Origin of the sequence: Blastococcus sp. URHD0036 (genome assembly GCF_000701365.1) — a bacterium.
In the GTDB taxonomy this organism is placed as follows: Bacteria; Actinomycetota; Actinomycetes; order Mycobacteriales; family Geodermatophilaceae; genus Trujillonella.
Genome location: NZ_JNIK01000004.1, coordinates 1 through 56,406 on the forward strand (window position 1 = coordinate 1; position 56,406 = coordinate 56,406).

The window sequence follows — 56,406 nt, forward strand, 5'->3', positions numbered from 1 at the left end:
CCACCGGCAACAATGGTGGGGCGGGTTGACAAGTTCATAGAGTTACGGCGGTCATGGCGAGAGGGAAACGCCCGGTCCCTTTCCGAACCCGGAAGCTAAGCCTCTCAGCGCCGATGGTACTGCCCTGGAGACGGGGTGGGAGAGTAGGACACCGCCGGACAACCATTCACAGGAAGGGCCCCAGCCACCAGGCTGGGGCCCTTTCTGCTGTCCCGGGATCCTTCGTGCAATACCGCCATTCGGCACGGTGCAGAACCGCCATAGTGCACGGTGCGATACCGCCTTTCCGCACCGTGCAGAAGCGCCATAGTGCGCGGTGCGGGTGCGCCGTCGTGCACGGGGTCACCGCCAGGGTTCCTGTTTCCTTCGGTGCCGTACGGATCGCCGGCCGCCGAGATGCCACCGCCCCCGTTCCGTGGGTGACGGAACGGGGGCGGTGAGGGGTCGAGTGGATCCAGTCAGGGCACAGCTCGGCGTAGTCCCGTGTAGGAGAGCCCGGCCGAGAGCAGAGCCACCCCGCCGGCCAGTCCGAGCGCCAGCGCCACCGCGGACCGGTCGAGCAGCCAGTCGCCGAGGTCGGTCCAGCCGTGCACCGCCGTGATGAGGACCGCGGCGCCGCCGAAGACCACGATCGCGCCGATGGCCAGGGTCCACAGGCCTGTCGCTCCCCAGCGCTTGGCAGCGACCCCGATCGCGATGCCCAGGAACGAACTCGCCAGCATCAGCGAGGCGTAGATGAGGAACTGCTGCACCACGCTCTGCCGGTCCAGGCCATAGGGCGCCCAGAAGTTCAGGCCCATCCCCCACCCGTCCGTGCCGCGCTCCACGGCGGCGAGGACACAGAGCACGGCGCTGTAGGCGAGGGCCTGAACGGCTGCGACGGCCGCGGTGCCACCGTAGAAGGCGCGCCGGCTCAGCCCCAGGGTCATCGCGAACGGGAACGTCTGGGTGACCGTCTGGACGAACACGATCAGCAGGGCGCAGTACAGCGCGGCGAGCCCGCCCGTGCCTGCACTCGGTTCGTTCCCGAGGTCCCCCACGGCCCAGATGGCGAGGTTGATCCCGAAGGAGGCGAGCACGACGAGCCACGGGATGGCCAAGCCGCCCTGGGGGCGGATCGTGTGCAGGCGGACGGCGCCCAGGACGCGGTTCATCGGACCATCTCCTCGAGCTCGGATGCGGTGGGGGTGGCGGCGCCCGCGTCGCGGCTCATCGCCACCACCAGCTGCTGCAGCGGGACCGGTTCGACGGTCACCCCGCCGTCCATGAGGACGTCGACGCCCGGCACGGTCCGGACCAGGGCCCTGCTGTGCCCGGCGAGCGTCTGCCGGTGCAGCACCTCGTAGTTGCGGGTGGCCGCGTCGACCTGGTCGCTGGGGCCGGACACGGTCACGGCGCTGCTGCGCAACGTCTCGGCGTCGGCGTCCACCACCACCCGTCCACGGTCGACGAGGACGACGTGCTCGAGCAGGTCGCTGATCTCCTCGATGAGGTGCGTGGAGAGCACGATGGTCCGGGGGTGCTCGGCGTAGTCGGCCAGCAGCCGGTCGTAGAACAGCTGCCGGGCGACGGCGTCCAGGCCGAGGTAGGGCTCGTCGAACAGCGTCAGCGGCGCGCGGGCCGCGAGGCCGATGACGATGCCGACGGCCGAGGTCATCCCGCGCGAGAGCTTCTTGATCGGCCGCTTCCGCGGCAGGTCGAAGTCGGTCAGCAGGTCGGCGGCGAGGTCGGCGTCCCAGTCGGGGAACAGCCGGGCGGCCGCCGTCACGGCGTCCTGGACCCGGAAGTGGTCGGGATAGCGCTGGCTCTCCCGGACGAAGACGGTGCGGGCGAGTACCGCGTCGTTCTCGAACGGGGCCTCGCCGAACACGCGGACCGAGCCGCTCGTGGGCACCCGGTGCCCGGTGACCAGCTGCATGAGCGTGGTCTTGCCGGCGCCGTTGCGGCCGAGCAGCCCGGTGATCGTGCCGGCGCGGAAGGAGGTCGTGACGTCGGTGAGCGCGGTGTGCCCGCGAAACTGCATGGTGACGCCCTCGAGGGCGACGGTCGGCGCGGTCACTGCCGCTCCCCTTCCTCGGTCAGCATGGCGTTGAGCTCCCGCACGGAGATGCCGAGCTTCCCGGCCTCGGCCAGCAGCGGGCGCACGTACTGGTCGGCGAACTCGCTGCGGCGACGCTTGAGCAGCTGCTCCCGGGCGCCCGTGGCGACGAACATCCCCACTCCTCGTCTCTTGTAGAGGACCCCGTCGGCCACCAGCTGGTTCAGGCCCTTGGCGGCGGTGGCGGGGTTGATGCGGTGGAAGGCGGCCAGCTCGTTGGTCGAGGGCGCCTGGCTCTCCTCGGGGAGGGAACCGTCGACGACCGCCGTCTCGATGAGGTCGGCGACCTGGCGGAAGATCGGCCCGGCGTCCTCGTTCATCGACCGCGGCCGGTCGTCCCCGGGGCCCTGAGGTCCCTGGGTTCATTACTCATGTAATGAACCATAGAGCCGTACCGAGCCGCATGGCAAGCACACGACGCGTCGCGCGGATGAACGGCGCAACACAGATGTCACGGGGCCGGGTTAGCGTCCGGGCTCCGTCCACGTCCGGAGGTCCCTCGCGTGCACTTGTCGCCGCACGAGCAGGAACGGCTGCTGCTCTCCTACGCCGCCGAACTGGCCCGGCGCCGACGCGCCCGTGGGCTGCGGCTCAACCTGCCGGAGGCGACGGCGATCATCAGCGACCACGTCCTCGAGGGCGCACGGGACGGCGTCCTGGTGGCCGAGCTCATGCAGTCCGGCCGCACGGTGCTCACGCGGGACGACGTCATGGACGGCGTCCCCGAGTTGCTGGAGGAGGTGCAGGTGGAGGCGACCTTCCCGGACGGGACGAAGCTCGTGACCGTCCACTCCCCCATCCCGTGAGCGGCTACGTGGTCCCCGGCGAGGTGATCCCCGCCGAGGGCACGATCGAGACCCTCCCCGGCGCCCCGCGCACCGAGGTGGAGGTCACCAACACCGGCGACCGTCCGGTGCAGGTGGGCTCGCACTTCCACTTCGCGCAGACCAACGCCGCCCTGGAGTTCGACCGCACGGCGGCGCACGGGCAGCGGCTGGACATCGCGGCCGGCACCGCCGTCCGCTTCGAGCCCGGCATCACCCGCACGGTGACCCTCGTGCCCCTGGCCGGCGCGCGCGTCGTCCCGGGCCTGACCGCAGAAGGGGGCCTCGGCTGATGGTGCAGCTGTCCCGGGAGCGCTACGCCCAGCTCTACGGCCCGACCACCGGCGACCGCGTGCGCCTGGCGGACACGAACCTGCTCATCGAGGTCGAGGACGACCTGTGCGGCGGTCCGGGCCGGGCCGGCGAGGAGGCGGTGTTCGGCGGCGGCAAGGTGATCCGCGAGTCGATGGGCCAGGGCCGGGCCACCCGCGCCGAGGGCGCTCCCGACCTGGTCATCACCGGGGCCGTCATCCTCGACCACTGGGGCATCGTCAAGGCCGACGTCGGCATCCGGGACGGCCGGATCGTGGCGCTCGGCAAGGCCGGCAACCCCGACACGATGGACGGCGTCCACCCCGACCTCGTCATCGGGCCGGGCACGGAGGTGCTCGCCGGCAACGGGCGGATCCTCACCGCCGGCGGGATCGACTGCCACGTGCACTTCATCTGCCCCCAGATCGTGCCGACGGCGCTCGGCTCCGGCGTCACCACGCTGATCGGCGGCGGCACCGGCCCGGCCGAGGGCTCCAAGGCCACCACGATCACCCCGGGCGACTGGTACCTGGCCCGGATGCTCGAGGCGATGGACCCGCTGCCGGTCAACGTCGCCCTGCTGGGCAAGGGCAACACCGTCTCGCGGGCGTCGCTGGTCGAGCAGCTGCGGGCCGGCGCGAGCGGCTTCAAGCTCCACGAGGACTGGGGCTCGACCCCGGCGGCGATCGACGCGGCGCTGACCGTGGCCGGCGAGCACGGCGTCCCGGTGGCCCTGCACTCGGACACCCTCAACGAGGCCGGTTTCGTCGAGGACACCCTCGCCGCGATCGCCGGCCGGAGCATCCACGCGTACCACACCGAGGGGGCCGGAGGCGGGCACGCGCCGGACATCATCACCGTCGCCGGGCACCCCAACGTGCTTCCGAGCAGCACCAACCCGACCCGGCCGCACACCGTCAACACCCTCGACGAGCACCTCGACATGCTCATGGTCTGCCACCACCTGGACAGCTCCGTGCCCGAGGACCTCGCCTTCGCCGAGAGCCGCATCCGGCCGACGACGATCGCCGCCGAGGACCTGCTGCACGACCTCGGCGCCATCTCGATGATCGGCTCGGACGCGCAGGCGATGGGCCGGGTCGGCGAGGTGGTGATGCGCACCTGGCAGACCGCGCACGTCATGAAGGCCAAGCGCGGGTCGCTGGCCGGTGACGGCGGCGCGGACAACCTCCGCGCCCGCCGGTACGTCGCCAAGTACACGATCTGCCCCGCCGTGGCGCACGGCATCGACGGCGAGGTCGGCTCGGTCGCGCCCGGGAAGCTCGCCGACCTGGTGCTGTGGGACCCGGGGCTGTTCGGCGTCCGCCCGCACGCCGTCCTCAAGGGCGGGATGATCGCCTGGGCGCAGATGGGCGACGCGAACGCCTCCATCCCCACCCCGCAGCCGGTGCTGCCGCGGCCGATGTTCGGCGCCTACGGGAAGGTGCCGGCCCAGACGTCGGTGCACTTCGTGGCGCCGGCCGCGCTCGAGGCGGGACTGGCCGACCGGCTCGCCGTCGACCGGCGGCTGCTCGCGGTCACCGACACCAGCCGGCTGACCAAGGCCGACATGCCGGAGAACACCGCGCTGCCGGAGATCCGGGTCGACCCGGACACCTTCACCGTCTCCGTGGACGGCGAGGTGTGGGAGCCCGAGCCGGTGCGCGAGCTGCCCATGGCGCAGCGGTACTTCCTGTTCTGATGACGGCAGCTCTCCTCACGCTCGCCGACTCGCGGCTGCCGGCCGGTGGGCACACCCACTCCGGCGGCATCGAGCAGGCGATCGCGGCCGGACGCGTGCACGACCCGTCCTCACTGGCGGCGTTCCTGCTGCGCCGGCTGCAGACGGCCGGGGCGGTCGCCTCGGGGATCGCCGCCGCGGCGTGCGGCGGCGCCGACCTCGCGGTCCTCGATGCCGAGTGCGACGCCCGGACCCCCTCACCGGCGCTGCGCGCGGCCTCCCGGCAGCAGGGCCGTGGGCTGGTCCGGGTCGGCCGGCGCGCCTGGCCCTCGCCGGTCTGGGACGCGCTGCCGGCCGCGCCGCACCACCCGGTGGCCCTCGGCGTCGCCGCTGCGGCCGGCGGGCTCGCCCCGCGGGACGCCGCCGCGGCCGCCGCCTATCTGTCGATCAGCGGCCCGGCCACCGCCGCCCAGCGACTCCTGGCCATGGACCCGCTGACGGTCGCCGCCGTCACGGCGCGGCTCTCTCCCGAGGTGGACGTCGTGGCCGAGCAGAGCACGTCGCGCGCGACAGGCTCTCCGGCCGACCTGCCGGCCGACACCGACCCCCTGCTCGACCTCCTCGCCGAGGTGCACACCGCTCGAAGGGATCGATACTTTGCCTCCTGACCACAACCTCACCGACTACGTCGACCCGTACGAGAACCACCGCCACGGGGGCCCGCTGCGGGTCGGACTGGGCGGCCCGGTCGGCTCCGGCAAGACCGCACTCGCCGCGGCTCTGTGCCGCACCCTCGGCGCCGAGTACGACCTCGCCGTCGTCACCAACGACATCTACACGACCGAGGACGCCGACTTCCTGCGCCGCAACGCCGTCCTCCCGGACGACCGGATCGAGGCGGTGCAGACCGGCTGCTGCCCGCACACCGCGATCCGCGACGACATCACCGCCAACCTCGACGCCGTCGAGCTGCTGGAGGCCCGCCACCCCGGCCTGGAGCTGGTGCTCGTCGAGTCCGGCGGCGACAACCTGACCGCGAGCTTCAGCTACGGCCTGGTCGACGTGCAGATCTTCGTCATCGACGTCGCCGGCGGGGACAAGGTGCCGCGCAAGGGCGGCCCAGGGGTCACCGCCAGCGACCTGCTCGTGGTGAACAAGACCGACCTCGCGCCGATGGTCGGCGCGGACCTCGACGTCATGCGCCGGGACTCGGCGACGGTGCGCGGGGACAAGCCGACGCTGCTGATCTCGCTCCGCGAGGACCCGGCCGCCACCGAGGTGGCCGAGTGGGTGCGCGAGCAGGTGCGGGCGCGGGCGCTGCAGACCACGTGATCACGCGCGTGGAGGTGGTCGCCCGGTGCGGTCCGGGCGGCCGCACCGTGCTGCCGGTGGTCCGGGCCAGCGGGCAGCTCGCCGTCCGCCGGACCGGGCCGACGTCGGTCCACCTGGTGGCCACGGCGTTCGGGCCGCTCGGTGGGGACGACGCGGAGATCTCGCTGGTCGTCGAGGAGGGCGCCCGGCTGACGGTGCACTCCGTCGCGGCCGCCGTGGCCCTGCCCGCCCGGGACGGCGAGGCGGCCTCGGTCCAGCGGGTGCACGCGACCGTCGCCGGACACCTGACCCTCGCGCCGGAGCCCACCGTGGTCACCGCCCGCGCGCACCACCGCGCCGAGCTGACCGCCGAGCTCGCCGACGGCGCGACCCTCGACGCCACCGAGCAGGTGCTGCTCGGCCGCGCCGGCGAGGAGCCCGGCCGGTGGACCGGTACCACGCGGGTCGAGCGGGCGGGGTGCCCGCTGCTGCACACCACGATCTCGCTCGGCCCGGGTGCCCCGGCGTGGCTGCCCCCGGTCGCGCCGCGCGCCTACGCGGCCACCGCCTCGATCGGCGCCACGCTGCCGGTCGCCACGGGGCAGGATGCGGTGCGGCTGCCGCTGGACGGCGGCTGGTCGGCCACCGCCTGGGGCGCCGAGCTGCACCGCGTGGTGCGGGCGCTGGCGGCCCTGGGCGGAGCGGACGAGGAGGTCGCATGAGCGCGCTGGTGGTGCGGGCGCGGCGCGTCGTCCTCCCGGACGGTGAGCGCGCCGCGGCGGTGCACACCGAGGACGGCGTGGTCACGGCGGTGACCTCCTACGACGACGCTCCGGCCGGTGCTGTCACCCTCGCCGACGACGAGGTGCTGATCCCGGGTCTGGTCGACAGCCACGTGCACGTGAACGAGCCCGGCCGCACCGAGTGGGAGGGCTTCGCCACCGCGACGAGGGCCGCGGCCGCCGGCGGGGTCACCACGATCGTCGACATGCCCCTCAACTCGATCCCCGCCACGACGACCCTCGAGGCGTTGCACGTGAAACGGGGAGTGGCGGAGGGCCAGGTGGCGGTCGACGTCGCCTTCTGGGGCGGCGCGGTGCCCGGCAACGTCGACCAGCTGCGGCCGCTGCACGAGGCGGGCGTCGTCGGCTTCAAGTGCTTCCTGCTCGACTCCGGCGTCCCGGAGTTCCCGCCGCTGGACGACGCCGGGCTGCGCGCCGCGCTCACCGAGCTGGCTGGGTTGGACGCGCTGCTCATCGCGCACGCCGAGGACGCCGACGTCATCGCCGCCGCCCCCGATCCCGTTGGGGCCAGCTACGCCGCCTTCCTCGCCTCCCGGCCGGGTGCCGCCGAGGAGACCGCCATCGGTCGGCTGGTCGCCGCGACCCGGGACACCGGAGCCCGCAGCCACGTCGTCCACCTGGCCGATGCCGACGCGCTGCCGCTGCTGCGCGCCGCCCGCGCGGAGGGCGTGCGGATCACGGTCGAGACCTGCCCGCACTACCTGACCTTCGCCGCCGAGGACGTGCCCGACGGCGACACTGCCTACAAGTGCTGCCCGCCGATCCGCGAGGTGGAACACCGGGAGGCGCTGTGGGTGGCCCTGGCCGACGGCGACATCGACCTGGTGGTCAGCGACCACTCGCCGTGCACGCCGGAGCTCAAGCGGCTCGACGTGGGCGACTTCGGCCTCGCGTGGGGCGGGATCGCCTCGCTGCAGGTGGCGCTGCCCGCGGTGTGGAGCGGCGCGCGGGCCCGCGGGGTGCCGCTGACCGACGTCGTCCGCTGGATGTCGGCGGCCCCGGCACGCCAGGCCGGGCTGCCCGGCAAGGGGGCCATCGCGGTCGGGAAGGACGCCGACCTGGTCGCCTTCGCACCGGACGAGCGCTGGACCGTCGACCGGCTGCTGCACCGCAACCCGGTGACGCCCTACGCGGGGCGGGAACTGACCGGTGTCGTGCGCCGGACGTGGCTGCGCGGGCAGGAGGCCGACGGGGCCCCACTCGGCCGACTGCTCAGCCGAGCGGGCTCGTGAGTCACGCGCGCTGCTGCTCCTCCTCCCGGGCCACCTGTGGGCGGGCCTTCGGCTCCTCGACCAGGCCGCCGACGGGGTCGGCGTCGGCGAGCCCGTGGCCGTGGGGATGCTCAACGGGCTCGTGGGACTGCTCGCGCGGGTCGTCGGTGGGTGGGGACACGGTTCCTCCTCGAGCTCGGCGGACCCCGCCGTCGTACCCTCCCCGCCGCACCGGAACCCGAGACAGAGGAGCGTCATGAGCGACCCGTCCGGCCTGCCCGACCTGGCCCGTCGAGACCTGGGCGGGGCGGTGGTCGCGGCCAACGACGAGTTCTTCGCCGCGAAGGAGAACCTGATCGTCCCCGGGCCCGCGCAGGCGCGCGTGGAGTTCGGCCACCGCGGCAAGGAGTACGACGGCTGGGAGACCCGCCGCCGCCGCGAGCCGGGCAGCGACTGGGCGATCGTGCGGCTCGGGATGCCCGGCGTGGTCTCGGCCGTGGTGATCGACACCGCGTACTTCCTCGGCAACTTCCCGCCGCAGGCCTCGGTGGAGGGCGCTGCGATCGAGGGGTACCCGCCGGCCTCCGAGCTGGCCGGCGCCGACTGGTTCCCGCTGCTGCCGCTGGCGGAGCTGACCGGCGGGACCGCCAACACCTTCGCCGTGGAGTCCGGCCGCCGGGTCACGCACGTGCGGCTGTCCATCCACCCCGACGGCGGCGTGGCCCGGTTCCGGGTGCACGGCACGGTCGTCCCCGACCCGCGGCTGCTGGACGCCGGACCGGTCGACCTCGCCGCGCTGGAGAACGGCGGGCTGGTGACGGCGGTGAGCAACGCCTTCTACGGCACGCCACACCAGCTGCTGGGCCGCGGCGTCGCCCGCTCGATGGGCGAGGGCTGGGAGACCGCACGGCGGCGCGACGACGGCAACGACTGGGTCGACGTCGCCCTGGCCTGCGAGGGCAGCGTGACCCTCGCCGAGCTGGACACCTCCTACTTCCTCGGCAACGCGCCGGGGGCAGCCGCGCTCACCGGCACGACGGCGGACGGCCGCCGGGTGGAGCTGCTGCCGCGCACGCCGCTGCAGCCCGACACCCGCCACCGCTTCGTGCTGCCGGGGGACACCGCGGTGAGCAGCGTGCGGCTGGACGTCTTCCCCGACGGCGGCATGGCGCGACTGCGGCTGTGGGGCCGACCCTCGGACTCCGGCCGTGCCGCGCTGCACCGCCGCTGGGCGGAGACCGCGGGCTAGTCTCCGGCCGTCCTCATCGACGACGGGGCGAGCGGGGGACGGGTGCAGCTGGCAGCGGGCTCACGCGTCGGCGGCCACGAGCTCGTCCGCCCGCTGGGGCAGGGCGGCATGGGCTCGGTGTGGCTCGCCCACCACCCCAACCTCCCGCGGGACGTCGCGTTGAAGGTCATGCACCCCGAGCTGGCGCGGACCGCCGACCAGCGGGCCCGGTTCTCCCGCGAGGCCGAGATGGTGTGCCGGCTCAGCCACCCCAACGTCGTCGACGTCATCGACCGGGGGCAGGACGGCGACCGGCTCTGGATGAGCATGCAGTACGTGCCGGGGGAGGACCTGTCCGCCCGGCTGGAGCGGGCCGGCGCGTGGCCACCCGCGGAGGCGCTGCGGATCGTCTCCGCCGTCGCCGCGGCACTGGACCACGCGCACTCCCGCGGGCTGCTGCACCGCGACGTCAAACCGGCCAACGTGCTGCTCAGCCCCCAGCCCGACGGAACCGAGCGGGTCCTGCTGGCCGACTTCGGCATCGCCCGCGGCATGGAGGGCTCCGGGCAGCTGACGGGCACCGGACAGGTGGTGGCCTCCTTCGCCTACGCCTCCCCCGAGCAGGTGTCCGGGAAGCCGCTGGACCCGCGTACCGACGTCTACTCGCTGGCCGCGTTGCTGGTCGAGCTGCTGACCGGGCGGCGGTTGTACGCCACCGAGGACCCGATGGCCCTGATGTGGCAGGTGGTCAACGCACCGGCGCCGGACCTCCGCGCGCTGCGGCCGGACCTCCCGCCGCGGCTGGCCGAGGTGGTGGCCCGCGGCCTGGCCAAGGACCCGGAGCAGCGATACCGGTCCTGCGGGCTGTTCGCCGCCGCGGTCGCCGACGCGCTCGCGCCGGCGCCCGTGCGGCCCCCGCAGCCGGTCCCGCTGCTCCCCGCCCCGCCGGCGCCGCGGCCGACGACCCGGGCGCCGGTCCGCCCCCGGCGGCGGCGGACCTGGGTGTGGGCCGTGGGCTCGGCCGCGGTGGTCCTGCTGCTGGCCGCGGCTGCCGTCCTCGTCGTGGTCCTGGCCGGCCGGGACGACGACCCGGCGGACGCCTCCGACCCGCCGGCCGATGGCGTGGCCACCGTGCCCGCCGCCGAGGTGGCCAGCACCGTCGAGCGGCAGATCGAGGACCAAGAGGGGGTGGGCGTCGCCGTCAGCTGCGACGACGACCTACCCGTCCCGGACGGCCAGGCGATCCGCTGCGAGCTCGCGGAGGACGACAGCGGCGCGACCTACGGCCTCACCGTCACCTCGGCCGGTCCGGACGTCGACGGGTACGAGTGGCAGGTCGACGAGGAGCCCCTCGACTAGGTGCCGGTGAGGTGCTCCGGGCGGACCGGGACGCGGGTGAGCGGGAGGCCGGTCGCCTGCCGGATCGCGGCCAGCACCGCGGGGCCGGACGAGATGTTCGGCGCCTCGCCCACCCCGCGCAGCCCGTACGGGGCGTGCGGGTCGGCGTACTCCAGGATCTCGATCCGCATCGGCGGCATGTCGAGGATCGTCGGGATCAGGTAGTCGGTGAACGAGGGGTTCTGCACCCGCCCGTCCTTGATGAGGATCTCCTCCATCACCGCCAGGCCCAGCCCCTGCGCCGTCCCGCCCTGGATCTGGCCGACCACCGCCTGCGGGTTGATGGCCTTGCCGACGTCCTGGGTGCAGGCCATCTCGACGACCTTGACCAGCCCGAGCTCGGTGTCGACGTCGACCACGGCCCGGTGCGCGGAGAAGGCGTACTGCACGTGCGCGAACCCCTGCCCGGTCTCCGGGTCGATCGCCTCGGTGGGGCGGTGCCGCCACTCCAGCGTCTCCTCGACCGCGTCGTCACCGAGCAGCTCGGCCAGCGGCAGCTCCAGGCCGTCGGCGACCACGGCGCCGTCGAACAGCCGCAGCTCGCCGACCGGCCGCCCGGTCGTGGCCGCCGCCCGCTCCAGGACCCGGCCGCGCACCGCCTCGCACGCGGCCTTGACCGCGCCGCCGGTGACGTACGTCTGCCGCGACGCCGACGTGGAGCCCGCCGAGCCGACCTGGGTGTCCTTCGGAGCGACGACGACCCGGTCGACGCCGAGCTCGGTGCGGGCGATCTGCTGCTCGACGGTCACCAGCCCCTGGCCCACCTCGGCCGCGGCGGTGTGCACCGTGACCGTCGGCTCGCCGCCCACCACCTCGAGGCGGACGCGGGCGGTGGAGTAGTCGTCGAACCCCTCGGAGAAGGCGACGTTCTTGTACGACACCGCGTAGCCGATCCCGCGGCGCACGCCCTCGCCGTGGGTGGTGTTGGAGACCCCGCCGGGCATGTGCCGGAGGTCGTCGGGGGCGGCGCCGGGCAGCGGCATGGCCTCCAGCCGGCGGAGCAGCTCCACCACCGGCGCCGGGCTGTCGATGACCTGGCCGGTGATGGCCTTCGAGCCCTGCTCCATCGCGTTGCGGCAGCGCAGCTCGACCGGGTCCATGCCCAGCTCGGCGGCCAGCGCGTCCATCTGCGACTCGTAGGCGAAGGCGGTCTGCACCGAGCCGAAGCCGCGCATGGCGCCGCACGGCGGGTTGTTCGTGTACGCGCCGTAGCAGTCGACGTGCACGTTCGGGACGACGTAGGGGCCGATGCCCATCGTGCCGCCGTTGCCGACCACCGCCGGGGTGGACGAGGCGTAGGCGCCGCCGTCGAAGTAGATCTCGGCCTTCACGTAGACCAGGTCGCCGTCGCGGGTGGCGCCGTGCTCGTAGCGCATCGTCGCCGGGTGGCGGTGCACGTGCCCGAAGAACGACTCCTCGCGGTTGTAGGACATCTTCACGGGCTTGCCGGTGCGCAGGGCCAGCAGGCAGGCGTGCACGTGCATCGACAGGTCCTCGCGGCCGCCGAACGCCCCGCCGACGCCGGCCAGGGTCAGCCGCACCTGCTCCGGCGGCAGGCTCAGCGCCGAGCAGATCTGCCGCTGGTCGACGTGCAGCCACTGGGTCGCGACGTACAGCTCGACGCCGCCGTCCTCCGCGGGCACGGCGAGGCCGGACTCCGGGCCGAGGAACGCCTGGTCCTGCATGCCGACCTCGTAGGTGTTCACCACGACGACGTCGGCGGTCGGCGCCGGGTCGCCGGTGCGCACCTTCAGGTGGCGGACCAGGTTCCCCTCGGGGTGCAGGTGCGCGGACTCCCGGCTGAGCTCGGTGACCCGCGCGGTGCCGTCGTGCACCTGGTTCCAGTGCGGATGGCCCAGGGCGGTGATCGCGTCGGTGACCGGCTCCCAGACCTCGTAGTCGACGACGATGCGGGCGGCGGCCGCCCGGGCGGTCTCCGGGTGGTCGGCGGCGACCAGCGCCACCGGCTCGCCCTGGTAGCGGACGACGTCGACGGCCAGCACCGGCTGGTCGGCCAGCTCGAGCCCGTAGACCTTCTCGCCCGGGACGTCGTCGCTGGTGAGCACCGCCTTGACGCCCGGGACGGCCAGCGCCGGGCCGACGTCGATCGAGCGGATGCGGGCGTAGGGGTGCGGGCTGCGCAGCGTGACCCCCCAGAGCATGTCCTCCATCCAGAGGTCGCTGCCGTAGGCGAACTCGCCGCGCACCTTGAGGGTGCCGTCGGGGCGCGCGGCGTCGTCCCCGACCCCACCGGAGCCCGGGCCGGTGAGGGAGCCGGGCGCGCCGGCCGGGGTGCGGGCCGGGGCGCTCATCGGGCCGACTCCGACATGCGCGTGGCGGCCAGCTTCACCGCGTCGAGGATCTTCTCGTAGCCGGTGCAGCGGCAGAGGTTGCCGGCCAGGGCCTCGCGGATCTCGGCGTCCTCGGGCGGCGCTCCCGCGGCCAGCGAGCGGGTGACCAGGTCGTCGGTGGCCACGAGCAGTCCGGGCGTGCAGAACCCGCACTGCACGGCGCCGGCGTCGAGGAACGCCTGCTGGACCGGGTGCAGCGCCTCGTCCGTGGCCATCCCCTCGACGGTGCCGACCTCGCGGCCCTCGGCCTGGCCGGCGGCGACCAGGCAGGAGCAGACCGGCGTGCCGTCGAGGTAGACGGTGCAGGAGCCGCACTCGCCCTGCTCGCAGGCGTTCTTCGAGCCGGGCAGGCCCATCCGCTCGCGGAGGACGTAGAGCAGGCTCTCGCCCTCCCAGACGTCGTCCACCTGCTGCTCGGTGCCGTTGACGGTGCAGGTCAGTCGCATGGGTCAGGACTCCTTCGCGGTGCGGTACTCGGCCCAGGCCCAGGTCAGCGCCCGGCGGGCCATCACCGAGAGCGCGTGGACGCGGTAGGCGGCGGTGCCGCGGACGTCGTCGATGGGGGCGGCGGCGGTGGCGACCAGCTCGCCGAAGCGGACGGCGGTGGCGGCCGGGAGCTCGCCCCGGGACTCCCAGAGGCCGGACAGCTCCTCCGCCGCGAACTCCTCGGCAGCGGTCGCGCGGCGCGGGGTGGGGGCGGCCGAGCCGATGCCGGTGCCGACCACGCCGCGGTCGGGGTGCAGGGCCAGGCCGAAGGCAGCCACCGCGATGACCATCGCGTTGCGGGTGCCGATCTTGCTGTACTGCTGCGGGCCGGCCGGAGGCCGGATGCGGACGGCGGCGATCAGCTCGTCGGGAGCCAGCGCCGAGCGCTTCACGCCGGTGTAGAAGTCCGTCACCGGGATGCGCCGGGTGCCGCGGACCGACGCCACCTCGACCTCGGCGTCGGCGGCCAGCAGCGCGGGGTGCGCGTCGCCGGCGGGGGAGGCGGTGGCCAGGTTCCCGCCGACGGTGCCGCGGTTGCGGATCTGCGGCGAGCCGATCGTGCGCGATGCCATCGCCAGCCCGGGCAGCCGGTCGCCGAGCTCGGTGATGACCCGCGCGTAGGGGACGCCGGCGCCCAGCCGCACGTCCCCGCCGTCGACGGACCACTCCTGCAGCTCGCCGACCCGGGTGAGGTCCAGCAGCAGCGGGGGGCGGAGCCGGCCGAAGTTGATGCCCACCATCACGTCGGTGCCGCCGGCGATGGCGACCGCGTCGGGATGGGTGGCTCTCGCCTCCAGGGCCTCGGCCCACGTCGTGGGCTGCAGGAACCGCATGCGTCCCCTCTCACTGGTCCGGCTCGCGCGCCGGAACGGGACCGTCCGGCACGTGGGGCGGCCACGGTAGCCCCGGAGTGTTCCGTGCACGTGTCGGATCGCGCCCCGGGACTCGCCCGCGTCACACAGCGTGGGCAGGATGCGCTCCGTGGACAAGCCTGCCGATCTGCTCATCCGGGACGCCGAGCTGGTGGCCACCGTCGACGACGCCCGCCGCGAGCTCGCCGGCGGCTGGGTGGCGGTCACCGACGGTGTGGTGAGCGGTCTCGGCGACCCCGGCGACCCGCCGCCGGCCGCCGTCCGCACGGTCGACGCGCGCGGCTGCCTGGTCACGCCGGGGCTGGTGAACACCCACCACCACCTGTACCAGAACCTGACCCGCGCCTACGCCCCCGCGCTGACCGGCGGGCTCTTCGAGTGGCTGGTCACGCTCTACCCGCTCTGGGCACGGCTGGACGAGGAGGCCGCGTACGTCTCGGCCTACGTCGGGCTGACCGAGCTGGCGCTGGCCGGTTGCACCACCTCCACCGACCACCTCTACGTGCACCCGCGCGGCGGTGGCGACCTGATCTCGGCCGAGGTCGCGGCCGCCCGGGACCTCGGCATGCGGTCGCACTTCACCCGCGGCTCGATGTCGCTGTCGGTGAAGGACGGCGGGCTGCCCCCGGACTCGGTGGTCCAGGACGACGACGAGATCCTGGCCGACTCGGAGCGCCTGGTGGCCGCCCACCACGACCGGTCGCCGACCGCGCTGACCCGGATCGCGCTGGCGCCGTGCTCGCCGTTCAGCGTCTCGACCTCGCTCATGACGCGGACGGCGGAGCTGGCCGAGCGGCTCGACGTCCGGCTGCACACCCACCTGTGCGAGACGCAGGACGAGGACGCCTTCTGCCTGGAGACCTTCGGCCGCCGCCCGGTCGACTACCTCACCGACGTCGGCTGGCTGAGCGACCGGACGTGGCTGGCGCACGTCGTCTGGCCCTCGGCGGACGAGGTGGGCCGGCTGGGCGCGGCGCGGGTCGGGGCGGCGCACTGCCCGTCGTCCAACATGATCCTGGGGTCGGGGCTGGCGCCGGTCGCGGAGCTGCGGGCCGCGGGGGCGCCGGTCGGGCTCGGGGTGGACGGGTCGTCGTCGGCGGACTCGGCCTCGCTGTGGCTGGAGGCCCGGACGGCGATGCTGCAGGGCAAGCTCCGGCACGGCGCGGGCTCGTTCTCCGCCCGCGACGCCCTCGAGGCCGCCACCCGCGGCGGAGCGGCGTGCCTGGGCCGCACCGGGGAGATCGGCGAGCTCTCGGTCGGCGCGTGCGGGGACCTGGTCGTCTGGCCGCTCACCGGGGTGGCGTTCGCCGGCGCGCTGTCGGACCCGGTCGAGGCGTGGCTGCGCTGCGGCCCGGTGGCGGCGCGGCACACCGTCGTCGGGGGGCGGTTCGTCGTCGAGGACGGCGTCCCGGTGCACCCCGGCCTGGACGAGCAGCTCGCCGTCCACCGCCGGGTGTCCGAACGCCTCCAGGCCCCGCTCTGACACGGCATAGGAAGCTCTCCCCATGTCCTGAGCGCCAAGACGTGGGGAAAGCCTCCTATGCCTCGCGAGGGCCCGGGATCAGGGCTGGAAGTTGAGGCGCAGGCCCGGCCACGGCCAGTCGACGGCGTAGAGGACCCCGCGCCCGCCGGAGGCGACGTAGGCGGTGTCGCCGTCGAAGGCCACGTTGGTGACGTAGGAGTCGTAGAGGGGCGTGACGAACGCGTCGAGGACCCGGCCCTCCGGACTGATCACCGAGATGCCGGACCGCTTGAGGTTGGCCACGCAGACGTTGCCGGCGCCGTCGACGGCCAGCCCGTCCCAGCCGTGCCCGCCGTCGCTGACGTACAGCTCGTGCGGGCCGTCCAGCACGCCGGGCGCGGTCACGTCGTAGGCCAGCAGCCGGCCGGAGTAGGTCTCCGACACGTACAGCCGGCTGCCGTCGGGGGAGAGGCCGGCGCCGTTGGGCAGCTCCAGGCCGCCGGCGGCCACCCGGGCGCGGCCGGCAAGGGGGTCGGCGTACAGGAGGCAGCCGCGCGTGGTGTCGACCAGGTAGGCCGAGCCGGTCGTGTCGAAGACGATGTCGTTCAGCCCGCCGATCCGCTCGCCGTCGGTCTCGGTGAGGACGACGTCGACGGCGCCCGTGGCGAGGTCCACGCGCTGGACGGACCCGCCCTCGTTGCCCTCGGCGCCGGCGAAGGGGAAGCGGATGCCGTCCTCGGTCATGAAGGCGAACCCGCCGCTGTTGCACACGTAGAGCGCGCCGTCCGGGCCGAACGCCAGACCGTTGGGCCCGCCGCCGCAGTCGGCGACGACCTCGCGGCGGCCGTCGGGCCACACCCGGCTGACGGTGCCGCCCTCGATCTCGGGGACGACGACGGAGCCGTCCCCGACCGCGGCGGGGCCCTCGGGGAACCGCAGTCCCGCGGTCACCTCGCGGGCGGTCATGGTGTCGAACGCCGTCATCGGGTGCGCTCCTCGTCGTCGCTGACCGGCAGCTGCCGACGAGGACCCTAGGGTGACCGGGACCACATGGGGAACCCCGTTCTACAGCGCGGACGCAAGTGCTTCCAGGTCCTCCAGGGTGGCGTCGAGGTGCGGGGAGACGCGCAGCACCGGCCCGGTCATCTCCCCGGGCGCCCGCTGGACGCCGATCGCGGTGGTGACGATGCCGTGCTCGGTCAGCAGCCGGGCCCGCGTCGCGACCACGTCCACGCCGTCCGGCGGCACCAGCGTGGTCGCCGCGGTCGGCTCGTCGCCGGGCTCCACGACCCGCCACCCGGCCGCGCCGTCCAGCACCTGGCGGGTGGCCGACCCCAGGGCGGCCAGGCGCTGCCGCACGCGGTCGGGACCGGCGGCCAGGTGCTCGCCGACCGCCAGCACCAGCCCGACCCGGCCGGCGACGTGCGCCTCGCCCGACTCGAAGGCCCGCATCGGCGGGAGGTCGCCGGGGCCGGGCAGCACCGGGGTCAGCTGCGCGGCCAGGGCCGGCCGGACGCACAGGAAGCCGACCCCGCGCGGGCCGGCCAGCCACTTGCGGGAGGTGCCGTAGACGGCGTCCGCGCCCAGGTCGACGTCCGCCTGACCGAGGGACTGCGCCGCGTCCAGCACGAGGGGCACCCCGGCCGCGCGGCACAGCGCCGCGATCTCCCGTGCCGGCTGCACCACGCCCCGGTGGCTGGGGATGTGGGTGAGGTGCACCGCCGCGGGCGGGTCGGCGGCCAGGAGGCGCTCGAGCTGGTCGGGGAGCACCCGGCCGACGCCGTCCACGGGCAGCGGCACCGTCGTCAGCCCGGCCGTGCGCAGCAACGCCACGTTCGGCGCGTACTCCCCGGGGAGGACGGCCACTCGACTGCCGGCGGGCAGCCGCCACCCGGCCAGCAGCGTGGCGAGGGCGGCCTGCGCGGACTCGACGAACGCGAGGTCGGCCGCGGCCATCCCGGCCAGCCCGGCGAGCACCGAGCGGCCCTGCTGGAGCAGGTGCTCCGCAGCCGCCTCGGCGACGTAGCCGCCCAGCTCGGCCTCGTGCCGGGCGTGGTGCGCGACCGCGTCCAGCACCCGGGAGCTCTGCCGGCTGCACGCCGCGGTGTCCAGGTGGCGGCCGGCCGCCCGGGGGCGGGCGGCGCGCCAGGCGGCGCCGAGGTCCTCGTGCGGGAGCGGGTGCGTCACGGCATCACGCTATGCGGCGGACCTGCCTGCCCTCAGGCCAGCTGACCGCGGGCGATCGAGACGCCGCTGTGGGTGGGGTCGCCGTCCAGCGGCTCGACGGAGACGTCGACGATCGGGAACTGGCCGACGTCGATGTCCGGCGGCAGCACGAGCTCCTCGGTGCCGGCGCTGACGACGCCGACCGGGACCATGCCGACGACGTCGCTGTCGATGAGCCACACCTCGAGGTAGCCCTCGTCGGGGGCGTCGGCGTCCAGCTCGAGCCGCAGCACGCGGCTGCCGTCGGGGCGCTCGACCACCTCGGCCTGGCCGGAGGCGTCGTTCCCCCCCAGCGGGTCCAGCTCAGCGGAGGCGAGGGCGACGGTGCTGCCGTCGTCGTCCCGGTCGCCCAGGGCGACGGCGGCCGCGCCGATGCCGATCCCGACGACCCCCGCGGCGGCGGCCGCGAGGAGCAGCCGGGAGCGCCGCGGCCGGAGCTGCCGGACCTCGGCGAGCGGAGCCGCCGGCTCGGGGGCCGCGGCCGGGGCGGCAGAGGGGGCCTCGGAGGCGGCCTCGATGCCGGTGGCCGCGGCGATCGCCGCCCAGACGTGCGCCGGCGGGGCGACCGGCGCGCCCGGCGCCGCGAACTCGGGGATCGCGAGGGCCTCGACGCTGCGGCGCAGGCCGGCGACCTCCGCGGTGCACGCGGTGCACCCGCTCAGGTGGGCGGCGTCGTCGGGGGACAGCGGCTCGCCGAGCGCCGCGAGCGACAGGTCCTCAGGCGTGCAGTGCTGCGGCACCGTCCACCTCCAAGCGGCTGCGCAGGCGCTCCAGTGTGCGCCTGATGTGGCTCTTCACGGTGCCGAGCGGCAGGCCGGTGCGGACCGCGATCTGTGCGTGGGTGAGGTCCTCGAAGAAGGCGAGCTCGATGATGCCGCGCTGCGGCTGGTCGATGCGGTCGAGCTCGTCGAGCAGGAGGACCCGGTCGGCGACCGCGGTGTCGAGGGGTCGCGCGGAGGGTGCGGGCCGGGAGCCGGCCTCGGCTGCGGCCGCCTCGGTGAGCCGGCGCTGGCGGTCGCGCTTGGCCCACGTGTCGGCGATCTTGTGCCGGCAGACCCCGACGAGCCAGGCCGGCAGCGGGCCCGCCTCGGGCCGGTAGCCGGCGCGCCCGGTCCACGCGGAGAGGAAGACCTGCTGGGTGACGTCCTCGGCGTCCGGGCCCGGCCCGAAGGCGCGCACCGCCATGCCGTGCACCTGCCCGGACCACCGCTGGTAGGCCAGCGCGAGCGCGGCCTCGTCGCCCGCGACGAACCGCCGGCCTACCTCCGCGTCGTCGGGCTCGGAGGTCGCACCCCGGAGCGGGACGACGTCGTTGGCCACGAACTCGACCCTAGTTGCCCGGGTCCGGGGCGAGGGCCGAGGCGGTGCCGTCGGACGATCGAGCACGCCGGTCACGTTCCCTCCTCCGCGGTCCCGTCGGGATGTCACCGCAGCTTCGCGGTGCGCGCCCCGGATGGATGCAGCCGTTACGCCAGGGGTTCGGCGACGACCACCACGTTGTCGCGGTAGCTGCCGTACTCCGGCAGGAACGGCCCACCGCAGGTCACGAGGACCAGCCGGGGCGCCCCGTCGCGGGCGAACATCTGCGTGAGCGGCAGCTGCTGCTTGCTGATCAGCTCCCGCGCCACCACCTGCCACCGGCTGACCACGCCGGCCGTGTCGGTGACCAGCACCTCGTCCCCGGGTGCGGCCTCCCGCAGCGGGAAGAGCGCGCCCGCCCCCTGCTCGGCGTCGTCGACGTGGCCGGCGAGGACGGCCGACCCCGCACCGCCCGGAGCCGGGCCGAAGCGGTACCAGCCCGTCCGGGACACGTCGCCGGGCAGCTCCATCTGGCCGTCGGCGGTGACGCCGACCGCGTCGACGGGTGCGTCCACGCCGAGCGCCGGGACGGCGAGGCGGACGGGCGCGGGGGCCGACGAGGGAACAGGAGGTGCGGCGTCCCGGGCCACGACGGGGGGCGGCCCGGGGGCCGCCGGCGCCGACGGCGGGGGTTCCGCCGGCGCCGACGGGGTGGACGCGGAGAGGACCTGCGCGACCGGCGCGCCCGCCGAGGCCGGCTCTTGGGTCAACTGCCAGGTGACCGGCACGCCGATCGCCACGGCGAGTCCCAGGGCCGCCCCGGCGGCAGCGCGTCGCATCAGGTCTCCTCCGGTCCGGGTCCGGTCAGCCGCGGGCGGAGACCAGGCGGCGGGCGGAGACCCCGGCGAGGGCCAGACCGGCCAGCGACAGGGCGGCCAGCGGCGCGGGGAAGCCGCCGTCGTCGGCCTGACCGCCGGTGCCGCCGGGGACGCCGGAGGGAGCGGAGTGCCCACCGGCGATCGTCTGGACGGCGAGCTTGTACCCGGCGTCGGCCGAGCCCCAGGCGTAGACGATCGTGGTGGCGCCCTCCTGCAGCGCCAGGTCGGCCGGGCCGATCGCCACGGTGTCGGTGCCGGCGAGGACGACGTCGGCCGAGACCGTCCCGGCGGGGACCTCCAGGCTGGCCTCGTTCGGGTTCGTCAGCCCGGGGACGACGACCGCGCCGCCGGCGCGCACGTCGACCGCGGGAGCGGCGGCGGTGTGCCGGACGGTCACCCGCGCCTGGCCGGCGGGGACGGCCGAGGTGTCGTTGACGAACGGCGTCAGCTTCGGGCTGCCGGCCTCGTCGAGGTGCGCGACGACGGTGGCGTTCGCGCCCGCCGGGACGTTCACGCCGTTCGCCGAGAGCAGCGGGGTGCCCGAGCCGTCGGGCGCGTCGGCGGGGAAGAGCGCGAGGTCGTAGCTGCCGGCGGGCAGCTGCAGCGGGTCGGTGAGCGTGCCCGGCTGGAAGTCGTCGATCAGCCGCTCGCCGTTGGCGTAGACGTCGACCGGGGTGTTCGGCACGGCGTGCAGGACCGACACGGTGGCGGTGTCGGCCGCGGCGGCGGGGGAGGCGCCGAGCACGAGTGCGGCGGCCACGGTGCCGGTGGCGGCGGTGGCGAGGCCCAGGGAGCGGGTCCGGGTCATGGGACGGTCCTTCCGGGTTGGGGTGCTGTCACGCCTCCTTCCGGACACCTGTCCGCCCCGGATGCGGCCCGGTCAGCCCGGTCAGCCCCGGTCAGGCCGGGACGGAGAGGGACACCCCGAAGTCACCGGCGGGGTCGGTCCACCAGTGCGTCAGCCGGAGACCGGCGGCGGCCAGCTCCGCCTCGACCCCCTCCGGCCGGAACTTCGCCGACACCTCGGTCCGCATCTCCTCCCCGGCGGCGAACGCCACCTGCAGGTCGAGGGCGGGCACGGCGACGACCTGCTCGACGGTCGAGCGCAGCCGCATCTCGATCCACTCCGCCCCGGCGTCCCAGAGCGCCACGTGCTCGAACGTCGCCGGGTCGAAGCCCGCGCCGAGCTCCCGGTTCAGCACCGCCAGCACGTTGCGGTTGAACTCCGCGGTCACGCCGGCCGCGTCGTCGTACGCCGGCACCAGCCGGGCCGGGTCCTTCACCAGGTCGGTGCCGAGGAGGAAGGAGTCGCCGGGGGCGAGGGTGGCGGCCAGCTCGGCCAGGAAGGCCGTACGCGGCGCCGGCTCGAGGTTGCCGATCGTGGAGCCCAGGAAGGCGACCAGCCGGCGCCCCTCGCGGGGCAGCCGGTCGAGGTGCTCGGTGAAGTCGCCGACCACCGCGTCGACGGCGACGCCCGGGTACTCCGCGGTGATCGCCGCGCCCGCGGCCTCGAGCACCGTCGGGTCGACGTCGAAGGGCACGAAGCGGCGCAGCGTCCCGGCGTCGCGCAGGGCCGACAGGAGCAGGCGGGTCTTCTCCGACGTCCCGCTGCCGAGCTCCACCAGCACGTCGGCACGCGACGCCGCGGCGATCTCGCCGGCCCGCGCCTCCAGGACCGCCCGCTCCGCCCGGGTCGGGTAGTACTCGGGCAGCCGGGTGATCTCGTCGAACAGCTCGCTGCCGCGCTCGTCGTAGAACCACCGCGGCGGCAGCGACTTGGGCGTCGCGGTCAGGCCGGCGAGCGCGTCGGCGCGCAGGGCCCGGCGGGCGGCGTCGGGCGCGAGGTGGCTGGTCAGCGAGACGGTCATGCGCGGAGTGCTCCGATCGGGGTGAGGGTGAGGCCGTCCGGGGTGACCTCGACGAGGTGGCGGTCGGGGACGTCGCGCCAGGCCGGGTCGTCGTCCCAGGGTTCGCTGGCCAGCGCGGTGCCCTCGTCGGTGACCAGGACCGACAGGGTGTCGCCCCACGTGGTGGCGAGCAGCCGGGCGCCGTCGGCGGCGAGCAGGTTGAGCCGGGCGGCGGGATCGGCCGCGCCGACCTCGGCGACCGTGGCGGCGAGCGCGTCGAGACCGCGGTCGAGGACCAGCGCGGCGAGCAGGGCGCTGTCGACGGTGGACTCCGCGTCGCGCACCGGGGGCAGCACCGCCCGGTCCACCCGCCCGTTGTGCGAGAGCAGCACCCGGCCGTCGGTGAACGGGGCTGCCGCGCTCTCCTCCAGCGGCATGCCGACCGTCGCCGAGCGCACGGCGGCGACCACGCAGCCGCTGGACAGCACCGGCGCCACCGAGGCGAACGACGGGTCGCCCCACAGCGGCCGCGCCGAGCGCCACCGCGCCGGCTCCGGGCGGCCGGGTGCGTAGAAGCCCACGCCCCAGCCGTCGGCGTTGACGGTGCCGTACCGCTGCCGGCGCGGCGCGTACGACTGCACCAGCAGGGAGGACGGCGGTTCGAGCACCAGCGACGCCAGGGTGCGCGGCCGGCCCAGCCAGGCGAGGTGGCGGCACATCGTCAGGCGTCCCAGGCCAGGCGCAGGCCGCTGAAGACCTGGCGGCGGATCGGGTGGTCCCAGTTGCGGAAGCTCGGCCGCAGGATCGAGGACCCCACCGCCCACGAGCCGCCGCGCAGCACCTTGTAGTCGCCGCCGAAGAAGGGCGCGGAGTAGTCGGCGTAGAGCATCGGCCGGAACCCCGGCCAGGCGGTGAACCCCGACGACGTCCACTCCCAGACGTCGCCCAGGAGCTGCTCGACGCCATATGCCGACGCCCCGGCCGGGTACGCGCCGACCGGTGCCGGTCGCAGGGCGGCGCCGTCGAGGTTGGCCAGCGCGGCGGTCGGCTCGGTGTCCCCCCACGGCCGGCGGCGGCGACGGCGCAGCGCCGGGTCCCACACCGCGGCCTTCTCCCACTCGACCTCGGTGGGCAGCCGCGCTCCCGCCCAGGCGGCGTGGGCCTCGGCCTCGAACCAGGTGACGTGCTGGACCGGTTCGTCCGGCGGCAGCTGCTCGACGACGCCGAATCGGGTGCGGGTGCCGTCGGGCCCCCAGTACAGCGGCGCGGTGAGGCCGGCCTCGTCGCGGTGCGCGCGGCCGCGGTCGGACCACCAGCGGTCGTCGCGGTAGCCGCCGTCGGCGACGAACGCGGCGTACTCGGCGTTGGTCACCGGCACCCGCCCGATGCGGAACGCCGGGACGTCGACGACGTGCGCCGGCCGCTCGTTGTCCAGGCTGAACGGCTCGTCGGCGGCGTCGACGCCGAGCACGAACTCGCCGCCCGGCACCAGCACCGACGTGCCCGCGACCCCGGGCCGGCCGGGCGGCAGGGGAGCGCCCGGGCCGAGCAGCGGCGGGCCGGCGCGCAGGGCGAGGGCCTGCAGCATCGTCTCGTCGTGCTGCTGCTCGTGGCTGACCACCATCGCGACGGCGAAGGCGTCGTCGACAGCGTCTCCGTGGACACCGAGCCGCTCCACCCGGTCCAGCACCCGGCCGCGCACGTCCCGGCAGTACGCGCGGGCCTCGACCGGCGGGAGCAGCGGCAGCCGGGCGCGGACGGCGCGCGGCTGGCTGAACGCGTCGTAGAGCACCTCCACCTCGGCCGGCAGCACGCCGGGGCGGGTGGCGTCGCCGCCGCGCAGCAGCCAGAGGTCCTCCTGCTGGCCGATGTGGGCGAGGTCCCAGACCAGCGGCGACAGCAGCGGGGTGTGCTGGGCCAGCAGCTCCGGCTCGTCGTGGTCGGTGAGCAGCAGCGTGCGCTCCCGGGCGGCGGTGAGGTCGCGGGCCAGGGTCTCGCGCAGGTCGGTCACGGTGCCTCCGTCCGGTCGGTGGCGGCGAGGAGGGCGGAGGCGGGACCGCCGGTGCGCAGGGCGTTGAGCAGCGCGCCGCCGGGATCGGCTCCCCGCTCGACGAGCTCGGCGAGCGCCTCGACCTCCGGGCGCAGGGCCGGCGGGACGGCGTCGACCGCGGCGGCCAGGCAGCCCCGGGCGGCGGCGTGCAGGGCGGGGTCGGCCAGCCCGAGACGGGCCGCCCGGTCCCATGCGTCGGCGGTGGGTGCGCTCGCGGCGGCGGCGCGGTCGGCGGCGACCGGGTCGTCGAGCAGGACGGTGGTGACCGCGGCCAGCGCCGGCCACCACGGCTCGGGTGCGGCGTCGAGGTAGCGGATCTCCAGCCAGCCGCGCGGGCGCACCGGCGGGAACAGCGTGGTCAGGTGGTACTCGAGGTCCGACGCCGTGGGCCTGCGGTCGCCCAGCGGGACCTCGCCGCTCACCCAGTCGGAGAACGCCACCCGGCCCCGTACGGGCTCCGCGTCGTCCCCGTCGCGGACCAGCATCACCGGCGCGGCCAGCGCATAGGCGGCCCACTCACCGGCCGGGTCGTCGCCCCGGAGCAGCGGGCCGCAGCGGGCCTGGTCGAGGTCGCCCCACACCTGCTGGCGCGTCGACCGCCACCCGGTGGGCCGCCCGCCGGACAGCGGCGAGCACGCCGACACGGCGACCAGCACCGGACCCAGCTGGTGGGCCAGCGCCACCCGGGTGCTCCAACCCGCGGCGGGCCCGGCCTCGAGGTTGACCTGCAGTGACGCCGTCGACGTCATCATCGCCGAGCCGGCCGGCGCGCACCCCACGGCGGCGAAGTGCTGCTCCATGGCCGCGTACCGCCCGGCGGGGTTCACCCGCTGCGGCGGCCGCAGCGGATCGGTGCCCACCGGCGCGAGGGCCAGCCGGTCGGCGGCCAGCGCGGCGGCCAGCACGACCCGGTCGGCCCGCAGCGCGGCGACGGCCGCCGCGACGTCGGGCAGCGGCGGGCCCGACAGCTCCACCTGGCCGCCGGGCTCGCTGGTGAGCCGGCTCCCGCCGGGCAGCGGCGGGACGCTCGCCAGGGCGCCGCACACCCGGCCCCACGGCACCCGGGCCGCCGGCCGGTCGAGGTCGACGAGATGGGCCTCGAGTTCCAGGCCCACCGTGCCGGTGGGCCCGTCGGAGAGCGCGGCGGCCGCGACGGCGGCGAACGCGGTGTCGAGGTCGAGCACGGGGCTGCGTTGATCGGTCTCGGGGGCCACGTCGGCCCACCCCCTCCAGGTCCGGACCGGTCGCCGGGGCGACCGCGGGTCGGTGCGGGGGCGGCCCGTCGAGCGGCCGTCCTCGATGTCCATGGTGCACGTTGGTGCCGACAGGACAAGTCCGCCGTCCGCCCGCGCTCCCGGTGTTCGCGAGACGATGGCCGGGTGGATGCCTCCCCGGGGAAAGAGTCCGCGCCGCGGCCCCGCGACGCGCTCGGCCGCCCGCTGCCCCGGGGGGCCGTGGGCGTGGAGCGGATGCAGGAGGGGGTCGAGCGCACCCCGGACGAGGCGGTGACCGAGGCGCAGCGGCTGCTGGACGACGGGTTGCCCTTCCACGCCCACGAGGTGTTCGAGGACGCGTGGAAGGCCACCGCCGGTCCGGAGCGGGAGCTGTGGCGGGGCCTGGCGCAGCTCGCCGTCGGCGTCACCCACGCGGCGCGGGGCAACCCGCGGGGTGCGGCGACCCTGCTGGACCGGGCGGCGCGCAACCTCGAGCCCTTCGCCGGGGACCCGCCGCACGGGATCGACGTGGCCGGGCTCGTCGCCTGGGCGCGGACCGCCGACCCGTCCGGCCCGCTCGCCCCGCCGCGGCTGCGGGGCACCCAGTAGCAGGCGTCGACCGGCGGACCGAGGTGACCGCTGTCACGGTGGGACGATCGGAGGCGCCATGAGCACCGACACCAGCGCCGCCCCTGACCGGACCGACGCGGGGGAGCCCACCCCGCCGGCGGCCCGCGGGCCGGTCACCTCCGCGTCCTACTCCGTCACCGTCCGGCTCACCGCCGACGTCGACCCGGCGAGCATCGGCCGGATCGCGACCGCGGTCGGCACCGCCGGCGGGGCGGTCACCGCGATCGACGTGGTGGAGTCGCGCACCGACCACCTGACCGTCGACGTCACCTGCTCGGCCGCCGACGCCGAGCACTCGCAGGAGATGGTCGAGGCCATGGGCGCCGTCCCCGGCGTGCAGGTGAAGAAGGTCAGCGATCGGACCTTCCTGCTGCACCTCGGCGGCAAGCTCGAGGTCGCCTCCAAGGTGCCGCTGAAGACCCGCGACGACCTGTCGATGGCCTACACCCCCGGTGTCGCCCGCGTCTGCCTCGCGCTGGCCGACCACCCCGAGGACGTCCGCCGGCTGACGATCAAGGGCAACACCGTCGCCGTCGTCACCGACGGGTCCGCCGTCCTCGGGCTGGGCGACATCGGCCCCGGTGCGGCGCTCCCGGTCATGGAGGGCAAGGCGGTGCTGTTCAAGCGGTTCGCCGACATCGACGCCTGGCCGATCTGCCTGGACACCCAGGACGTCGACGAGATCGTGCGCACCGTCGAGCTCCTCGCCCCCGGCTTCGGCGGCATCAACCTCGAGGACATCTCCGCCCCGCGCTGCTTCGAGATCGAGAAGCGGCTGCGCGAGCGCCTCGACATCCCGGTCTTCCACGACGACCAGCACGGGACGGCGATCTGCGCCCTGGCCGCGCTGACCAACGCGCTGCGCGTGGTGGACAAGCAGCTCGACGCGGTGCGGATCGTCGTGGCCGGCGGCGGCGCGGCCGGGACGGCGATCGTGAACCTGCTGCTCGCCGCGGGAGCGCGGAACGTCCTGGTGTGGGACCGCGAGGGCATCCTCCGCCCCGACGACGAGCGGCTCAGCCCGGCCAAGCGCGACCTGGCCGCCCGCACCAACCCCGGCTGCGTGCGCGGGGAGCTGCCGGACGCGCTGACCGGCGCCGACGTCTTCATCGGCGTGAGCGCGGGCAACGTCCTCGCCGTCGAGGACCTCGGGCGGATGGCCGAGCGCGCCGTCGTCTTCCCGATGGCCAACCCGACGCCGGAGGTCGACCCGGTGCGGGCCCGGCAGTACGCCGCCGTCGTGGCCTCGGGCCGGTCGGACCTGCCGAACCAGATCAACAACGTGCTGGCGTTCCCGGGGGTGTTCCGCGGGCTGCTCGACGCCCGGGCCACGGAGATCGACACCCCGATGCTGCTGGCGGCCGCCGAGGCGCTGGCCGCGATCGTCACCGACGAGGAGCTCAACGCCAACTACATCATCCCGAGCGTCTTCGACCCGGCGGTGACCACGGCGGTGGCGCAGTCCGTGGCCGACGCCGCGCGGGCGACGGGTGCGGTCGTCGAGCTCCCCGGCCGCCCCGGCCTCTCCGACTGATGAAGGACCCCGTCCTCCTCACCCCTCGCGAGCTCGGGGCGAGCCTCTGGACGGGGCCACGGGTTCAGTCTTTCGCGGGGAACATCCGGTAACAGGGTCGCGAGGGGCGTCCGGCGTGGATCATGGCCGGATGCCCGAGTTGCCCGAGGTGGAGGCGCTGGCGGCGTTCCTGCGGGAGAACGCCGTCGGCAGGGTCCTGACGCGTGCCGACCTGGCCTCCGTCCAGGCCATCAAGACGTTCGACCCGCCGCTGTCGGCGCTCGGCGGGCTGGAGGTCACCGGTGCCTCGCGGCACGGGAAGTTCCTCGACCTCGACGTCTCGGGCCTGCACCTCGTCGTCCACCTGGCGCGGGCCGGCTGGCTGCACTGGCGGGAGAACCTGCCGGCCGCGCCGCCCAAGCCCGGCAAGGGCCCGCTGGCCCTGCGCGTGCACCTGGATGACGGCAACGGCTTCGACCTCACCGAGCAGGGCACCCGCAAGGGCCTGGCGGTGTACGTCGTCCGGTCGCCGGCCGAGGTGCCGGGCATCGACCGGCTCGGGCCCGACGCGATGGCCGTGGACCGGGAGCAGTTCGCCGCGCTGCTCGCCGGGCGCAGCGGGCAGCTCAAGGGCGCGCTCACCGACCAGACGCGGATCGCCGGCATCGGCAACGCCTACTCCGACGAGATCCTGCACGCCGCCCGGCTGTCGCCGTTCAAGATGGCCGACAAGCTCACCGACGACGAGGTGATCCGGCTCTACGACGCGATGCGCGCCGAGCTGACCGACGCCCTCGACCGCCAGCTCGGGCAGAAGGCGGCGACCATGAAGGGCGAGAAGCGCTCGGGGCTGCAGGTGCACGCGCGCACCGGCCTGCCGTGCCCGGTGTGTGGCGACACCGTCCGCGAGGTCAGCTTCGCCGACACCTCGCTGCAGTACTGCCCGACCTGCCAGACCGGCGGCAAGCCGCTCGCCGACCGCCGGATGTCCAAGCTCCTGCGGTAGTGGAGTGCGACAGCGCAGGTTTTCTGCGCTGTCGCACTCCGCATCAGGCGAGCAGCTCCCGGGTGACGGCGGACTGCTCGGTCAGCACGCCGCCGATCACCTGCTGGGTCTCGTTGATGCTGTCCACGAGCGTGCTGATCGCCGCCAGCGCGGTGACCACCCGGTCGACCTGCTGCTGGATCGCGGTCACCTTCCCGTCGACGTCGGTGGTGGCGCGCGCGGTCTCGGTGGCGAGCTCCTTGACCTCGTTGGCGACGACGGCGAAGCCGCGGCCCGCGTCCCCGGCGCGGGCGGCCTCGATGGTGGCGTTGAGGGCGAGCAGGTTGGTCTGGTCGGCGATCCCGCGGATGACCTTGACGACCTTCCCGATGTCCTGGCTCGAGACGCCGAGGCCGGCCACCTCCTCGTTGGCCTGCGCGGTCAGCCGGTGCCCGTCCGCGGCCACCGCCGTCGCCGACAGCACGTTGCGCTCGACCTCGGAGATCGAGTCCAGCAGCTGACGGCCGGCCTCTGCCAGGCGCTCGGTCGCGGCGAACCGCTCGAGGGCCTGACCCAGGAGGAAGGCGGCGCTGCGGAGCGCGGCCGCCCGGCCGGGGGCGAGCACCAGGGTGCGGGTGGCGAAGAAGTCCATCGTGCCCACAATCTCGCCGCCGACCAGGATCGGCAGGCACACGCCGCTCTTCACGCCCGCGCGCCCGGCCGCCGGTGCGCGCACGCAGTCGGTTATCTCGGCGAGGTCCTCGACGAAGAACAGGTCGCGGGTCTTCCACGCGCGGCCGGAGAGCCCCACGCCCTCGCGGAAGGACGCCGACAGGGTGACCTCGCGGAACTCCCGCCCCGCGCTGCCGGACTCCTGCACGAAGTGCAGCGCGCGGTCGGTGGGGTCGATCGCCCAGTACGAGCCGTAGTCCCAGCCGAACCCGTCGCGGATGGTCGACAGCGCCCGCTGCATGGCCTGCTCGCGGGTCGCCGCCGCGGTCACCTCGCGGAGCAGGTCGGTGACCGCGCGGGTGTCCTCGCCGGCCTCGGTCTGCCGGACGGCGGACGAGACGCGCTCCACCGCCTGCGACACGAGCACGCCGACCGCGCGGAGCGTGGCCAGCCGCGCCGTGGAGAGCTCCAGCGTCTCGGTGGCGAAGAAGTCCATGGTGCCGGTGACGACACCGTCCTCCAGCACGGGGAAGCAGACCCCGCTGCGCACCCCGACGCGCTGCGCGACGGGCGCGCGGACGCAGTCGGGCAGCTGGCCGAGGTCGGCGACGGCCACCAGGTCGCGCTGCCGCCAGGCCCGGCCGGCCAGCCCGACGCCCTCGCGGAAGGAGGCCGAGCGGGTCACCTCGCGGAACTCGGGACCGGCGTCGCCGGACTCCTGCACGAAGCGCAGCGCCCCCTCGGCGGGATCGACCCGCCAGTAGGACCCGTAGGCCCAGCCGAAGCGCCGGCGGACCAGGTCCAGGGCGGTGCCGACGGCCTCGGCCACGGTGGTGGTGTCGCGGAGGGCGCCGACGATCTCGGTGACGGCTTCGACGTTGGCCCGCGCCTCGACGACGTACGGGCTCTCGGGGACGGCGGGACGACGGGCGAACGGCATGGGGGATTGCTCCTGGGGCTGCCGGGGGTGCCGGGTGCACTGTTGACCCGACGCCGGGACCTTCGACCCTGGTGAGCGTGTAGTTGAGTCCGAAATGAATCTCTTTCGCACGAGATGGTTGGATGCAATGGATCGGGTACCGACTCGTTTCGCCTGGTCAGCGGGTCGCGCGGCGTCCGGCCAGCCAGGTGCCGGCCCGGGCGACGGCACTCGTCGCGACGCCGGCGCCGTCGCCGTCCGCACCGTCGTCGTCGGCCTGCGAGCCGACCGCCGTCCACCAGTCGGCGGTCGCCGCCGGGGCCAGGACGTCGACCCGCTCCCCGGGCCGGGGGACCGCAACCCGCACGTCGGACTCCGCGGCCGCCGCGCACAACCGCTGCACCGGCTCGGCCCAGCCGTGGAAGCCCAGGTTGAACGTCGCCCAGTGCACCGGGACCAGCACGCCGCCACCGAGGTCGCCGTGCGCCCGCACCGCCTCCTCCGGCGTCATGTGGATGTACTTCCACGCGTCGTTGTAGGCGCCCACCGGGAGCAGGGTGAGGTCGAACGGGCCCAGTCGGGCACCGATCGCGGCGAACGCGGGCGTGTAGCCGGTGTCGCCACCGAAGAACACCCGGTGCCGCGGTCCGGCGACGACCCACGACGACCAGAGCGTGGTGTCCCGGGTGAGGAAGCGACCGGAGAAGTGCCGTGCCTCCGTGCAGGTCAGGGTCAGGCCGGCGACCTGCACCTCGCCGTCCCAGTCGAGTTCGACGACCCGGTCGTCGGGCACGCCCCAGCGGCGCAGGTGGGCGCCGATCCCGAGCGGGACGACGAACGGGGCGCTCTGCCGGTGCAGCAGTTCGCGCACGGTGGGCAGGTCGAGGTGGTCGTAGTGGTCGTGGCTGATGAGGATCGCGTCGACGGGCGGCAGGACGTCGAGCGGGGTCGGCGCGGGGTGCAAGCGCACCGGCCCGACGAGGGGGGACGGCGACACCCGCTGTCCCCAGACCGGATCGACCAGCACCCGGCGTCCGTCGACCTCCAGCAGCGCGCTCGAGTGCCCGAACCAGGTGACGGCGAGCTCGGCGGCCTCGGCCGGGGGCGGCGTCCGGACCAACGGCACGGGCCGGGCCGGCACGCCCTTGCTGCGGTCCTCCCGCATCTGGCGCAGCAGGCTCCGGCGGTCCTCGCTGCCGGGCAGCGACGGCGTCGACAGCGTGTTGCGGAAGCGCCCCTCGGAGAAGTGCGGAGAGCCGGCGACGTGTGGGCGTAGCGCCCGGCGGCTCGCACCGAGGGCGACCGGCAGCCCCCAGGCGGCGCGGGTTACCCAGGCGACGGGTGCGGCGAGGAGTGCGGCGGCGACGAGTCCGCGGCGGGAGCGCATCGCCCGAGCATCCCAGCGGTCGCCGGAGCGCGCCGTCGGCGCCCCCGGTGGGCATGCTGGACCGGTGGACGACGACGTCGAGCCGGCCGGGGACCCGGCCTGCTGGCTGGACCGGGTGTGCCCGCGCTGCGGGCGGCTGGTCGAGGGCGAGCCGCGTCCGGAGCGGTGCCCCGGGTGCGGAGAGGCCCTCCCGGACGCCTGAGGAACCGCATCGGTGACAGATCGGTCTCGTCCAAGTGGCGGGTGCGGTCCGCCTCCATAGAGTGATGTGGATCACTCTGTCGACCAGGCCGGAGGCGCGCAGTGACCCCACCCACCGAACGTCGGATGCTCACCCCGGAGGAGTACCGCCAGGCGCAGGACTCCCCGGAGTTCACCGAACTGCGCCGCCGCTTCCGCCGCTTCGCCTTCCCGATGACGGTCGCGTTCTTCTCCTGGTACCTGCTCTACGTCCTGCTCTCGACCTACGCCGACGACTTCATGGCGACCGACGTGTTCGGCGACGTGAACGTCGGGATCCTGCTGGGCCTGGGGCAGTTCGTCACGACGTTCCTGATCACGCAGCTCTACGTGCGGCACGCCGATCGCAACACCGACCCGATCGCCGACGAGATGCGCGACCGGCTCGAGCACCACGAGTACGCCCGGGAGACGCCGGCCGTGGACGGCGGCACGCAGGGGGCCACCCGTGCCTGACACCGTCCCTGCCGTCGACGTCATGGCGGCCGACTCCACCGTCGGCGAGCCCGCGATCAACATCGCGATCTTCGGCTTCTTCGTGCTGATCACGCTGGTGATCACGTTCCGGGCCAGCCGCAACAACAAGACCGCCGCCGACTACTACGCCGCCGGGCGCAACATCAGCGGCACCCAGAACGGCCTGGCGATCGCCGGGGACTACCTCTCGGCCGCGTCGTTCCTCGGGATCGCCGGGGCCATCGCGCTGTTCGGCTACGACGGCTTCCTCTACTCGATCGGCTTCCTGGTGGCCTGGCTCGTGGCCCTGCTGCTGGTCGCGGAGCTGCTGCGCAACACCGCCCGCTTCACGATGGCCGACGTCCTGGCCTTCCGGATGCGGCAGCGGCCGGTGCGCATGGCGGCGGCCATCTCCACGCTGGCGGTCTGCCTCTTCTACCTGGTGGCGCAGATGAGCGGCGCCGGCGGGCTGGTCACGCTGCTGCTGGGGATCGAGGGCGAGGCCGCGCAGGCGCTCGTCGTCGTCCTGGTCGGCGCGCTGATGATCATCTACGTGCTGGTCGGCGGCATGCGCGGCACCACCTACGTGCAGATCATCAAGGCCTCGCTGCTCATCGCCGGCGCGCTGGTGATGACGCTGTGGGTGCTCGGCAAGTACGGGTTCAGCCTGTCCGCGCTGCTCGGCGGCGCGGCCGAGACGGCGTCGGAGCAGACGGCACCGGTCGACGTCCTCGCACCAGGCGCCCAGTACGGGGCCACCGGGACCTCGCAGCTGGACTTCGTCTCGCTCGGGCTCGCACTGGTCCTCGGGACGGCGGGCCTGCCGCACGTGCTCATGCGCTTCTACACCGTCCCGACGGCGAAGGACGCCCGGAAGTCGGTGGTCTGGGCCATCTGGCTGATCGGCATCTTCTACCTGTTCAGCCTGGTCATCGGGTACGGCGCGGGCGCGCTCGTGGGTGCCGACGAGATCGTCGGCGCACCCGGGGGGCAGAACTCCGCCGCGCCGCTGCTGGCGTTCGAGCTGGGTGGGAGCGTCCTGCTCGGCATCATCGCCGGCGTCGCGTTCGCCACGATCCTCGCCGTGGTGGCCGGGCTGACGATCACCGCGTCGGCGTCGTTCGCCCACGACATCTACGCCTCGGTGATCAAGAAGGGCGAGGTGTCGCCCAACGGCGAGGTGCGGGTCGCCCGCATCACCGCCGTCGTGATCGGCGCGGTGGCCATCGGGCTGGGGATCCTCGCGCTGCAGGCCGGGCTGAACATCGCCTTCCTGGTGGCGCTGGCCTTCGCCGTCGCCGCCTCGGCCAACCTGCCGACGATCCTCTACACGCTGTTCTGGAAGCGGTTCACCACCCAGGGCGCGCTGTGGTCGATCTACGGCGGGCTGATCGCCTGTGTCGGGCTGATCGTCTTCTCGCCCGTGGTGTCGGGCGACCCGGCGGCGCTCTTCCCGGACGTCGACTTCGCCTGGTTCCCGCTGAAGAACCCGGGGATCGTCTCGATCCCGCTGTCGTTCTTCCTCGGGTGGCTGGGCACCGTGGTGTCCAAGGAGGCACCGGACACCGACAAGTACGCCGAGCTCGAGGTGCGGTCGCTGACCGGCATCGGGGCGGAGAAGGCCGTCCAGCACTAGCGGGTGGACCCCGGCGGGAGCCGGGGTCCACCTATCCGGCCAGGGTGCCGGCCCAGTCCGAGGACGCCGCCCGCGTGAAGGGGGCGACGTCCTCGGCGGCCAGGTCGACCGCCGAGTAGGCGCCGCTGCCGGCCCCCACGCAGGCGACCACCGTGGCGACGCCGGCCCGGCGCTGGAACGGTGACTGCCGCACCTGCCAGCTCACCACCGCACGCCGCTGCAGCACCGCCTTCTCCTGCACCACCCACCCGCGCCGGACGGCGAACGAGCGGGGACCCGCCGCGTGCCCCAGCGCGGCGTAGCGGCCGAGCCCGACCGGCACGCCGAGCAGCAGCAGCACGATCCCGACGGCGAGGACCGGCCACCACCCCGCCAGCACCGCGCCGACCGCCGCGGCGGTCGTGACGACCGCGCCGGGAGTCATCGCCCGCACCACCTGCCGACGGCGGGCCGCGGCCGGGTGCCGGCGCAGCGGCCCCGGGTCCTCGACGAGCTGCGCGGCGAGTGCGTCGGCGCGGTCCCGCGGGCCGAGGGGCAGCAACTGGCCCCGGCGCTGGGCGTCCCCGAGCCCGGTGACCAGCGCACTCACCCGGGCCGCGCCGGCCCAGCGCAGGCCGAGCCCCGCCGAGACCGTCACCCCTCGGATGCGGTCGACCTCCAGCTCGGTGTGCCGGCGGGTGACCAGCCCGCGGTCGGCGACGAGGGCGCCCCCGCGGCGGACCAGCCGGAAGCCCCAGTTCACGACCGCGGCCCCCGCCACCGCACCGAGGGCCAGGAGCACGAGCACGGCCGCCGCCGCGAGCAGTCCCGCCGTCCAGCCGCTGAGCTGGACGCCGTCCACGTCGGGGCGCAGGTCCCGCGGCAGCTCGTCGAGGAGCCGGAACAGCGCGCCCACCGCGGCGACCGGGACGGCGAGGTAGCTGCCGGCCAGCGGGGCGTAGAGCAGCCAGCGGGGGTCGAAGCGGGCGAGCTCCTCCTCGGCCGGGGGCTCCGCGGCCGGTGCGGCGCCGGCCGCGTCGGCGGTCGCGCCGGACCGGCGGGAGAGCAGCCCGGCGCGCAACCGCTCGCCCTCGGCGCTGGTCACGCCGTCGACCAGCACCTCCTCGCCCTCTCCGGTCGTCGCCCCCGCCGCGGCGTCGATCCGCACGCGCACGACGCCCAGCAGCCGGTGCAGCAGCGGCGCCTCGACCTCCACGCCGCGGATGCGGTCCCGCGGGACGGTGCGCACCGAGCGGGCCAGGAGGCCGCGGGTGACCACCACCGACGTCGGCCCGTCGGTGTAGCCGAACCGCCACCAGGCGAGCGCCGCCGAGGTCGCTGACAGCAGCGTCACCGCGAGGACGAGGGCCGCGACCGTCGTCAGCCCGCTGTCGAAGCCGATGGCGGCGCCGACCGGCAGCGCGATCGGCACCCACTGCCGGGCCTGCTTGAAGGTGACCGTGTGCAGCAGGACCACCCGCGGGGAGGTCCGCTGCACGACGGGCCCAGTCATGTGGCCTCGTCGCGGACCTGCTCCGCCCGGTGCACCAGGTCGGCGGCGACCCGTTCCGCCACGTCGGCCGGCAGGTGCCGGACCCGGACCGTGCCGCTGGACGAGGCGGTGAGGACGGCGATCGTCGCCAGGCCGTAGAGCTGCTGGACCGCGCCGCGCGTCACGTCGACGGTCTGGATCCGGCTGATCGGCACCAGGGTCCAGGTCCGGGTCAGCCAGCCGGAGACCGCGTAGACCGCCTCCCCGGTGACCTCCCAGCGGTGCACCCGGTACCGGATGCGGGGCTCGAGGCCGATCGCGACTCCCGCGTAGAGCACCAGCAGGACCGGCCCCACCCACGGCAGGAGCGACAGCGGCAGGTCGTCGGTGGGCAGGAGCAGCAGGGCGGGCACGAGCAGCGCGGCCCACAGCAGCGTGCCGAGCACTCCCTGGGTCACCCACAGCCCGATGGCCGACCGCGACACCGGCCAGGCCGGCTCACGGACCGGGGAGCTGCTGGGGGCGGTCATCGCGGCCATCCTCGCAGGCGGGAGCGCCCCTGCCCGCGTGGGACGATGGACGTCGTGATGCCGCAGCAGATCCCCACCGTGTCCGCCGCCGAGCTCCCCGAGGACGCCGTCGTCCTGGACGTCCGCGAGGACGACGAGTGGGTGCACGGGCACGTCGAGGGCGCGACCCACATCCCGATGGGGCAGGTGCCGGCCCGGCTGGACGACGTCCCCGAGGCCGACACCCTGTATGTGATGTGCCGGGGCGGCGGACGGTCCGCGCGGGTCGCCGCGTGGCTGAACCAGAACGGCTACGACGCGGTGAACGTCGGCGGCGGGATGGGCGAGTGGGAGGCGGCCGGCCGGCCCATGGTCAGCGAGACCGGCCAGCCCCCCTTCGTGCGCTGAGCGGAGTGCCAGAGCGCAGGAATCCTGCGCTCTGGCACTCCACTCAGCTCTTCAGCTCGTACTCGGCGAACTTCGAGCGCAGGTCCTTCTTCGAGAACTTGCCGACGCTGGTCTTGGGCACCTCGTCGATGAACTCGACGGCGTCGGGCATCCACCACTTGGCCACCAGCGGCTTGATGTGCTCGAGGATCTCCTCCTCGGTCGCCGTCTCGCCGTCCTTGAGCACGACGCAGGCCAGCGGCCGCTCGTCCCACTTCGGGTGCGGGATGCCGACGACCGCGGCCTCCTTCACCTTCGGGTGGCTCATGATCGCGTTCTCCAGGTCGACCGAGCTGATCCACTCGCCGCCGGACTTGATGAGGTCCTTGGTGCGGTCGGCGATCCGGATCGAGCCGAACTCGTCCATGGCCGCGACGTCGCCGGTCTTCATCCAGCCGTCGGCGGTGGTGAGCTCCACGCCGGCGTCGGGGTTGTAGTAGTCCTTCGCGCACCACGGCCCGCGGACCTGCAGCTCGCCGGTGGCCTTGTCGTCCCAGGCCTGCGGCTCGAGCGTGTCGGAGTCGACGATGCGGGCCTCCACGCCGAGGAACGGGATGCCCGCCCGCGAGCGCTGGTCTGCCTTCGTCGCGTCGTCGGCGTCGACGTAGCGGCGGGGGAGGATGCCCGAGGAGGCGACCGGGTGGGTCTCGGTCATGCCCCACGCCTGCAGGATCGCCAGGCCGACCTGCTCGCGGTAGGCCTCGCTCAGCGCCTTCGGCACCGCGGAACCACCGCAGCCGATCTCGCGGAGCTTGTGCTCGCGGCCGGCCAGGTGCGGGAGCACGCCCTGCCAGATGGTCGGGACGCCGGCGGTGAAGGTGACGCCCTCGTCCACGATCAGGTTCGCCAGCGCCTCGGGCTGCATCATCGGGCCGGGCATCACCAGCGAGGCGCCGGCGGCCGGGGCGGCCTGCGCGATGCCCCAGGCGTTGGCGTGGAACATCGGCACGACCGGCATCGCGACGTCCTGGATGCCGAGGCCGAAGGCGTTGGGCGCCATCACGCCCATCGTGTGCAGGAACGTCGAGCGGTGGGAGTAGACGACACCCTTCGGATTCCCCGTGGTGCCGCTCGTGTAGCACATCGAGGCGGCCGAGTTCTCGTCCTCGACGTGGAAGTCTACCGGCTGCGCCTCGGCCAACAGCGTCTCGTAGTCGAGCACCCGCGGGTCGTCGGGGATCTCGTTGTCGCCGCCGTCGTCCATGACGACGACGTGCTTCACCGTCGTCATGCTGTCGACGAGCTTCCAGAACAGCGGGAGCACCGACCGATCGACGAAGACGACCTCGTCCTCGGCGTGGTTGGCGATGTAGGTGAGCTGTTCGGGGAACAGCCGGATGTTGAGTGTGTGCAGCACACGGCCGGTGGACGGCGCGGCGAAGTAGAGCTCCAGGTGCCGCTGGCTGTTCCAGCCGAAGGTGCCGACCCGGCCGTCGGCGGAGATGCCGAGGGTGTCCAGCACGCCGCCCAGGCGCCGGGTGCGGTCGGCCCACTCGGCGTAGGTCACCCGCGTCATGCCTTCGGGGCCGGCGGTGGCGATCGTCCCGTCGCCGTAGTGCTGCTCGACGTGCCGGAAGATCGCGTCGATGGTGAGGGGATAGTCCTGCATCAGGCCACGCATGGCGTGATCGTGCCAGTGACGGCCGCCACCTTCTACCCGTGGGTAGCGGAGGACGATGGCTTCCTGCGATGGGAGGTGCCCCGTGCGGCTCCTGGTCACGAGCGTCCCCGGCCTGGGACATCTGCACCCCGTCCTGCCGCTGGCGCTCGCCGCCGCGGCGGCCGGACACGAGGTGCTCGTGGCGACGGGTGCCGACCGGATCGGCTGGGTCCGGGAGTGCGGCTGCGAGGCCGTGGCCGCGGGCTCGGCTTACCGCGAGATCTCCGGGCAGGCGGACGTGCGCGGTCTCGACGGCGTCGAGCGGGCGACGCAGATGTTCACCACCATCGCCGTCCCGCCCCTCGCCGAGGACCTCCTCGAGCTCGTGGACGACTGGCGGCCCGATGTCCTGCTGCACGAGGAGGGTGAGTACGCCGCACCCCTGGTGGCGGCGCTGTGCGGGTTGCCGTGCGTCACCCAGAGCTGGTCCGCGCCGGCGCGCACGGTGGCCGGGCGCGCGCTCCTCCAGGGACCGCTCCAGGCGGTCTGGCGGCGGTTCGGGGCCGGTGGGACGGCCGGGCAGGTGGGCTCCCTGTATCTCGACGCCTGCCCACCGCCGCTGCAGGTGGCCGACGTCGCGGTGGTCGGCGCCCGAGTCGTCGCCGTCCACCCGACCGGCTTCGACGGGCCGCCGGAGCCGGTACACGGGTGGCTGGAGTCCCTCCCGCGCCCAGCGGCCTACCTCACGCTGGGCACGGTGCCGCGGTTCTGCCGGCCCGATCTGCTCCAGCGCCTCGTCGACGCGGTCGCCGCCGTCGTCCCCGGCGTGGTCGTCACCACCGGGCCGCACCCGCCCGACGTCCTGCGCACTTCCTCCCCGGACGTGCACGCTGCGCAGTACCTGCGCCAGTCCGCCGTCCTGCCGCACGTGGACGCCGTGGTCTCCCACGCCGGGGCGGGGACGACCGCCGGCGCGTTGCTGAACGGTGTCCCGCTCCTCCTGCTGCCAGCCGGGACACCCAGCCAGCAGGCCGGGGCGGCGCGCGTGGCCGCCGCCGGTCTCGGCCTGCGCCTCGCGTGGGCCGACGCCAGCCCCGGCCGGCTGCGCGCGGCCGTCGCCGAGTTGCTGAGCCGGGCCGACCTGCGGAGCGCGGCGTCCCGGGCACGCGAGGACCTGGACCGTCTGCCCCGCCCGGCGCAGGTCGTGCCGCTCGTCGAGGCGCTCTCGGTCAGGGCGTGAGGACGACGGGCAGCTCGGCCAGCCCGCGGATGACGAACTCCGGACGGCGGCGCGGCGGGTACCCCAGCTCCAGCCGCGAGGTGCGCGACAGCAGCGCACCGAAGGTGGCCTGCAGCTCGACGCGGGCCAGCGGAGCGCCGATGCAGAAGTGCACGCCCGCGCCGAAGGAGATCTGCGGGTTGGGCGTGCGGCCCACGTCGAGGCCGTCCGGGTCGGCGAACACGGCCGGGTCGCGGTTGGCGCTGCCGAGCAGCGCGGCGATCTTCTGCCCCTGCTCGACGGTCACGCCGCCGATCTCGACGTCGTCGGTGGCGGTGCGCTCGAACAGCTGCAGCGGGGAGTCGAAGCGCATGAGCTCCTCGACCGCCGTGGGCAGCAGCCCGGGGTCCGCGCGCAGGCGGGCCAGCTGCTCGGGGTGCTCCAGCAGCGCCAGCAGGCCGTTGCCGGAGACGTTGACGGTCGCCTCGTGCCCGGCGTTGAGCAGCAGGATGCAGGTGGTGACCAGCTCGTCCTCGGTGAGCCGGTCGCCGTCGGTGTCCCGGACCGACACGAGGTGGGAGAGCAGGTCCTCGCCCGGCTCCCGCCGGCGCTCGGCGGCCAGGTCCCGGAGGTAGGCGACGAACTCGGCGGCGGCCCGCTCGGCGGCGTCCTCCACGGCCGTCGTCCGGCCGTACTCGTACATCTTCACGATCGCGTTGGACCACGGCCGCAGCAGCGGCCGGTCGACCGGCGGCACCCCGAGCAGCTCGGCGATCACCGCGACCGGCAGCTCCTCGGCCATGCCCGAGAGGACGTCGACGGGCTCCGCGCCGGCGGAGCGCTCGACCAGCCGGTCGACCAGCTCGCCGGCCAGCTCCTGCACCCACGGCCGCAGCCGCTCGACGTGCCCGCGGGCGAACGCGGTGCTGATCAGCCGGCGCAGCCGGGTGTGGTCGGGCGGCTCCATCTCGAGGATGGCGTTGCGGTGGATGAGGTTGAACGCCCCGAACCGCTCACCCGGCTCCTTGTCCCGCCAGATGCGGCCGAGGCGGCGGTCGCGGAGGACGGCGCCGGCCTCGGCGTGGCTGAACGCCAGCCAGAGCCCCAGGCCGTCGTGCCACTGCACCGGCGCCTGCGCCCGGGCTGCCGCGAACGCCGGATAGGGGTCGGCGACCACCGTCGGGTCGGTGAGGTCGAGCGGAGTCACGACGGGAGCCTAGGAGCGGGGGTCCCTAGGCTGGACCCATGGCCCGCTCCACGACCCGCCGCAAGCCCACCGCCGCCCCCGCCGCCGGGGGCGAGGTCAACCCCAAGGCACCGTGCCCGTGCGGCTCCGGCCGCCGCTACAAGCACTGCCACGGCTCGGGCTACGCCCCGCCGGTCACCCGGCCCTTCGAGGGCCTGCCCGGCGAGGCCCACTGGGTGGCGCTGCGCGAGCTGGTGCCGGCCGCGACCGTGCCGCTGAAGACCGCGGACGGCCGCGACGTGACCCTGGCCAGCGTGCTGCCCGGCGGTGCGCCGGCGCTCGTGCGCGCCAACGGCGAGATCCTCCTCGGCGTCCAGCTGCCCACCTCGTCCGACGACGTCAGCCGCGACCTCGGCACCGCCCTGGCCGCCGCCCTCGAGGCGCCGAAGGGCGCGCCGGTCGACCCGGGCCCGGTCGGTGCCGCGGGCTCCGCCGGACCGCGGCTGCAGGAGCTGCTCGACCTCGACGCGCCGTTCGAGGTGACCGTGCACGACGACTTCGCCTTCTGGCTGGAGGGTTCCGACCCCTCGCCGGCCGCGCAGGCGGGGCTGGAGCAGGCCAACCAGGCCGTGCTCCCCACGGTGCTGCTGCCCGGTCTGGGCGCGGCCTACTGGGTGCGGCCCAGCAGTGAGCGGGCGCACCTGCGCTGGGTGCGCCCGGAGCCGGAGGAGCCGCTGCTCGACGCGCTGGCGCGGCTCTCGGCGTCCGAGCAGATCCTGCTCGGCGAGGGCACCCGCTACGCCGGCGCCTTCCGTGCGCACGGGCTCGTCGTCCCGGTGTGGGACCTCCCGGCCGACGCGCTCGCCGACGACTGGACCGACGCCGCGACCGACTTCCAGGCGCGGCTGGAGGAGGCACTGACGGTCACCGACCCGCTGACCGCCGACGAGCGGCGCGCCCGGGCCGGGCTGATCTCCCGGCAGATCACGCTGCGCTGACCGCGCAGATCAGCGCCGCCCCCGGGTAGGGGGCGGCGCTGCTCCGTCTCTGCCCAGCATGGTGGGCAGAGACGGAGCGTGGCCGGAGCAGGTCAGGCGTCGGTGTCGACCCGGCGGCGGCCCAGGAGCGTCAGGCCGGTGCCCAGGCCGAGGGCGAGGAGCCCACCGGCGAGGTAGGGCTTCGGCTCCGTGCCGGTGTAGGCGACTGACCGCTCCCGGCCGGGGTCGTGTGCGCCACCGGGGCGGCCGCCGGAAGCGGCTGGGGCTGCGGCTGGGCGACGGGGTGCGCCGCCGCGGGCTGGGGCTGCGGCGCCGGGATCGGCGCCGGGGCGGGCGCACCCGGGACGAGCGCGCACAGCTGACCGATGAGGCCGGTCAGGGGAGCTGGGTCGACGCCGAGGGTGTCGGCACCGTCCTCGATCAGGCCGATCAGCGCCTGGCACCCGGCGGCCGGGTCGGTGAGCGACGGCAGCTGGGCCAGCAGCCCCTCGAGGAGCTCCTGGAGCTCGGCCAGCGGGTCGGCCTCGGCCAGCTCGCACAGCTGGCCCACGAGACCGCCCAGCCCGGACCCCACGGGCGCCGGGATCAGTGCGACGCCCGACTCGAGCTGCTCGCACAGGACCACGGCCGGGTTCGGCTCGTCGGCCGCGGCGACCTCGGCCGGCTGCTGGGGGGACTGCTGCGGCTGGACCGGTGCCTGGCCGGCGGCCTGCTGGCTGCCGGTCCCGAGCGGCAGGCCGAGCGGCACGCCGGGGGTGGGCGCCGTGCGCTCGCTGCCCTCGGTCACGGCGCCGGGCGCGGGGAGTGCCGGCGACTGCGGCGCCGGGGGCAGGCAGGCGGCCAGGTCGCCCCGGCTCAGTCCGGCGACGCAGCCCGACAGCGGATCACCCACGTCGGCGGACGCGGCGGTGGGCGCGAGGAGCAGCGCGCCGGACGCGGTCACGAGGGCGAGCAGCAGGCGAGATCGACGGAACACGGGTCCCCCGGGGGATCGGCACGATGTGGCGCGGTGTCCTACGAGCCAGGGACGGCGAGGTCACGCACCGCTCCGGCGCACCCGCGCGCCGCCACGCAGGGTGACGGATCGGTCCGCTTCAGGTCAGCGGATCGCGCGCCACCGGGCAGGACATGCACCGAGGACCACCCCGGCCGCTGCCCAGCTCCGCGCCGGCGATCCGCACCACCTCGATGCCGGCGGTCTCCAGCGCGGCGTTGGTCACCGTGTTGCGCTCGTAGGCCACGGCCAGCCGGGGAGCCAGCGCGAGGGTGTTGTTGCCGTCGTCCCACTGCTCGCGTTCGGCGGTCACCGGGTCCAGCCCCGTGTCGATCACCCGCAGCCGGTCGATGCCCATCGCGGCGGCCGCCGCAGGCAGGAACGGCTCGGGCCCGCGGACGACGAGGTCGGTGGTGTCCGCGTCGTCCGGGGCCTCGTCCGCGGTCACGGTCCAGGCGACCAGCGAGCCGGCCACCGCCGGATAGACGACCATCGCGTCGACGTCGACCATCGTCGCGACGGTGTCCAGGTGCATGGTGGCCCGCTGCTGCGCGATCGGGACGACGAGCACGGTGTGCGCCAGCCCGCGCGCGAACACCCGCCGGGCCAGCCGCTCGGCACCGCCGGCGGTCGTCCGCTCGCCGACGCCGACCGCCACCACGCCCGGGGCCAGCAGCAGCACGTCGCCCCCTTCGAGGTGCTCCAGCGAGGGGTCGTACAGCTGCCGCGTGCCGGCGAAGCGCGGGTGGTGGGCGTAGAGGGCGCCGGTGATCGTGGTCTCCCGCCGGCGGGCGGGCATCGCCAGCGAGGTCACCGCGACCTGGCCGCCGACCCAGACCGAGGAGTCGCGGGTGAACAGCAGGTTCGGCAGCGGCGGGACGACGAAGTCGCCGCGCCCCATCAGCTCCCACCCCAGCCCGCGGGCGCCGGGCAGCTCGTCGTGGGCGAGGCCGGCGATCAGCGTCGAGGCGAGGTCCGCCGCCGGCAGGTCGGCCAGGTGCTGCGCGGCGGTGCGCCGCAGGGTGGCGCCCAGCCGCGGGTCGTCGACGGCGGCGTCGACCAGTTCGGCGCGGGCGGCGGGCACCTCGAGCACCTCGGCCAGCAGCCGGTCCACGTAGAGCACCTCCACCCCGCGGGCGGTGAGCTCGGCGGCGAACGCGTCGTGCTCCTCCTGCGCGCGCGCCACCCACGGGAGGCCGTCGAACAGCAGCTGGTCGTTGTTGCGCGGGGTGAGCCGCCGCAGCTCGGCGCCGGGCCGGTGCAGCAGGACGGTGCGCAGCGGGCCGACCTCGCTGGTCACGCCGAGGGGAGCGGTCACCGGCCGAGGCTGGCACAGCTGCGGGGATCCGCGCTCGGTAGCGTCGTCCGCCCGGGGGACGACGCGGTCCCCCAGAGGCGGAGGTGTGGCGCGTGGACCTGTTCGACCTGACCGGGAAGGTCGCCGTCGTCACCGGCGGCACCCGCGGCATCGGCCTGATGATGGCCCGCGGGCTGCTGCAGGCCGGGGCGTCGGTCTACATCAGCTCCCGCAAGGCCGAGGCCGGCGAGGAGGCGGTCGCCGAGCTCTCGGAGCACGGGCGAGTGGTCTCGATCCCGGCCGACGTCTCCATCGAGGCCGAGTGCGTGCGCCTGGCCGAGGAGGTGGGCCGGCGCGAGGAGCGGCTGCACGTTCTGGTCAACAACGCGGGCGCCACGTGGGGCGCGCCGTTCGAGGAGTTCCCCGCCTCGGCCTGGGACAAGGTGCTCGACCTCAACCTCAAGGCGCCGTTCTTCCTGACCCGCGCCTTCACGCCGCTGCTCGAGGCGGCGGCGACTCCCGACGACCCGGCCCGGGTGGTGAACGTGGGCAGCATCGACGGCCTGCACGCGCCGGCGCTGCCGACGTACTCGTACTCGGCGAGCAAGGCCGGGGTGCACCACCTCACCCGGGTGCTGGCCAAGGAGCTCGGCCCGCGCGGGATCACGGTCAACGCCGTCGCCCCGGGCCCGTTCGAGTCGAAGATGATGGCCGCCACCCTGGCCGCGCACGGCGAGGAGATCGCCGCGTCGGCCCCGCTGAAGCGGATCGGCCGGCCCGACGACATGGCCGGCGTCGTCGTCTACCTGTCCAGCCGGGCCGGCGCCTACGTCACCGGCGCGGTCATCCCCGTGGACGGCGGCCGGGCGACGACGCTCTAGGCGGTCTCGGCGGCGGGAGGACGGCGGCGCGGGGGACGCCGGGCCGCGGTCTCCGGGACCCGCGCCAGGTGCGCTTCGGCGAGCGCGACCTGGTGCGGGGAGCCCACCGCCTGGCCCTGCCGCCGCGCCGCCTGCCACCACTCGCGGGCGGCCACCGTGTCGCCGCGGTTCTCCGCGACCCGGCCGAGCAGCTCGTCGTAGGAGCCGAGGCTGAACGACGGCGTCCCGAGCACCGCCTGGCGGCCGCGGAAGGGCAGCAGCTGCACGACCGCCATCTCGATCTCCGGCTCGTCGCCGAGCAACAGCGCGGTCTCGGCCTCCAGCAGCACCGCGACGTCACTGGCCCAGTCGCGCACCTGCGTGCGCCCCCACCGGCGGCGCAGCCGGCGGGCCTCGTCGAGGTCGCCGGACTCCGCCGCGGCCACCACCGCCATGAGCTGCAGGAGCGGGTTGCCCTCGTCGCCGGTCTCGACCAGCAGGTCGATCGCCTCGGGCAGCCGCGCGTCGCCGCGGCGCAGCGTGAACTGGTGCGCGGCGAACGCGTGCCGGGCGTGCGGGGTGACCCGGCGGTACAGCTCGTAGGCCTCGGTGGTCAGCTCGTCGGCGCGGGCGGCGTCCCCCCGCAGCCACGCGGCCCCGGCCTGCTGCCAGAGCACGTGCGGCCGCACCTCCGGGCCCGACAGCGAGACCGACAGCCGCCGGGCGGCGTCGAGGTCGGCCTCGAAGCCGCGCAGGTCGGTGAGGTGCAGCCGGATGGCGGCGCGGTGCAGCCGGGCGAGGAACTCCGTCCGCCGGGGCAGGCCGCGGCCGGCCAGGGCCAGCGCCTCGTCGGTCGCGGCCAGCCGGAGCTCGGCCGCCCCCGGCCGGCCCCAGACGGCCAGCGAGTAGTTGTTGAGGGCGCGCCCGAGCAGCCCCGGGTCCCCGGCGCCGCGGGCCAGCTCCACGGCCTGCTCGGCGTACCGCGGTCCGCGCTGCAGGTCCTCGCTGAACGCCAGCTCCACACCCAGGGTGCCCAGCAGCCGGACGGCCAGGCGGTCGCGGTCGGCGTCCGAGGAGTCCGGCGCGATGTCCTCGCGGTGCTCGAGGAGCTCCTCCAGCAGCGCCACCATCTCGTGGTCGACGACGCCGTGCGGCCGCCAGTTCCACAGCGTGGGTGAGCCCCACACCGACGCCGCCTCCAGCAGGCAGCGTCGATCACCCAGCTCCCGGGCGACGGCGATGGCCTGCGCGATGACCTCCCGGGCCTCGGTCCGCTCACCGCTGCGCAGCAGGTCGTCGCCGAGCGCGGTGAGCAGGTCGTGCCGGAGCCGCGCCGCACCGGGCTCGGCGGGGTCGAGCAGCGACAGCGCCCGCCGGGTGTGCGCGGCCGCCTCCCCGTGCGCGAGCCGGGTGCGGGCGGCCTCGGCGGCGGCGGCGGACCAGCGCCGCGCGGGGCCGGGCCCGGCCAGCGGCACGGCCTCGACGAAGTGGTGCGCCAGCCGCTCCACCAGCGTGTCGTCGGCCGCGCTCGCACCCAGCCGTTGCTCGAGCGCGGCGCCCAGCCGGGCGTGCAGGCGGGCCCGCTGCACCACGCCCAGGTCCCCGGCGAGGACCTCCTGCACCAGCGCGTGCGCGAACCGCCAGGTCCAGGGGCGGTCGCCCTCGACGACCAGGCCGAGGGCCATCGCCGCGTCCAGCGCGCCCAGCGCCTCCTCGGCCGGGGTGCCCGCGGCCTCGAGCAGGTCGAGGGAGACCTCGCGGCCGGCCAGCGCGCCCAGCTCGAGGACGGCCCGGGTGTCGGCAGCCAGCCGGGCCAGGCGGGTCCGCAGCACGGCCCCCACCGAGGGCGGCACCGGTCCACGGTCGAGCCCCTGCGCGCCGGCCATCCAGCGGGTGAGCTCCACGATGAAGAACGGGTTGCCCGCGGTGCGGTCGCGCACCGTGGCGGCCAGCGCGGCGTCCCCGCCGGTCCCCAGTTGTGCGGTCAGCAGCGCACCGACCTCCGCCTGGTCCAGGCCCTCCAGCCGCAGCCGGCTGGCCACGGGTTCCCGGCCCAGCCGGGCCAGGCAGTCGGTGACCGGCGCGGGCAGCTCCTCGCCCACGTCGCGCACGGTGATCAGCAGGAGCAGCGGCAGCCGGGGCAGGTGCCGGGTCAGCAGGGCGAGCAGCTGCACCGAGGTGGTGTCGGCGCCCTGCAGGTCGTCCAGCACCACGAGCAGCGGCTGCCGGGTCGCGGCGGCCGACAGGCGGGTGCGCAGGTCCTCGAACAGCCGGAACCGGGCGGCGTCGGGGTCCTCGTCGGCGATGGGGGTCAGCCGCTCCTGGCCCAGCTCCTCCAGGACCTGCGTCCACGGCCAGAGGGCCGGGGCGCCGGCGTCGTCGGCACACCGGCTCCACGCGACCGCCCAGCCGGCCGACCGGGCCACGTCCGCCGAGGCCTCCGCCAGCCGCGTCTTGCCGATGCCGGCCTCGCCCCCCACGACGACGACGGCGGGCCGCCCGCCCGCGGCCAGGTCGAGGGACACCCGCAGCTGCGCCAGCTCGATGGCCCGGCCGACCAGTGCCTCCGCCCCGGGCACCGGCACGGGAGCCGGGGGCGGCGGGGCCTGGACGACGGCGAGGTGGGGCCGGGGCACCCGCTCGGTCAGCTTCGGGTCCTGGCGCAGCACCGCCCGCTCGAGGTCGCGCAGCTCCGGGCCCGGGTCGATGCCCAGCTCGTCGCGCAGGAGCTCCGCGCACCGCCGGAGCGCCTCCAGCGCGTCGGCCTGGCGGTCGGCGGCGTAGAGCGCGGTGACCAGCCGGGCCCACAGCCGCTCGCGCAGCGGGTGCTCGCCGACCAGGCGCTGCAGGTCCGGCACCGCGGCCTCCGGCCGGCCGGAGGCCAGCAGCGCGTCGCAGCGCCGCTCGCGGGCGCGGACCTGCAGCTCGGTGAGCCGGAGCCGGTCGGTGGCGGCCGAGGGGTGCTCGCCCAGCTCGGTGAGCGGCTCCCCCCGCCACAGCGCCAGGGCCTGGTCCAGCAGGGCGACCCCACGCCCGGGGTCCCCGCCCTCCACCGCCCGGTCGCCCTCCTCGACGAGGTGGGCGAAGCGGAGGCTGTCCAGCTCGTCGACCCCGACCTGCACGAGGTACCCGGGCGCCCGGGTCAGCAGGACCGACGGCGGCCGGCGCGGGCCGCGGTCGGGCTCCAGCACCCGGCGCAGGTGGGAGACGTAGGCCTGCAGGGTGCCGGTGACCGTCGGCGGGGGCTCGTCCCCCCACAGCGTGGCGATGATCCGGTCGAGCCCCACTGCCCGGCCGGGCTCGGAGAGCAGCAGGGTCAGGAGGGCCCGGGGCTTGGCACCGCCGACGTCGACCGGCCGCCCGTCGGGAGCCGTGACCTCGAGCGGGCCGAGGACGCGGTAGTGCACGACGGGGGATGCTCCCAGGTGGAGGCCCCGTGCGGGAGGGGGTCCGGGGCGCTGACCCCTCCAAGCGGGGTCCTAGTGGGGTGCTAGCCGGGGACAAGCGCCCGTCAAGGCGCCCTCGGGAGAGTCGCCGCCGTCGGAAGCGCGTCCCCATCCTGCCGAGGAACCTCCCCATGAGTCTCACCCAGGACCCCCAGAAGCTGCACCTCGAGCCTGCCGTCCCCCCCGCCGACGTCGACGACCTGCGCACCCGCGTGCACGGCCCGGTGTACGCCGCCGGGGACGACGGGCTGGGAGCCGAGGTCGCCGCCTGGAACGTCGCCGTCCGGCACACCCCGGCCGTCGCGGTCGGGGCGACGTGCGCCGCCGACGTCGTCGCCGCGGTGCAGTTCGCCGTGGCGCACGGGCTGCCGGTGGCCGTCCAGGCCACCGGTCACGGCCCGGTGCGGAACGCGGCCGGGACCGTGCTGATCACGACCCGCCGGATGCAGGGTGTCGCCGTCGACCCGCACCGCCGCACCGCCCGGGTCCAGGCCGGGGCGAAGTGGGCCGCCGTCCTCGAGGCCGCCGCCGAGCACGGGCTGACCGGGCTGTGCGGCTCGTCCTCCGACGTCGGCGTGGTCGGCTACACCCTCGGCGGCGGGCAGGGCTCGCTGGGCCGGCGGTTCGGGTTCGCCGCCGACACCGTCACCGCGGTCGAGATCGTCACCGCCGACGGTTCGCTGCGCCGGGTCGACGCGACCACCGACCCCGAGCTGTTCTGGGCGGTCCGCGGGGGCAAGGGCTCGTTCGGCGTCGTCACCGCCCTGGAGATCGGGCTGGTCCCGGTGGCGTCGGTGCTCGGCGGCGGTGTCTTCTTCGCCGCCGAGGACGCCGCCGCCGTGCTGCACGCCTACCGGGAGTGGGCGCCCACCCTGCCCGAGGAGGCCAGCAGCTCGGTCGCCGTCCTCCGCCTCCCGCCGCTGCCCGACCTGCCGCCGCCGTTGCAGGGCCAGACCGTCGTCCACCTGCGCTACGTCTACTGCGGGGACGACTTCGCCGAGGGCGAGCGGCTCGTGGCGCCGATGCTGGACGCCGGCCGGATCGTGCTCGGCGCGATCGTCCCGCTGCTCCCGACGGAGATGGACGCCGTCCACATGGACCCGAAGGACCCCATGCCCGGCTGGGAGAAGGGGATGCTGCTCGCCGAGCTGACCGCGGAGACGGTCGACGCCTTCCTCGCCGCCGCCGGTCCCCAGGCGCCGGTCCCGCTGGTCATGGCCGAGATCCGTCAGCTGGGCGGGGCGCTCGGCCGGCAGCCCGCCGTCCCGAACGCCGTCGCCGGGCGGTCCGGTGCGTGGTCGGTGCTCGTGCTGGGTCCGATGGTCCCCGAGCTCGCCGACGTCCTCCCCGCGATCGGCCGGGGGGTCCTGGACGCGCTGCGCCCCTGGGCCGCGCCCGGCTGCATGGTCAACTTCCTCGGCGACGTCTCCGGTCCGGAGGAGGTGCTCGCCGCGTACGAGCCCGCGGACGCGGTGCGCCTGCGCGCCGTCAAGCGGGCGGTCGACCCGGCCGACGTCTTCTCGCACGGGCACGCCGTCCGTGCCGGCTGAGGGGCTGCCCCGGTCGCTGCGCCGCCGGTCGCGGCTAGTCCGGCAGGAGCACGCCGGGGTTGCAGATGCCCGTCGGGTCCAGCCGCTGCTTGACCGCGCGGAGCACCTCGACGCCGAGCGGCCCGATCTCCCGTTCCAGCCAGGGGCGGTGGTCGGCGCCGACGGCGTGGTGGTGGGTGAGCGTGCCGCCGGCGGCCAGCAGGGCGTCGGTGGCCTCCCGCTTGGCGGCCAGCCACTGCTGGATCGGCAGGTCGTCGTCCCGGTCGGCGAGCACGGTGACGTAGAGCGAGGCGCCGGTCGGGTAGCCGTGCGAGACGTGGCTCATCACCAGCGGCGGCCGGCCGTCCCGGCCCAGTGACCGCGCCAGCGCCGAGCGGACGGCGTCGTAGACCACCGGGAGCGCCGTCCACGTCGCGGCCGTCTCGAGGGTCTCGACGAGCAGGCCGGAGTCCAGCAGCCGGTCGCGCAGGTAGGGGGCGTCGAACCGGTGCCGGCGCCACGACTCCCCGACCTTCCGGCCCACCCGCACGGCGCCGCCCTCGCGCAGCGCCGAGGCCGCGGCCCGCCGGCGGGCGCGGACCAGGGTCGGCAGGCCCTCCCAGCCGACGACCAGCAGGCAGCCCTGCCCGTGGCCCCGGGCCCGCAGCGACCCGCGCAGCACCCGCGCTCCCGTGCCGCCGGCCATGAGCAGGTTGGCGCGGGTCTCGTCGGGGTCGGACAGCCGGACGACGTCGGGCAGCAGGTCGTGCCGCGCGAGGCGCTGCAGGCCGGCGAGGCCGGCGGCCCAGCTGCGGAAGGACCACCCCTCGTAGGTGGCGGTCCGCGGCTTCGGCCGCACCCGCAGCCGGAGCTCGGTGATGACGCCGAGCGCACCCTCCGAGCCCAGGGCCAGCCCGAGCAGGTCGGGGCCGGCGGCCGAGGCGGGCGGGTGCCCGAGCTCCAGGACGCCGGTGGGGGTGGCGAGGGTCAGGCCGGCCACGAGCTCGTCGAAGCGGCCGATCCCGGTGGACGCCTGCCCCGCCGACCGGGTCGCCGCGTACCCGCCGAGCGTGGCGAACTCCCAGCTCTGCGGCAGGTGGCCGAGGGTCAGGCCGACGCGGGCCAGTGCCTCCTCCAGCGCCGGCCCGCGCATGCCGGGGCCGACGGTGACCAGCGAGGAGGGGACGTCGAGGTCGCGGACGCTCGCCATGCGGCCGAGGTCCAGCGCCACCGCCGGCCGGTCGTCGGGGTCGATGCCCGACAGCCCGCCGACCACGCTGGTGCCACCGCCGAAGGGCACGACGACGACGCCGCGCTCGGCGCACAGGGCCAGCAGTGCCGCGGTCTCGTCGGTGTCGCCGGGGGAGACGACCGCGTCGGGCGCGTCGGAGACGTCCCCCTCCCGCCGGCGCAGCAGGTCCAGGTAGCTCTTGCCGCCGGTGCGCCGCAGCCGGGACTCGCGGTCGGTGGCCACGTTCTCCTCGCCGAGGAGCGCGGCCATCGCCGCCCGGACGTCGCCGGGCAGCCGGCTGGGCGCGATGCGGATCTCCGACACCCGGACCGGCGGGGTGGACCGCGGTGTCCAGCCCAGCTCCCGGGACAGGTGCCGGCGGGCCGCGCGGGGGAGGGCGCCGGCGAGGTCGGGGTCGGTGTCGAGCTCCAGCGAGCCCTCGTCCCCGTCCAGGCCCTCCCGGACCGTCGCCACGCGGGAGCCGCCCGGCCCCCATCCCTGGATCGTCAGTTCCGGCTGCTCGGGCACGGCTACAGTCTGCCGGGTGCCGACCGTGCCCGTGCCCGGCGCGCTCACCGCGGATCGCCGGGCCGCTGACCTGCGGTTCCTCGCCGAGGGTGCGGTCGACGTCCTGGTCGTCGGCGGCGGGGTGACCGGCGCCGGAGTGGCGCTGGACGCCGCCGCGCGCGGGCTCACGGTGGCGCTGCTGGAGCGGGCCGACCTCGCCTCGGGCACCAGCCGGTGGTCGTCGAAGCTGGTCCACGGCGGGCTGCGCTACCTCGCCCACGGGGAGATCGGCCTGGCCCGGGAGTCCGCCCGCGAGCGCGCCGTCCTCATGGGGTCCACCGCGCCGCACCTGGTCCGCCCGCTGCCCTTCCTCGTCCCCGACGTCGCCGGGCGGGACGTGACGGCGCTGGCCGAGGCCGGCGGCCGGCTCGGTGACGCGGTCCGGCTCTCGGTGCCCGGCGGACGGCGGTCGCTGCCCTCGACGGCGCGGGTGTCCGCGGCGGAGGTGTCCCGCGCGACGCCGGCGGTGCGGGCGGGGCGCGGCGGCGTCGTGTTCTGGGACGGGCAGCTGGCCGACGACGCCCGTCTCGTCGTCGCGCTCGCCCGGACGGCGGCCGCCCTCGGCGCGCGGGTGGTCCCCGGCGCGACGGTGACCGGGGTGTCCGGCGGTGGCGTGTCGGTCGTCGCCGACGGCGAGTCCCTGACCGTGCGGGCCGGGGTCGTGGTCAACGCCGCCGGGGTGTGGGCGCAGCGCCTGGCCCCGGACGTACGGCTGGTGCCGTCGCGCGGGTCGCACCTGGTCGTGCCGGCCGCCCGCCTCGGGTCGCCGTCGGCCGCGCTGACCGTGCCGCTGCCGGGCTCCCGCTCGCGCTACGTGTTCGCGCTGCCGCAGCCCGGCGGGCTGGTCTACCTCGGGCTCACCGACGAACCGGTCGAGGGCCCGGTACCCGACGACGACCCGGTGCCCTCGGACGCCGAGGTGGCGCAGCTGCTGGAGACGGTGAACGCCGTGCTCGCCGAGCCGCTGACCCGCGACGACGTCGTCGGTTCCTACGCCGGGCTGCGGCCGCTGGTGCTGCCCGCCTCGGCCGGGACCGGGCCGGGCGACGCCACCGCCGACCTCTCCCGCAAGCACCTGCTGTCGTGGGACGGCGACCTGCTCACCGTCGTCGGCGGGAAGCTGACGACCTACCGGGCGATGGCCGAGGAGACCGTCGACGCCGTGGTGGCCCGGCTCGGCCGCGGCGCCCGGCGGTCGGTCACCGCGAGGCTGCCGCTGGTCGGCGCCGCGCCCCGGCCCGCGCTGGCCAGGGTGCCGGCTCCGGACCGGCTGGTCGCGCGGTACGGCACCGAGGCGCCGGGGGTCGCGGCGCTGGGGGAGGAGCCGGTGGTCGAGGGCCGGCCGGAGACGGTGGGGGAGCTGCGCTTCGCCGTCCGCGCGGAAGGTGCCCGGACGGTCGGGGACCTGCTCGACCGGCGCACCCGGATCGGGCTGGTGCCGGCCGACCGTGCCCGCGTCGTCGCCGCCGCCGAGGCCGTCCTCGCCGAGTAGCCCCTCCGCCGGGATCAGGTGACCTGATCGTGGCGCCTCCTCCCTCGCCGCACACCGTGGGGGAGGACGCGCTGCGGTGAGGGAGAATTCCGCTGTCTCATGCAATGGGAAGGCCATTCCGTTCTATGGGACGGGGGGTCCATGATCCCGGCATGGACACGTACACCCACGGGCACGCCGAGCCCGTCCTGCAGTCGCACCGCTGGCGGACCGCCGAGAACTCCGCCGGCTACCTCCTGCCCCACCTGAGGCCGGGGCTCGACCTGCTCGACGTGGGCTGCGGGCCGGGGACGATCACGGTCGACCTCGCCCGCCGGGTGGCGCCCGGCCGGGTGGTCGGGCTCGACGTCTCCCCGGATCCGCTGGACGAGGCGCGCGCGGCGGCGGACCGGGCCGGGGTCGCGGTCGAGTTCGCCGTCGGCGACACCTACGCGCTCGAGGCGGCGGACGACTCCTTCGACGTCGTCCACGCCCACCAGGTGCTCCAGCACCTGACCGATCCGGTCGCGGCCCTGCGGGAGATGGCGCGGGTGTGCCGGCCCGGCGGGGTGATCGCGGTGCGCGACGTCGACTACGCGACGTTCACCTGGTTCCCGCTCGACCGCGGTTTGGACCGCTGGCTCGAAATCTACTACGGGGTCGCCCGCGGGAACGAGGCCGAGCCCGACGCCGGTCGCCGGCTGCTGTCGTGGGCGCACGCGGCGGGCCTGCGCGACGTCGTCGCCAGCACGTCGTCCTGGTGCTACGCATCGGAGGCCGAGCGGGAGTGGTGGGGCACCTCGTGGGCCGGCCGGGCGACCGCGTCGTCCTTCGCCGAGCAGGCGGTGGCCTACGGGCTGGCGACGCGCGCCGAGCTGGAGGAGGTCGCCGCGGCCTGGCGGCGCTGGGCTGCGGCGGACGACGGCTGGCTCTCCATGACGCACGGGGAGCTGCTCATCCGCGTCTGACCCGTGAGGCATAGGAAGCAATGCACACGTCTCGGCGCCGTGGACGTGCGTATTGCTTCCTATGCCGGGCGGTCAGCCGGCCGAGCGGGCGGCGTTGGCCTGGACGGCGGTGCTGACCCACTGTGCGAGACCCGGTGCGACCGCCTCGTAGGTGGCGGTGAACCGCTCGTCCTCGACGTACATCCGGCCGAGCGCGGCGTGGATCTCCGGCGGGCAGTCGTAGAAGTTCGCCGTGATCTGCTGCCGGTGCTCCTCGGCGAGGTCCATGGCGTCCGCCGAGTCGGGCGCCACGCCGGACCGCAGCGCCTCGGCCATCCGCCGCACGAGGTCGTCCCCCTCGGCCTTGATCCGCAGCCAGTCGTCCTTGCCGTAGGCCGCCGTCCGCCGCGTCGACTGCGCGTAGGCCTCGGTGTCGCCCCAGCGCGCCTCGACCTCCTCCCCGTACTGCGCGGGGTCCCGGTCGCCGAAGACCTCGAACCGCTCCTCGGGGGTCAGGTGGATCGCCATCTGCCGTGCCTCCATCTCCTTCTCCACGGCCGCGACCATCCGCTGGTCCCGGGCCACCCGGTCGAGCAGCAGCCGGTGCTGCCGGCGCAGGTGCTCGACCGGGTCGACGTCCGGGTCGTCCAGCAGGGTCGCGACCTCCTCGAGGGAGAACCCGAGCTCGCGGTAGACCAGCGCCTGGTGCAGCCGGTCCAGGTCCGCGGCCGAGTACTGCCGGTAGCCCGACGCGCTGCGCCCGGACGGCGACAGCAGCCCGATCCGGTCGTAGTGGTGCAGCGTCCGCACCGTCACGCCGGTCAGGGCCGCGACCTCTCCCACGTTCACGGGTCCTCCTCTCCGACGACGCCGAGTGCACGGCCTGACGTCGCGTCAGGGTCAAGCGCGATCCGCGGCGACCGCCCGGGGGAGTGTCGCCGCCACCGTGGGCACGGTCCCCTCGGCGCCCGGCAGCGCCACGTTGAGGAAGCCGCTCAGCCGTGGACGCCATGCCCGCATCGCACCGCGGTGCGGCTCGGCGCGGGCGAAGGCGCGCACCGCGGCGTCGTCGTCCCACCACGAGACCGTCGTGAACGTGCGCGCCAGCGGCTGGGCGCGCAGCTGCAGCGACCGGGCGCCGGGCGAGCGCGCGACCTGGCGCCGGATGGCGAGCGAGGTGCGGAAGAACGCCGGGACGTCGCGCAGCCGGCGCAGCTGCAGGCGGGTGACGAGGACGACGCCGGGGCCGCCCGCGGGCTCGGCGGCGGACCACGGCAGGTCGGGGATCGAGAACACGGGGGCCTCCTGCTTTACGGGTGTTAAGCAGAGTAGCGCCGTGCTTAACACGTGTAAAGTCAGGGACGTGACAAGGACGACGGGGCAGCTGCGGAGCGAGCTGGTGCGGGCCGGCGCCGTCCTGCTGGAGCGGACCGGCGCGGAGGAGGCGGTCACGCTGCGGGCCGTGGCGCGCGAGGCCGGGGTCAGCGCGCCGGCCGTCTACGGGCACTTCGCCGACCTGACGGCGCTCCTCGACGCGGTCGTCGCCGAGGGGTTCGACGAGCTGCGGGCGCGGATCCTCGCGGCCGTCGAGCCGCTCGCCGATCCGGTCGACCGGCTGGTGGCCGGGTGCCGGGCCTACGTCGAGGCCGGCCTGGTGGCACCGGTGCGCTACCGGGCGATGTTCGGCGGGCGCCGCGGCTCCGGCGGGGAGGCCTTCGCCGTCCTCGTCGACGGCGTCTCCGCCTGCGTGACCGCCGGCCGCTCCGGCAGCGAGGACCCTGCGGCGGACGCCGCGCTGCTGTGGACCGCCCTGCACGGCGTGGTCACGCTCCGCGTCACCGGCGCGGATCCCTCCTGGCCGGACCAGGACACCCTCGTGCGGACGCTCGTCGGGCGCCTCGCACGGATCAGGGGCGACGACCCCGCTTGACGGCGTACATCGCCTCGTCGGCGCGGCGCAGGAGCGAGTCGGCGGTGTCGGCCGGCCGGCTGAGCGCGGTGCCGCAGCTCCCCCGCAGGCCGGCGCCGGTCGCGAGGGCGCTCTCGATCCGGGCGACGAGCTCGGCCGCGTCCCGGGCGGTGCCCATCCCGGGGCAGACGACGACGAACTCGTCGCCGCCCATCCGGCCGACCGTGTCGCTCGGGCGGACGACCGAGCGGAGGGCGTCGGCGGCGCGCAGCAGTGCGGCGTCCCCGGCGTCGTGCCCGGCGGTGTCGTTGATCGCCTTGAAGCCGTCGAGGTCGCAGTAGGCGACCACCGTGGGGGTCCGGTCCCGGCGCTGGACGCGCAGCGCCTGCTCCACCCGGTCGACCACGAGGGCCCGGTTGGGCAGGCCGGTCAGCGGGTCGTGCAGCGCTGCCTCGCGCAGCTTGGCCTCGAGCTCCCGCTGCTCGGTGATGTCCCTGATGGTGATGACCCCGCCGAGGACCGTGCCGTCGTCGTCGTGGATCGGCTCGGCGGTGGCCAGCGTGACGCGGCGGAGGCCTCCCGGCCGGCCGGCGACGAGTTCGACGTCGCGCACCTGCTCGCCCCGGACGGCGCGCTGCAGCGGTCCGGACCTCGGGTCGACCGGGGTGACCCCGTCGGCCAGGTAGAGGTCCTCGAACAGCGGGGCGTCGACCAGCCGGCCGCCTCCCCAGCGGTC

54 protein-coding genes and 1 rRNA gene (1 of these 55 only partly in view) are annotated in these 56,406 nt (G+C 75.4%); 25 read left to right on the plus strand and 30 right to left on the minus strand.

Annotated features, from left to right (window positions below; all coding sequences use genetic code 11):
• Positions 1-43 precede the first annotated feature (43 nt).
• Positions 44-160, plus strand: a 5S ribosomal RNA gene (gene rrf / locus N555_RS0103705).
• Between the two features lie 298 nt (positions 161-458).
• On the opposite strand, the gene N555_RS0103710 is transcribed toward rrf, so the two are convergent.
• Genes N555_RS0103710 through N555_RS0103720 form a run of 3 tightly spaced genes read right to left on the minus strand, consistent with a single transcriptional unit; the run spans position 459 to position 2,418 of the window.
• Positions 459-1,154 carry a hypothetical protein gene (locus tag N555_RS0103710; RefSeq protein WP_029430157.1) on the minus strand — a complete coding sequence of 232 codons (696 nt, stop codon included), beginning with the start codon at positions 1,152-1,154 and terminating at the stop codon, positions 459-461.
• Positions 1,151-2,059: an ABC transporter ATP-binding protein gene (locus N555_RS0103715; RefSeq protein ID WP_029430158.1), complete on the minus strand. Its 909-nt coding sequence runs from the start codon at positions 2,057-2,059 to the stop codon at positions 1,151-1,153. The genes N555_RS0103710 and N555_RS0103715 overlap by 4 nt, the downstream gene beginning before the upstream one ends.
• The gene (locus N555_RS0103720; protein WP_029430159.1) at positions 2,056-2,418 is read right to left on the minus strand and encodes a GntR family transcriptional regulator; all 363 of its coding nucleotides are present in this window, start codon (positions 2,416-2,418) and stop codon (positions 2,056-2,058) included. The genes N555_RS0103715 and N555_RS0103720 overlap by 4 nt, the downstream gene beginning before the upstream one ends.
• 183 nt (positions 2,419-2,601) lie before the next feature.
• Here N555_RS0103720 and N555_RS0103725 point away from each other — a divergent pair, with 183 nt between their 5' ends.
• The 7 genes from N555_RS0103725 to allB are packed head-to-tail and all read left to right on the plus strand — an operon-like array spanning position 2,602 to position 8,261.
• On the plus strand, positions 2,602-2,904 hold the full coding sequence (locus N555_RS0103725; protein WP_029430160.1) for an urease subunit gamma: 303 nt from the start codon (positions 2,602-2,604) through the stop codon (positions 2,902-2,904).
• A gap of 23 nt (positions 2,905-2,927) precedes the next feature.
• Positions 2,928-3,215 carry an urease subunit beta gene (locus tag N555_RS0103730; RefSeq protein ID WP_231502589.1) on the plus strand — a complete coding sequence of 96 codons (288 nt, stop codon included), beginning with the start codon at positions 2,928-2,930 and terminating at the stop codon, positions 3,213-3,215.
• Positions 3,215-4,936: an urease subunit alpha gene (locus N555_RS0103735; RefSeq protein WP_029430162.1), complete on the plus strand. Its 1,722-nt coding sequence runs from the start codon at positions 3,215-3,217 to the stop codon at positions 4,934-4,936. Before N555_RS0103730 ends, N555_RS0103735 begins: the two co-directional genes overlap by 1 nt.
• On the plus strand, positions 4,936-5,583 hold the full coding sequence (locus N555_RS0103740; RefSeq protein WP_029430163.1) for an urease accessory protein UreF: 648 nt from the start codon (positions 4,936-4,938) through the stop codon (positions 5,581-5,583). Before N555_RS0103735 ends, N555_RS0103740 begins: the two co-directional genes overlap by 1 nt.
• Complete coding sequence (gene ureG, locus N555_RS0103745; protein ID WP_029430164.1) at positions 5,573-6,247, plus strand: urease accessory protein UreG; 675 nt, start codon at positions 5,573-5,575, stop codon at positions 6,245-6,247. The genes N555_RS0103740 and ureG overlap by 11 nt, the downstream gene beginning before the upstream one ends.
• The gene (locus N555_RS0103750) at positions 6,244-6,948 is read left to right on the plus strand and encodes an urease accessory protein UreD (protein WP_029430165.1); all 705 of its coding nucleotides are present in this window, start codon (positions 6,244-6,246) and stop codon (positions 6,946-6,948) included. The genes ureG and N555_RS0103750 overlap by 4 nt, the downstream gene beginning before the upstream one ends.
• Positions 6,945-8,261, plus strand: coding sequence for an allantoinase AllB (gene allB, locus N555_RS0103755; protein ID WP_029430166.1), 1,317 nt, complete (start codon positions 6,945-6,947; stop codon positions 8,259-8,261). The genes N555_RS0103750 and allB overlap by 4 nt, the downstream gene beginning before the upstream one ends.
• Before the next feature lies 1 nt (position 8,262).
• On the opposite strand, the gene N555_RS27755 is transcribed toward allB, so the two are convergent.
• Positions 8,263-8,421: a hypothetical protein gene (locus tag N555_RS27755; protein WP_156036151.1), complete on the minus strand. Its 159-nt coding sequence runs from the start codon at positions 8,419-8,421 to the stop codon at positions 8,263-8,265.
• Positions 8,422-8,496: 75 nt separating this feature from the next.
• On the opposite strand from N555_RS27755, the gene alc reads away from it, so the two are divergent.
• Both alc and N555_RS0103770 read left to right on the plus strand, forming a co-directional pair.
• Positions 8,497-9,489 carry an allantoicase gene (alc, locus tag N555_RS0103765; RefSeq protein WP_029430167.1) on the plus strand — a complete coding sequence of 331 codons (993 nt, stop codon included), beginning with the start codon at positions 8,497-8,499 and terminating at the stop codon, positions 9,487-9,489.
• Positions 9,490-9,531: 42 nt separating this feature from the next.
• Positions 9,532-10,827 carry a protein kinase domain-containing protein gene (locus tag N555_RS0103770; protein WP_051683708.1) on the plus strand — a complete coding sequence of 432 codons (1,296 nt, stop codon included), beginning with the start codon at positions 9,532-9,534 and terminating at the stop codon, positions 10,825-10,827.
• On the opposite strand, the gene pucD is transcribed toward N555_RS0103770, so the two are convergent.
• Genes pucD through N555_RS0103785 form a run of 3 tightly spaced genes read right to left on the minus strand, consistent with a single transcriptional unit; the run spans position 10,824 to position 14,536 of the window.
• Complete coding sequence (gene pucD, locus N555_RS0103775) at positions 10,824-13,178, minus strand: xanthine dehydrogenase subunit D (protein WP_029430169.1); 2,355 nt, start codon at positions 13,176-13,178, stop codon at positions 10,824-10,826. The two genes, N555_RS0103770 and pucD, sit on opposite strands and share 4 nt — an antisense overlap.
• The gene (locus N555_RS0103780; protein ID WP_029430170.1) at positions 13,175-13,663 is read right to left on the minus strand and encodes a (2Fe-2S)-binding protein; all 489 of its coding nucleotides are present in this window, start codon (positions 13,661-13,663) and stop codon (positions 13,175-13,177) included. Before N555_RS0103780 ends, pucD begins: the two co-directional genes overlap by 4 nt.
• A gap of 3 nt (positions 13,664-13,666) precedes the next feature.
• Complete coding sequence (locus N555_RS0103785; protein ID WP_029430171.1) at positions 13,667-14,536, minus strand: FAD binding domain-containing protein; 870 nt, start codon at positions 14,534-14,536, stop codon at positions 13,667-13,669.
• A gap of 139 nt (positions 14,537-14,675) precedes the next feature.
• Between N555_RS0103785 and N555_RS0103790 the strand changes: the two genes are divergently transcribed.
• Positions 14,676-16,058: an 8-oxoguanine deaminase gene (locus tag N555_RS0103790; protein WP_029430172.1), complete on the plus strand. Its 1,383-nt coding sequence runs from the start codon at positions 14,676-14,678 to the stop codon at positions 16,056-16,058.
• 78 nt (positions 16,059-16,136) lie between these two features.
• Here the strand turns inward: N555_RS0103790 and N555_RS0103795 are convergent, their stop codons facing one another.
• The 10 genes from N555_RS0103795 to egtA form a co-directional block, all read right to left on the minus strand.
• Positions 16,137-17,021: an SMP-30/gluconolactonase/LRE family protein gene (locus N555_RS0103795; RefSeq protein ID WP_197028896.1), complete on the minus strand. Its 885-nt coding sequence runs from the start codon at positions 17,019-17,021 to the stop codon at positions 16,137-16,139.
• 81 nt (positions 17,022-17,102) lie between these two features.
• Entirely contained in the window at positions 17,103-18,224 is a 1,122-nt protein-coding gene (gene egtE, locus N555_RS0103800) for an ergothioneine biosynthesis PLP-dependent enzyme EgtE (protein ID WP_029430174.1), read from the minus strand.
• Between the two features lie 32 nt (positions 18,225-18,256).
• Positions 18,257-19,003 carry an anti-sigma factor gene (locus tag N555_RS0103805; protein WP_029430175.1) on the minus strand — a complete coding sequence of 249 codons (747 nt, stop codon included), beginning with the start codon at positions 19,001-19,003 and terminating at the stop codon, positions 18,257-18,259.
• The gene (locus N555_RS0103810; protein WP_029430176.1) at positions 18,981-19,583 is read right to left on the minus strand and encodes an RNA polymerase sigma factor; all 603 of its coding nucleotides are present in this window, start codon (positions 19,581-19,583) and stop codon (positions 18,981-18,983) included. Before N555_RS0103810 ends, N555_RS0103805 begins: the two co-directional genes overlap by 23 nt.
• A 146-nt stretch (positions 19,584-19,729) precedes the next feature.
• Positions 19,730-20,401 (minus strand): class F sortase, encoded by a 672-nt coding sequence (locus N555_RS0103815; protein ID WP_029430177.1) that lies wholly within the window; start codon positions 20,399-20,401, stop codon positions 19,730-19,732.
• A gap of 25 nt (positions 20,402-20,426) precedes the next feature.
• Complete coding sequence (locus N555_RS0103820) at positions 20,427-21,248, minus strand: DUF4397 domain-containing protein (protein ID WP_029430178.1); 822 nt, start codon at positions 21,246-21,248, stop codon at positions 20,427-20,429.
• Between the two features lie 91 nt (positions 21,249-21,339).
• Positions 21,340-22,308, minus strand: a complete 969-nt coding sequence (gene egtD / locus N555_RS0103825; RefSeq protein ID WP_029430179.1) for an L-histidine N(alpha)-methyltransferase — start codon at positions 22,306-22,308, stop codon at positions 21,340-21,342.
• On the minus strand, positions 22,305-23,006 hold the full coding sequence (gene egtC / locus N555_RS0103830) for an ergothioneine biosynthesis protein EgtC (protein WP_029430180.1): 702 nt from the start codon (positions 23,004-23,006) through the stop codon (positions 22,305-22,307). Before egtC ends, egtD begins: the two co-directional genes overlap by 4 nt.
• A 2-nt stretch (positions 23,007-23,008) precedes the next feature.
• Positions 23,009-24,298 (minus strand): ergothioneine biosynthesis protein EgtB, encoded by a 1,290-nt coding sequence (egtB, locus tag N555_RS0103835; RefSeq protein WP_029430181.1) that lies wholly within the window; start codon positions 24,296-24,298, stop codon positions 23,009-23,011.
• On the minus strand, positions 24,295-25,551 hold the full coding sequence (gene egtA, locus N555_RS0103840; RefSeq protein ID WP_029430182.1) for an ergothioneine biosynthesis glutamate--cysteine ligase EgtA: 1,257 nt from the start codon (positions 25,549-25,551) through the stop codon (positions 24,295-24,297). Before egtA ends, egtB begins: the two co-directional genes overlap by 4 nt.
• A gap of 165 nt (positions 25,552-25,716) precedes the next feature.
• Between egtA and N555_RS0103845 the strand changes: the two genes are divergently transcribed.
• From N555_RS0103845 to N555_RS0103855, 3 genes are all read left to right on the plus strand, one after another.
• Complete coding sequence (locus N555_RS0103845) at positions 25,717-26,160, plus strand: DUF309 domain-containing protein (RefSeq protein WP_029430183.1); 444 nt, start codon at positions 25,717-25,719, stop codon at positions 26,158-26,160.
• Positions 26,161-26,218: 58 nt separating this feature from the next.
• A complete protein-coding gene (locus N555_RS0103850; protein ID WP_051683709.1) occupies positions 26,219-27,715 on the plus strand; it encodes an NAD-dependent malic enzyme in 1,497 nt (498 codons plus the stop codon).
• A gap of 130 nt (positions 27,716-27,845) precedes the next feature.
• Positions 27,846-28,700 (plus strand): Fpg/Nei family DNA glycosylase, encoded by an 855-nt coding sequence (locus tag N555_RS0103855; protein ID WP_029430185.1) that lies wholly within the window; start codon positions 27,846-27,848, stop codon positions 28,698-28,700.
• 43 nt (positions 28,701-28,743) lie between these two features.
• Here N555_RS0103855 and N555_RS28560 read toward each other — a convergent pair whose 3' ends face one another.
• Entirely contained in the window at positions 28,744-30,291 is a 1,548-nt protein-coding gene (locus N555_RS28560) for a GAF domain-containing protein (protein WP_029430186.1), read from the minus strand.
• 157 nt (positions 30,292-30,448) lie between these two features.
• Positions 30,449-31,657 carry an MBL fold metallo-hydrolase gene (locus N555_RS0103865; protein ID WP_029430187.1) on the minus strand — a complete coding sequence of 403 codons (1,209 nt, stop codon included), beginning with the start codon at positions 31,655-31,657 and terminating at the stop codon, positions 30,449-30,451.
• Positions 31,658-31,721: 64 nt separating this feature from the next.
• Between N555_RS0103865 and N555_RS27760 the strand changes: the two genes are divergently transcribed.
• The 3 genes from N555_RS27760 to N555_RS0103880 all read left to right on the plus strand — a co-directional run bounded on the left by N555_RS27760 (position 31,722) and on the right by N555_RS0103880 (position 33,989).
• Complete coding sequence (locus N555_RS27760; RefSeq protein WP_156036153.1) at positions 31,722-31,859, plus strand: hypothetical protein; 138 nt, start codon at positions 31,722-31,724, stop codon at positions 31,857-31,859.
• 101 nt (positions 31,860-31,960) lie between these two features.
• Positions 31,961-32,353, plus strand: a complete 393-nt coding sequence (locus tag N555_RS0103875; protein WP_029430188.1) for a DUF485 domain-containing protein — start codon at positions 31,961-31,963, stop codon at positions 32,351-32,353.
• Between the two features lie 22 nt (positions 32,354-32,375).
• On the plus strand, positions 32,376-33,989 hold the full coding sequence (locus N555_RS0103880) for a solute symporter family protein (protein ID WP_029430189.1): 1,614 nt from the start codon (positions 32,376-32,378) through the stop codon (positions 33,987-33,989).
• 31 nt (positions 33,990-34,020) lie between these two features.
• Here the strand turns inward: N555_RS0103880 and N555_RS0103885 are convergent, their stop codons facing one another.
• Positions 34,021-35,481, minus strand: a complete 1,461-nt coding sequence (locus N555_RS0103885; RefSeq protein WP_029430190.1) for a PH domain-containing protein — start codon at positions 35,479-35,481, stop codon at positions 34,021-34,023.
• The gene (locus N555_RS0103890) at positions 35,478-35,990 is read right to left on the minus strand and encodes a PH domain-containing protein (RefSeq protein WP_051683710.1); all 513 of its coding nucleotides are present in this window, start codon (positions 35,988-35,990) and stop codon (positions 35,478-35,480) included. The genes N555_RS0103885 and N555_RS0103890 overlap by 4 nt, the downstream gene beginning before the upstream one ends.
• 45 nt (positions 35,991-36,035) lie before the next feature.
• On the opposite strand from N555_RS0103890, the gene N555_RS0103895 reads away from it, so the two are divergent.
• On the plus strand, positions 36,036-36,377 hold the full coding sequence (locus N555_RS0103895) for a rhodanese-like domain-containing protein (protein WP_029430192.1): 342 nt from the start codon (positions 36,036-36,038) through the stop codon (positions 36,375-36,377).
• A gap of 43 nt (positions 36,378-36,420) precedes the next feature.
• Here N555_RS0103895 and N555_RS0103900 read toward each other — a convergent pair whose 3' ends face one another.
• Positions 36,421-38,037, minus strand: a complete 1,617-nt coding sequence (locus tag N555_RS0103900; protein ID WP_029430193.1) for a long-chain fatty acid--CoA ligase — start codon at positions 38,035-38,037, stop codon at positions 36,421-36,423.
• An 82-nt stretch (positions 38,038-38,119) separates the two neighbouring features.
• Here N555_RS0103900 and N555_RS0103905 point away from each other — a divergent pair, with 82 nt between their 5' ends.
• Complete coding sequence (locus N555_RS0103905; protein ID WP_029430194.1) at positions 38,120-39,256, plus strand: nucleotide disphospho-sugar-binding domain-containing protein; 1,137 nt, start codon at positions 38,120-38,122, stop codon at positions 39,254-39,256.
• Here N555_RS0103905 and N555_RS0103910 read toward each other — a convergent pair.
• Positions 39,246-40,442 carry a cytochrome P450 gene (locus tag N555_RS0103910; protein ID WP_029430195.1) on the minus strand — a complete coding sequence of 399 codons (1,197 nt, stop codon included), beginning with the start codon at positions 40,440-40,442 and terminating at the stop codon, positions 39,246-39,248. The two genes, N555_RS0103905 and N555_RS0103910, sit on opposite strands and share 11 nt — an antisense overlap.
• Positions 40,443-40,480: 38 nt before the next feature.
• Here N555_RS0103910 and N555_RS0103915 point away from each other — a divergent pair, with 38 nt between their 5' ends.
• The gene (locus tag N555_RS0103915; RefSeq protein ID WP_029430196.1) at positions 40,481-41,419 is read left to right on the plus strand and encodes a DUF5926 family protein; all 939 of its coding nucleotides are present in this window, start codon (positions 40,481-40,483) and stop codon (positions 41,417-41,419) included.
• Positions 41,420-41,549: 130 nt separating this feature from the next.
• Here N555_RS0103915 and N555_RS0103920 read toward each other — a convergent pair whose 3' ends face one another.
• Together N555_RS0103920 and N555_RS0103925 are read right to left on the minus strand one after the other, a co-directional pair.
• Positions 41,550-42,362 (minus strand): hypothetical protein, encoded by an 813-nt coding sequence (locus tag N555_RS0103920; protein ID WP_197028897.1) that lies wholly within the window; start codon positions 42,360-42,362, stop codon positions 41,550-41,552.
• Positions 42,363-42,513: 151 nt separating this feature from the next.
• The gene (locus N555_RS0103925; protein WP_034508726.1) at positions 42,514-43,731 is read right to left on the minus strand and encodes an arginine deiminase; all 1,218 of its coding nucleotides are present in this window, start codon (positions 43,729-43,731) and stop codon (positions 42,514-42,516) included.
• A 92-nt stretch (positions 43,732-43,823) separates the two neighbouring features.
• On the opposite strand from N555_RS0103925, the gene N555_RS0103930 reads away from it, so the two are divergent.
• Positions 43,824-44,591, plus strand: a complete 768-nt coding sequence (locus tag N555_RS0103930) for an SDR family oxidoreductase (protein WP_029430199.1) — start codon at positions 43,824-43,826, stop codon at positions 44,589-44,591.
• Here the strand turns inward: N555_RS0103930 and N555_RS0103935 are convergent.
• Positions 44,588-47,977 carry an AfsR/SARP family transcriptional regulator gene (locus tag N555_RS0103935; RefSeq protein ID WP_029430200.1) on the minus strand — a complete coding sequence of 1,130 codons (3,390 nt, stop codon included), beginning with the start codon at positions 47,975-47,977 and terminating at the stop codon, positions 44,588-44,590. The two genes, N555_RS0103930 and N555_RS0103935, sit on opposite strands and share 4 nt — an antisense overlap.
• 170 nt (positions 47,978-48,147) lie before the next feature.
• On the opposite strand from N555_RS0103935, the gene N555_RS0103940 reads away from it, so the two are divergent.
• Positions 48,148-49,566, plus strand: a complete 1,419-nt coding sequence (locus tag N555_RS0103940) for an FAD-binding oxidoreductase (RefSeq protein ID WP_029430201.1) — start codon at positions 48,148-48,150, stop codon at positions 49,564-49,566.
• A 34-nt stretch (positions 49,567-49,600) separates the two neighbouring features.
• Here the strand turns inward: N555_RS0103940 and N555_RS0103945 are convergent, their stop codons facing one another.
• Positions 49,601-51,304, minus strand: coding sequence for an FAD-binding oxidoreductase (locus tag N555_RS0103945; protein ID WP_029430202.1), 1,704 nt, complete (start codon positions 51,302-51,304; stop codon positions 49,601-49,603).
• Between the two features lie 16 nt (positions 51,305-51,320).
• On the opposite strand from N555_RS0103945, the gene N555_RS0103950 reads away from it, so the two are divergent.
• Positions 51,321-52,835, plus strand: a complete 1,515-nt coding sequence (locus N555_RS0103950) for a glycerol-3-phosphate dehydrogenase/oxidase (RefSeq protein ID WP_231502584.1) — start codon at positions 51,321-51,323, stop codon at positions 52,833-52,835.
• A gap of 152 nt (positions 52,836-52,987) precedes the next feature.
• Positions 52,988-53,782, plus strand: coding sequence for a methyltransferase domain-containing protein (locus N555_RS0103955; protein WP_029430204.1), 795 nt, complete (start codon positions 52,988-52,990; stop codon positions 53,780-53,782).
• Positions 53,783-53,854: 72 nt separating this feature from the next.
• On the opposite strand, the gene N555_RS0103960 is transcribed toward N555_RS0103955, so the two are convergent.
• Together N555_RS0103960 and N555_RS27765 are read right to left on the minus strand one after the other, a co-directional pair.
• A complete protein-coding gene (locus N555_RS0103960; RefSeq protein WP_029430205.1) occupies positions 53,855-54,610 on the minus strand; it encodes a MerR family transcriptional regulator in 756 nt (251 codons plus the stop codon).
• 51 nt (positions 54,611-54,661) lie between these two features.
• Positions 54,662-55,057 (minus strand): antibiotic biosynthesis monooxygenase family protein, encoded by a 396-nt coding sequence (locus N555_RS27765; RefSeq protein WP_051683711.1) that lies wholly within the window; start codon positions 55,055-55,057, stop codon positions 54,662-54,664.
• Positions 55,058-55,124: 67 nt separating this feature from the next.
• Here N555_RS27765 and N555_RS27285 point away from each other — a divergent pair, with 67 nt between their 5' ends.
• Positions 55,125-55,691, plus strand: a complete 567-nt coding sequence (locus N555_RS27285; protein WP_197028898.1) for a TetR/AcrR family transcriptional regulator — start codon at positions 55,125-55,127, stop codon at positions 55,689-55,691.
• Here the strand turns inward: N555_RS27285 and N555_RS0103975 are convergent.
• On the minus strand, positions 55,669-56,406 hold the 3' portion of the coding sequence (locus tag N555_RS0103975) for a diguanylate cyclase domain-containing protein (protein ID WP_029430208.1). Its footprint extends 648 nt past the window's final position; only the last 738 of its 1,386 coding nucleotides appear in the window; its start codon lies off the right edge, out of view — the gene reads right to left on this strand; its stop codon occupies positions 55,669-55,671. The genes N555_RS27285 and N555_RS0103975 overlap by 23 nt on opposite strands.

Coding starts and splice junctions, on each gene's coding strand:
- N555_RS0103915 (WP_029430196.1), top strand. CDS start 40,481: ATGGCCCGCTCCACGACCCGCCGCAAGCCCACCGCCGCCCCCGCCGCC.
- alc (WP_029430167.1), top strand. CDS start 8,497: ATGAGCGACCCGTCCGGCCTGCCCGACCTGGCCCGTCGAGACCTGGGC.
- N555_RS0103790 (WP_029430172.1), top strand. CDS start 14,676: ATGCGCTCCGTGGACAAGCCTGCCGATCTGCTCATCCGGGACGCCGAG.
- allB (WP_029430166.1), top strand. CDS start 6,945: ATGAGCGCGCTGGTGGTGCGGGCGCGGCGCGTCGTCCTCCCGGACGGT.
- N555_RS0103795 (WP_197028896.1), bottom strand. CDS start 17,021: ATGACGGCGTTCGACACCATGACCGCCCGCGAGGTGACCGCGGGACTG.
- N555_RS0103885 (WP_029430190.1), bottom strand. CDS start 35,481: ATGACTGGGCCCGTCGTGCAGCGGACCTCCCCGCGGGTGGTCCTGCTG.
- N555_RS0103855 (WP_029430185.1), top strand. CDS start 27,846: ATGCCCGAGTTGCCCGAGGTGGAGGCGCTGGCGGCGTTCCTGCGGGAG.
- egtD (WP_029430179.1), bottom strand. CDS start 22,308: ATGACCGTCTCGCTGACCAGCCACCTCGCGCCCGACGCCGCCCGCCGG.
- N555_RS0103785 (WP_029430171.1), bottom strand. CDS start 14,536: ATGCGGTTCCTGCAGCCCACGACGTGGGCCGAGGCCCTGGAGGCGAGA.
- N555_RS0103890 (WP_051683710.1), bottom strand. CDS start 35,990: ATGACCGCCCCCAGCAGCTCCCCGGTCCGTGAGCCGGCCTGGCCGGTG.
- N555_RS0103735 (WP_029430162.1), top strand. CDS start 3,215: ATGGTGCAGCTGTCCCGGGAGCGCTACGCCCAGCTCTACGGCCCGACC.
- pucD (WP_029430169.1), bottom strand. CDS start 13,178: ATGAGCGCCCCGGCCCGCACCCCGGCCGGCGCGCCCGGCTCCCTCACC.
- N555_RS0103940 (WP_029430201.1), top strand. CDS start 48,148: ATGAGTCTCACCCAGGACCCCCAGAAGCTGCACCTCGAGCCTGCCGTC.
- N555_RS0103865 (WP_029430187.1), bottom strand. CDS start 31,657: ATGCGCTCCCGCCGCGGACTCGTCGCCGCCGCACTCCTCGCCGCACCC.
- N555_RS0103900 (WP_029430193.1), bottom strand. CDS start 38,037: ATGCGTGGCCTGATGCAGGACTATCCCCTCACCATCGACGCGATCTTC.
- N555_RS0103780 (WP_029430170.1), bottom strand. CDS start 13,663: ATGCGACTGACCTGCACCGTCAACGGCACCGAGCAGCAGGTGGACGAC.
- N555_RS0103815 (WP_029430177.1), bottom strand. CDS start 20,401: ATGCGACGCGCTGCCGCCGGGGCGGCCCTGGGACTCGCCGTGGCGATC.
- N555_RS0103955 (WP_029430204.1), top strand. CDS start 52,988: ATGGACACGTACACCCACGGGCACGCCGAGCCCGTCCTGCAGTCGCAC.
- N555_RS0103895 (WP_029430192.1), top strand. CDS start 36,036: ATGGACGTCGTGATGCCGCAGCAGATCCCCACCGTGTCCGCCGCCGAG.
- egtC (WP_029430180.1), bottom strand. CDS start 23,006: ATGTGCCGCCACCTCGCCTGGCTGGGCCGGCCGCGCACCCTGGCGTCG.
- N555_RS0103710 (WP_029430157.1), bottom strand. CDS start 1,154: ATGAACCGCGTCCTGGGCGCCGTCCGCCTGCACACGATCCGCCCCCAG.
- N555_RS0103880 (WP_029430189.1), top strand. CDS start 32,376: ATGGCGGCCGACTCCACCGTCGGCGAGCCCGCGATCAACATCGCGATC.
- N555_RS0103720 (WP_029430159.1), bottom strand. CDS start 2,418: ATGAACGAGGACGCCGGGCCGATCTTCCGCCAGGTCGCCGACCTCATC.
- N555_RS0103850 (WP_051683709.1), top strand. CDS start 26,219: ATGAGCACCGACACCAGCGCCGCCCCTGACCGGACCGACGCGGGGGAG.
- N555_RS0103740 (WP_029430163.1), top strand. CDS start 4,936: ATGACGGCAGCTCTCCTCACGCTCGCCGACTCGCGGCTGCCGGCCGGT.
- N555_RS28560 (WP_029430186.1), bottom strand. CDS start 30,291: ATGCCGTTCGCCCGTCGTCCCGCCGTCCCCGAGAGCCCGTACGTCGTC.
- N555_RS0103820 (WP_029430178.1), bottom strand. CDS start 21,248: ATGACCCGGACCCGCTCCCTGGGCCTCGCCACCGCCGCCACCGGCACC.